Below are 57,671 nucleotides of genomic sequence, written 5' to 3'. Positions count from 1 at the left end.
GCGAACGGTGCGAACCGCCGCTTGCGGGCCGCTCCACGCTTGCCTGGCCGTGCAGGCTTCGATTGCTGCAACGCGAATTCCATGTGTGGCCTCGCTTCCACGCTGTCTTCCGATCGCAATCCAGTCCGCCATTCGCCTGCATGCGGCAGGCGATGGACGCCTGCTTCATCGATTGAGGCGGGTAATCTTCGATCCTCTCAAGCCGATCCCGGCCATCAAGCCCTTCTGATCGAAGATGAACGCGTAGATATCGGACTGCAGCGTGGCCGTTGTCAGATTCCTGGCCGCGCCCGCATCGCCGATCACGACGGTCGGCGCCATGCCGACTTCGAAACCGGCACTCGTCTTGAGGTTGTCGAGCGCCTTGTCCGACATGAACATCATCACGTAGCCGTATGTCTGGACACCCGCCTGAAGACCGTAGGTCACCGATGTCGTCGCGTAGTACCCGGTGACCTTGCCGCCCTCGAGCAATTCGCCCGTGCCGTGCGACGCGCCGGCAATGAACCCGGCTCTCACCACGCTCGGAAACACGAGAATGCCCTTGGCCTTGGCCGCGACGTCCTTCGCCTGCGGCGTGGCGGCGTACAGATTCGCGAGCGCTGCCTGCGCATCCTGGTCGAGGACGGCGTCCTCGGACCCGGTACCGGATGCGGACGACGATTGACCGGTCGAGCAGGCTGCCGTCACGGCCAGCAGCGAGATCACAGCCAGGTTGCGAATGCATTCGATCATGATGCGTACTCCCGTTGAATTCCCCCGATCGTGCAAGCCCGCGCCATTCCCCATGGCATCGGCCGCACGTCGTCGGATTCAAGTTTGGTTGCCGCCTACATCAAGAACAATGGGACTTTGGTCCCATATGACACCGGCGGACAGCGGCGCGCGGATATGCCGTCACGGCGGCGACGCGATGCCGAGCGCGGTGCACACGGTCTTGATCAGCAGCGCATCGTTGAACGGCTTGCGCACATACGCGATCGCCCCGGCCGCGAGCGCCTGTTCGCGCACGGCGACGTCGTCGTAGGCGGTGATCACGATGACGGGCACGCCCGTGCCGTCGAGGCGCCGCTGCACCTCGAGTCCGTTGAGCCCGGGCATCTGTATGTCGAGAATCACGCAAGCCGGGCGGTATGAGGGCATCGACGCAAGCGTGTCCAGAAAATCGTCGCCGTTCGTAAACGTGTCCGCGCCGATGCCGACAGATCGCAACAGACGCTTGATCGCCCGGCCCACCGATTCATCGTCGTCGACGACCGCAACGAATGGCTTGACGTTACCCATTGTGAAAATTCCGGATTCGGCCGTTGACCGCGTCACAGCGATCCCGCAGATTGAGGCTATCAGGCGAAGCGCGAAACCGGTATAGGACTTTGGTCCACCGCCGTGACGGACGATGCGCCGAGCGCTCGCTCAGCGATCCGGGCGCACGGATATCGAAGCGCCGATGCCGAGTTTGTCGGCGAGACGCACGAGGTCCGCCAGCGACGCCGCCTCCATTTTCTCCATCACGCGCGCGCGGTGAATCTTGATGGTTTTTTCGGCGATGCCGAGATCGTCGGCGACCTGTTTGTTCAGGCGGCCCGTCACGACGAGCGCCATGACTTCCCGCTCTCGCGGCGTCAGGCGGTCGACGCGCGCCTGGAGGCTCGCGAGTTCCCGGCGGCGTTCGCCCATCTGCATCGAACGTTCGAGCGCGCGCCCGATCGCATCGAGCAGAACCGTGTCGGAGACCGGCTTCGGCAGGAAGTCGGCCGCGCCAGCCTTCATCGCGTCCACGGTCGTGCCGATGTCGCCGTGCCCGGTAATGAAAATGATCGGCAGCGCCGCATCGAGTTCGCGCTGCAATTCGAGTCCGTTCACGTCCGGCAGCTGGAGATCCAGCAGCAGGCACGCGGGGCAATTCGTCGGGTCGGCCGCGGCGAGAAACGCACGCCCCGAATCGAACGCCTCGGCCCGGTAGCCCGCCGAGCGAACGAGCCGCGACAGCGCCTGCCGGACCGAAGGGTCGTCGTCCACGATGAAGACGATCGAAGCGGGATCGTTCATGGCTGCCGGCACGCGCGATTCGGTTCGGCGGCGCCCGTCGCAGGCAACGCGACATGGAACGACGCACCGCGGTCCGCGTTGTTTTCCGCCCAGAGACGGCCACCGTGCGCGGTGATGATCGTCCGGCTGATCGACAGGCCCAATCCCAGCCCGTGCGGCTTCGACGTGAAGAACGGCTTGAAGATCCTGTCGAGCTGGTCGACCGTCAGTCCGTGCCCGCGATCGCATACGCAGATGCGCACCGCGCCTTCGGGCTCGGCCCACACCCGCACGGTGACGACGCGATCCACCGCAGGCCCGTCATGCACCGCGTCGAATCCGTTGAGCAGGAGATTGAGCACGACCTGCTGCAACTGCACACGGTCGCCCCGCACGGCTGGCAACGCATCTTCGATGTCGAGCGTCGTCCGGATGCGGCGCAGGATCGCGTCGCTATGCACGAGCAGCACGACGTCCCGAACGACGCCGCCGACGTCGAGCGGCTGCAGATCCACGTCGCCCTTGCGGACGAGCGCCCGCATTTTCCGGATGATTTCACCCGCGCGGCAATTGTCGTCCACGATGTCCTTCAGGGTCTCCCGCACCTCGGGCAGGTCGATCGGATCCGCTTCCAGGAAACGCTGCGCGGCCTGCGCGTTGCTCAGGATCGCAGTCAGCGGCTGGTTCAGCTCGTGCGCGAGCGACCCCGCCAGTTCGCCGAGCGCGGAGATGCGCGTCAGATGCGCGAGCTCCTGCCGGTTCCGCTGCAATTCGACCCGTTCGCTGCGATCGACGATGACCGCGAGCCGGGTCGGCGCGCCGTCGACGCAGCATTCGCTGATCGTCACTTCCACCGGGAAATCGGCTCCGTCGCTGCGTCTCGCCATCACTGACTGCATCGACTGCACCGGCGGCGGCACGCGTGGCGCAACCTGCGCGGCCGGCGCATTCCACTCGACGCTCGCCGGACAGTCGGGAAACAGCATCCGACCGGACGCGCCGGTCAATCCGTCGCCGTGGTAACCGAACAGTGCCCTCGCCTTTTCATTGGCAAAAACGATTTCATTACGCTCGTTGAAACCGACGATCGCCACCGGCACGCGTTCGAACGCATCGCGCATCGGCGTTGCCGTTTCGCGATGATCCGGATCGTGTTTCAAGCGCTTGCCGAACCAGGGGATGCGCGCTGCCGCGTCCGTCGCGCGGCGCAGTGCCGGCGGAATGTGCAGGCCCGCATGCGCGAGGATGCCTTCGCCGCGGGGTTCCCGCCGCGGTGCGGCGCATTGCAGCGCCATGGTGCCGGACGGCACACTGCGCCCACGCGCGTGACGAGATGATTGCCGGCCTGCCGGGCCGCTGCGCGCGCCGACCGGCGATTGCCGTTGCGTGCGCAAGTTATGTAAGCGCCACACGAACGACGTCATGGCCGCCGCCAGCACAACCTCGGTACCTAGCGTAGGGAGAGACATGACTGTTTTTCTCCGTGGCGACGCGCGGCGCCCCTGCGCTGTGACGCCTGCCGCGGCGCGCAGTCGCTCCGGCAGTCCGCCCGCTGAACGGACCGCGACAAGCGCGATGCTCCACCGTGTTCCGGCGCTTCATGCGTGGTGCTGCGTTGCGCTACCTGCCGTCAGAAAATCCGCGACGTGAGCCGCGATTACTCGCGTACACGCAAGAAATTCTAGGTATACCGAATGATTCGATTCCAGTTCCGACGGCATCTTTCGCCGTCGTAACGCGATTATTTTCAATTGGCTTGATCGAAGTCATTGATATGCCGGGACGCCGTTCATCGCATCAATCGCGATAGCACGATCACGTACAGCGCCGACGCGGCGAGCTGGCACAGCGTCACCGGCAGCCCGATCCGCAGGAATCGCACGAAAGTGACCGGCGCGCCCTGGCGCGCGCAGATGCCCGCCGAGACGATATTGGCCGACGCGCCGATCAGCGTCGCGTTGCCGCCGAGCGTCGCGCCGAACATCATCGCGACGAATACCGGAATCGCGACGGTCGGCCAATGCGTGAAATGCGCCGACAGCGCCGTTTCGGGCACGACCTCGGCCGCCACCAGATAGCCCTTGATCATCACGATCGACGCCGCGGCCACGGGGACGTTCGCCAGCAGGCTCGACAGGATGCCGATCGCCGCGATCACGGTCAGTGCGACGAGCGTGAGCTGGGCGCCGAACAGGTTATGGAGCCGCAGTGCCATGACCTGGAGCATGCCCGTCTTCACGATCGCCTGAACGAGACAGAAGATGCTGGCCAGAAACACGAGCGTCTTCCAGTCGACGTCGCGCAACACGCTGTCGGTCGGCTCGACGCGCGCCGCATAGCCGACGAGCAATGCGAGCGCGCTGGCGATCAGCGCGGCGGCCGGGGGTACGATCGGCGACGGAAGATGCTCGCCGAACACGAACAGGCCCACCATCGCCGCCAGCACCGCGAGCGTGAGGCTCGCATAGACCGGTCGCTCGATGCGCGCCGATGCGCGTGCCGGCGGCAACGACCGCCGCAGATTCCACACGCCCGGCATCAACCAGGGCAAGAGCGGCACGACGATCGCGATCGCCATGACGCCGCCGAGGCTCACATGGCGCAGATAGAACCCGAACGTCATGCCGACCGAGCTGCCGACGAGGTAGGTCGCAGGGTCGCCGACGATCGTCAGCAAGCCTGCGCAATTGCTGATGATCGCAGTCAGGATCATCGGTGGCGCGATGTCCACGTCGAGCGCCTGTGCGACCCGAATGATGACGGGCGCGAGCAGAACGACCGTCGTCGCATTCGGCAGCACCGCGCAGAGCGGCGCGACAATCAGGATCAGCAGAAGCAGGAACCGCCTGCCGCTGCCTCGCGTCGCACGCAAGTAGTAGTCGCCGACCACATCGAATATGCCGGTCGTGCCGAGAATGCGCGCCACGACCATTCCCCCGAACAACAGACTCAGCGGCCCGCTCGAACCACGGAACGCGTCGGCAATGTCCTGGGCGGTCAGGATGCCGAGCGCGACCAGCAAGCAACTGCCGACCAGCGCGGCAACCGCCATGTCGACAAGATCGAACGCAATGACGAGAATGACCGCCGAGAAGACGGCAAGCACGACGACGATCTGGAGTTCGCTCATGAGCCGGGTCTCCTGGGCTAGCGCAAGGGCGGCGCGTACATCAGCCCCCCCTGCGTCCAAAGCCGGTTCGGCCCGCGCTCGAGACCGAGCGGGCTGCGCGGCCCGAGATTGCGCTCGAACATTTCGCCGTAGTTGCCGGCCGCCTGCACGGCGCGCAGCATCCAGCCGGGCGCAACGCCCAGGTTGCGGTCGACTTCGTCGTCGGCGACGAGCGATGCCCGCACCGCCGCCTCTTGCGACCGGTGCGCGACATTCTCCCGGGTGAGACCGAGTTGTTCGGCACGCACCAGCGCGATCAGGACCCAGCGCACGAGAACGAGCCATTTCGCATCGTCGTCCCGGACGACCGGGCCCAGCGGCTCCTGCGAAATGCGCTCCTGCATGATGAACCAGGACGCCGCGCCGCCCGGCGCATTCACGCGCGCGGCGGCGAGTTGCGACGCATCGCTCGTCCACGCGCGACAGCGGCCGGAGAATAGCGCGGCAGTCGCGTCGGCCGTCGACGCGACCACGACCGGCAGCAGGTTCAAGCCGTTCGCGGCCGAATACGCGAGCAGATGGTCCTGGCTCGTCGTATCCTTCTTCACGCAAACGGTCGCGCCCTTGAGGCCCTCTGACGTCTGCGGCGCGCCCTGCGCCTTCGTCATGAACGTCTGGCCGTCGTAAAAGAGCACGCCCGCGAACTGCACGCCGAGCGTGCCTTCGCGGAGCAACGTCCAGCTCGTGTTGCGGGCGAGCAGATCGATCGCGCCTTCGCGCAGCGCCGGGAAGCGCTCCGATGCGCGAAGCGGAATGTAAGCGACCTTGTCCGGACTGCCCAGCGCGGCGGCCGCGACTGCCCGGCAGAAATCGACGTCGATCCCGGTCCAGGTGCCCGATGCGTCGCGAGCCGAAAACCCCGCGATCCCCTCGCTGATGCCGCAGCGCAGCACGCCGCGCGAGCGCACCTGGCCAAGCGTTGCGCCATCCGCCGCTCGTGCGTCGGGAGTCGCGCCGATCAGCACCGCGCCGATCAGGGCGATACATCGAAGCATTCGACCCACGCGCGTCATGGCTTTCCCCATTTGTTCGGCGTTCGTTTGCGGGCAACCAGCATCTATTATGTGCGCCCGCCGGGGCGAGGTTGGAACTTTCGCCCCCTTATTTTCGGACGGCGGGTCAACCCTAGGCCGATTCCGCGACCCGCACCTTGATGTCCGCATCCAGACGCGCAGCATTCGCCTCGGCCTCGGACGCCGACATCAGTTCGCCTTCCCACTTCGCGACCACCGCGCTGGCGATCGAGTTGCCCACCGCGTTCGTCGCCGAGCGACCCATGTCGAGGAACGTGTCGACGCCGAGAATGAGCAGCAGCCCCGCTTCCGGGATGTCGAACTGATGCAGCGTCGCCGCGATCACGACGAGCGACGCACGCGGCACGCCGGCCATCCCTTTCGACGTCAGCATCAGGATCAGCAGCATCGTGATCTGCGTGCCCAGCGACAGGTGAATGCCGTACGCCTGCGCGATGAACAGCGACGCGAACGTGCAGTACATCATCGAGCCGTCAAGGTTGAACGAATACCCCATCGGCATCACGAAGCTCGAAATCTTGCGGCGGACGCCAAAACGATCGAGCGCATCGAGGATCTTCGGGTACGCCGCTTCGGAGCTCGCCGTCGCGAACGACAGCATGAACGCTTCCTTGATCAGCACCAGCAGCTTGAACACGCGGCGGCCGAGGAACAGCAGTCCGGCGGCGACGAGCGTGGCCCACAGCAGGAACAGGCTCACATAGAAGTCGCCCATGAACACCGCGAACTTCAGCAGGATCGACAGACCGTTGACCGCAACGGTCGACGCCATCGCTGCCAGCACCGCGAACGGTGCGAACTTCATCACGTAGCCGGTGATCTTGAGCATCACTTGCGACAGCTGCTCGATCGCGGCGACGAGAATCTTCCCGCGCTCGCCGAGCGCCGCGAGCGCGATGCCGAAGAACATCGAGAACACGACGATCTGCAGGATCTCGTTATTGGCCATCGCCTCGGCGAACGACTTCGGCACCATGTGGCCGACGAAATCCTTCAGCGTGAACTTGGCCGTCGCGAGGTTCGCCGACGCGCCAATGTCCGGCAGCGGCAGGCCGAGGTGCTGGCCGGGCTGGAGCACGTTTGCCATCAGCAGCCCGAGCAGCAGCGAGATCAGCGACGCCGTGAAGAACCAGCCGAGCGCCTTCGCGAATACGCGCCCCACCGATGCCGCGTCGCCCATGTGCGCGATGCCGACGACGAGCGTCGAGAACACGAGCGGCCCGATCACCATCTTGATCAGGCGCAGGAACACATCGGATACGAGCGAGATGTAGCCGGCGATTTCCACGGCGGCTTTCTTGTCGGGAAACTGCGTGTAGATCATGTAGCCGATGATGATGCCGATCACCATCGCGATCAGGATCCAGATTGCCGCGGGTATTCTTTTGTTCATACGGAGATTCAGTGCACGGTGACCGCGCAAAAATGAATAAGACACGCGCTCCCGTGGCGTACCGCAGGAGCGCGTTGCGAACATGTCGTACTGCTGTTGATGGCCAGGTGCTGGCCGGACTGTCGCCAGGACCGGATTCGCAGGATCGCGAACGCGTCAACCTGGCGATGCAGCGTCGAACGGTCAGTAGCCGAGGGCCGATCCGGCCGGGCGGCGCGGGTCGTTGTAGCCGTAGATGAAGCCGACGCGTACGTTGCCGGACACCGACGAGTCGTTCCCCGAACTCTTCCGGCTCGCCGCCTCGGTACCCGGCAAGCCGACCAGGATCAGCTCTGCGGCGCCCCACGGCGTTTCTTCGACCATCTTGTAGCCCATGTTGCGCATGATCGCGAGCGTGTCGGGCGACAGGCCGTACGTTTCGTAATACACCTCGTCAGGCAGCCATTGCTGGTGGATGCGCGGCGCAGCGACCGCATCTTGCGGCGTCATCCCGTAGTCGATCACGTTCAGCACCGTCTGCAGCGTGATCGTGATGATGCGCGAGCCGCCCGGCGACCCGACCACCATGAACACCTTGCCGTCCTTCTTCACGATGGTCGGCGCCATCGACGACAGCGGACGCTTGCCCGGCGCGATCGCGTTGCGCGTTCCCTGCACGAGGCCGAACAGGTTCTGCGCACCGACCTTCACGGTGAAGTCGTCCATTTCGTCGTTCAGGAAGAAGCCCGTCCCCGGAGGAATGACCACCGCACCGAAACGACCGTTGACCGTATAAGTGGTCGAGACCGCGTTGCCCGCACGATCGATGATCGAATAGTGGGTCGTTTCCGGCTTCTCGTGCACACCGAGACCGGGCTGCACATCGACCGACGCCGTCGCCACGTCGCCGCTGATGCGCTTGCGGATTTCCGCCGCGTATTCCTTGCTCGTCAGCTTGTCGACCGGATTGCTGATGAAGTTCGGATCGCCGAGCAGCGTGTTGCGGTCCTCGTAAGCGTGCCGCATGGCTTCGCTCATGTAGTGAAGCGCAGACGCGGAATGGTAGCCAAGCTTGCGCAGGTCATACCCTTCCAGCACGTTCAGCGTCTCGCAAAGCGTCACGCCGCCGGAGCTCGGAGGCGGGGCCGAGATGAACTCGTAGCCGCGATACGTGCATTTCAGCGGATCCATGTCCTCTGCGCGATAGGACGCGAAATCGCCGGCCGTGATGACGCCGCCCGCCTGCTTCGAAGCGGCCTCGACGATCTTCGGAATGTCTCCGCGATAGAACGCCTCGGGCCCCTGCGCCGCGATTCGCTCCAGCGTGCGCGCCAGATCCTTCTGGACCAGACGGTCACCCGGCTGGAGCGGCGTGCCGTCGGGCCGCAGGAAGATGCGGGCCGCCTCCGGATCCGACTTGAAACGCTGAACCGTCGTGTCGAGGATGTCGGTATCGCCCCGCGTCAGGATGAAGCCGTCACGCGCGAGCCGAATCGCGGGCGCCATCACCTGCTTGCGCGTCAGGTTGCCGTATTTCCGCTGCGCGAGATCCAGGCCGGCGACGGTGCCCGGCACGCCGACCGCGCGATAGCCATAGAGGCTTTCGCCCGGACGGACATTGCCCGACGTGTCGAGATACATGTTGGCCGACGCGGCAGCCGGCGCGGTTTCCCGGAAATTGATGAACCGGTCGCGACCGTCAGCCAGGTGAATGGTCATGAAACCGCCGCCGCCGATATTGCCGCAGCACGGATTCGTGACGGCCTGAGCGTAGCCGACCGCAACAGCGGCATCCACTGCGTTGCCACCCTCCTTCATGATCTCGACGCCGATTTCCGACGCGAGGTGCTGCGACGAAACGACCATGCCATTCCTGGCTTCAACCGCAGGGTCCGAAGCGGCGACCGCACACAAATGCATTGCCGACAACAGGGTGAGTACAGCGAGCCGCCTCATGACGAAATCCTCCAAACAAGAACAGGGCGATGCCGGGATGCGAAGCCATTTCGTGGCTTACCTGCCCCGCCAACTTTTTTGTGTAATGCCTGATACAACCCAGCGAGGCCGCGATCATAGCACGCCGATTTTTGCGCCAAAAACCTAGGGTTAACACCTGATTTCGAACAGAAAGCTTGAAATGTGATTCAATCGTAATGTTTGTGTTATTACACAGTAGGCATGTGATTTGTTCTCGCTGGCGTTGTAGCCCTATTTCTCGGACGTCGCGAGGATCGTTGCGCGCCAATGGGCTAACATTCGTGCAATCACGAGCAGACGGATGTCTGCCATGAGTCATTCAAACAATGTGAGAGTCGGAGTGCCCGATGGGGACAAGCATCAGGGCGTTGCTGCTATCCCAGATGGATAGCTACACGCCGTCGGAACAGAAGGTCGCGCAGGCGTTACTGGATCGCTACCCCAGTCTCGGGCTCGGTCCGATTGCCAACTTTGCCAAGCACGCGGATGTCAGCGACCCGACAGTCTTTCGCTTCGTCGTCAGGATCGGCTTTCCCAATTACTCGTCGTTCCAGCAAGCGCTGCATAACGAAATCGATGCCGCGATGAATTCCCCGCTCGCCCGGATGGAAGCATTTCATGCCGAATCGAGCATGCGCGACGGTCATTCGGCGATTTTCCAGCGGCTCTCTCAATCGTTGGCAACGATGATCGAAGGGCTCGACGCGACAGCCTTCGACGAAGCCGTCACGCTGCTCGCCCGGCCGGACGTCCGCATCTTCTGCGGTGGCGGGCGCTACACGGCGCCGCTCGCCGCGTTGTTTTCCTTCACGCTGGCGTACGCGCGGCCGCAAGTTCAGTACGTGGAGCCGAACCTGAACCTGGCGTCGGTTGCACTGGCGGATATGGGACCGAATGACGTTCTCGTCATTTTCGATTTCCGTCGCTATCAGAAGGACAGCATTCGATTCGCACAATGCGCGCATCAGCTTGGCGCGAGGATCGTGCTGATCACGGACGAATGGATGTCGCCGATCAGCGAGTTTGCGGAGATCGCGCTCCGCATCCAGGGACGCCCGTTCGCGATGCTGCAGACCAATGTCCCGGCGCTTGCACTCGCTGAAGCGCTGGTGATCGGCGTCACGAACCGGCAACCCGAATTGGCGAAGCAGCGATTGGAAAAGATCGAATACCTGAACGCAGCGGGTATCGAGCAGGACGCCACCCAGCGGGAACTGCCGGGGTGATCGGCGCTTGAGCCTGCGGCAACGCGCATCGCTCGACGAACGAGCGGCGTTGCGCAATCTGCGTACTAGCCGGACCGCATGAATGGCGGCGCGGCGGCGCGTGCACACCGATCCGCAAGCGCTCAGTGCCCGCGATAGAGCTTCGCCGTATCGACGTCATTCGACGCGAGCCGCCGTACCCCGTCGGTGTGCCCGCTCGCGCGGCGTATCGCATGGTAGTGATGCGGCATTTCATGCCCGCCCTGCAATCCGGCGGTGCGTATTGCGCCGCCATGCGGGCGCGCACAGCCGGATTCTGCGCGATTCGCGCAGGGACGCGCGGCATGCAAGTCGGTCGGCTTGCTCGCAATGGTCGCACGCCGCGCATCGGCGGGCTCCGTGCCTTCGACCATTCGGCCCGCACCCTGCTCTGCATCCTGGCTCGCACTCGGCCCACCGTCTCCGGCATCCGCAAGACGAGCTTCATCGGACGAGCCCAATGAAAAGGCGGGCGGCGCCGGCGTCGACGGTTCGCGCGAAAGCACCGCAAAATCCGCTGCCGATGGCAAATCGACGATGACCGACTGCACGCCCGATCCGTCCTGCGCCCGACAGACCGGGTCGGCCTTGCAGAACTGGTCAAGTGCGACATAGCCGCCGAACAGCAATATGAGCGTCACGAGGCTCAATGCGGGCGCGGCACCCACGCGAGGCTGACGGACTGCTGCATCATGCAGCAGACGCGCGATGCGTGTGGACCAACTGGCGGACGCACGCGCCGGACTGGCGGCGCACGCACCGTCCGAACGCACGTTACGCCATTCGAACGGCCAGTTCCGCGTGCCGCAAACGGGACAATGTTCGAGCGCGCGAAAGGCAACGAAGCCGCACTGTCTGCAGCGGCAGCAGACAGCAGGCCGCGACCGGGCGCGCGCGTTCAGGACGCGTTCGACCGTGTCGCGTGCGCCGGCTTTTCGCTTGAGCAGGACTCGCATCGTTCGACGACGACGGACATGATCGGCTGCGCGCGTGAAATCCGCCCGGCTCCGCTCACGCCTGACGCTCCATCGCGGCATCGTATTGACCACGACATGCCGCACCGTTCAGTCGCGCGCGCTCGAGCAACGCATGCTGCGCGTCGCGCACATTGGCCGCCTGCCCCTTCCATGCGGCAAGCGGCGGCTCCTGCAGCGCGCGTCCATAGGAGAAGCTCAACAGCCACGGCCGCCCGGCGATGCGGTTCATCGCGTCGAGGTTGGCCGTGGCTTCCTCGGGCGTTTGCCCGCCGGACAGGAAGAAGATGCCGGGCACGTCGGCCGGCACGACACCGCGCAACAGGCGAACCGTCGCATCGGCGATCTCCGCGGCTGTCGCTTGCGTCTCGTGCGCGTTGCCCGGGACGACCATGCTGGGCTTGAGCAGCATGTGGGCAAGCGCGACGCGATGTCGATGCAGTGCGTCGAAAACCGCATGCAGCACGGCGTCGGACACCTCCGAGCAACGCTCGATCGAATGCTCGCCGTCCATCAGGACTTCCGGTTCGACGATCGGCACGATGCCCGATTCCTGGCAGATCGCCGCATAACGGGCGAGCGATTCGGCGTTCGCGTCGATCGCCAATCGGCTCGGTAACGTGCCCGACACGTTGTACACCGCGCGCCATTTCGCGAAACGCGCGCCCTGCTGCCGGTAGCCGTCGAGACGCTTCGCGAGCCCGTCGAGCCCTTGCGTGATTTCGTCGCCGGGCGCGTGCGCAAGCGGAATCTTGCCGGCGTCGACCTTGATGCCGGGCACGATACGCTGCCGCTCGGCGACCTCGGGCAACGGCGTCCCGTCGTCCGCACATTGCCCCAACGTCTCTTCATACAGAATGACGCCGCTGATGAATTCACCCAGACCCGGCGTCGACAGCAGCAGGCTGCGCCACGCGCGCCGGTTCTCTTCAGTCGATTCGACCGCAATCGTCTTGAAGCGCTTCGCGATGGTCGGTCCGCTTTCGTCGGCAGCCAGCAGACCTTTGCCATCCTGAACAAGTGCCTGAACCGTCGCCTGGAGTTCGTTTCCGTTTTTCATGTGATCCTCCCTTGCATGCGGCGTTGTCCGCCGCTCGACGCGCGTTGCGGCGCGCCCTTTGATCCTCATTCTTGGTCGCCGCACAGCCGGAATGCAAGGCACGCGCCGGTCGTGAACCTAGTGACTTTCCCGCGCTAGCTCGCATGCCGCTGCCGCGCCGCGAGCGTACCGATGGTCTGCATCGCGTTCTCCACGGCAGACGTCCACGGACGGCCGTAGTTGAGCCGCACGTAACGGCGGAATCCACCGGTCGCGGAAAAGATCGGCCCCGGCGCGATGCTGATGCCGTTCTCCATCGCGGCGCCGAACAGGCGCAGCGCGTCCACGCGCGGCGGCAATTCGATCCACAGGAAGTAGCCGCCGTGGGGCGCAATGACTTCCGTTCCCTGCGGAAAGTAGGCGCGCACGGCCGCCAGCATCTGCGCCTGGTGCGCGGCGAGACTGCGCCGCAGCTTTCGCAGGAAGCGATCGTATCCGCCTTCGCGCAGATAGTTCGAAATGGCCAGTTGCGCAGGCACATCGGCCGCCGGCGCGGCGACGCATTTCGCCTGCCTGATCTGATGCACGTAACGCCCCGCCGCCACCCAGCCGATCCTGAAGCCCGGCGCCAGGCATTTCGAAAACGATCCGCAATGCAGCACGAGCCCGCTATCGTCGTACAGTTTGGCGGGGCGAACCGGCGCGGCCCCGAAGTACAGCTCGCCATAGACATCGTCTTCGATCAGCGGCACCCGATGCGCGGCGAGCAGATCGATCAGCGCACGCTTGCGCTCGTCGGACAACGTCGCGCCGGTCGGGTTGTGGAACGACGTCATGAACCAGCATGCGCGGATCGGATAGCGGTCGAGCGCTGCGGCGAGCGCGTCGAGATCGAGCCCCGTGTACGGATCGACCGGAATTTCCACGGCCTTCAGATGAAGACGCTGCACCGCCTGCAGCGCCGCATGGAACGCCGGACGTTCGATCGCGACCATGTCGCCCGGACGCGCAAGCGCCTGCAGGCTGAGCGTCAGCGCCTCCAGCGCGCCTGTCGTGATGACGATCTCGTCCATCGGCAACGCGGCGCCCGCGATCAGGTAACGCAGCGCGATCTGCCGGCGCAGCCCTTCATCGCCGGGCGGAAATCCGGACAGCATCCGCGTGCGGTCCATGCTGCGTGTCACCGACGTCATGCATCGCCACAGACTGCTCATCGGGAACAGCGAATAGCTGGCGAACGTCGAGCCCAATGCGACGACGTCCTCGTGCTTGATCGCATTCGTCAGCGTGAGCAGCACGTCGTCCACGACACCCGGCACGCCGGGCGCACCGGACGCCTTGCGCGGCGACGCGTGGCTCGAGCGCGCGCGCTTGCCGCCCACATCGGAAACGAAATAGCCGGAACGCGGCCGCGCGACGATCAGGCCCTCGCTCTCGAGCAGGTAGTACGCGCGAAACACGGTTGCCGGGCTCACCTGGTAAGCTTTGCTGGCCGCGCGAACGGTCGGAATGCGCGCACCGGGCATCAGGTCGCCGCGCCGGATCGCATCGGCTATCGTCTTTGCCAGCGCCGCATAACGCTTCATGGCTTCATGCCCGTCTCCGGCTCCTCCGTGTGTCGCCGGAAAAAAGAGTAGCACGGCACCTCTCGCGCAGCCCCCGACTTCTCGTCTGATCTGCACGTTTTTAACGGGCTCTGATCCTTTTCATTCGCCCGGTTCGCGGGCATCCTCTCGCCTTCTGCTCACCCGACGTCCACTCGATACGGAATTCACGCTGCCCGACGGCTGATCCGTGGTCCTGCGCGTTCGCGCGGGGTCTTGTCTGCCGGCGTCCCCTCTCACCCAGGATCACTCAGCGTGAAAACGAAGACCCTCGTCGCGGGCCTCGCGGCTGCGATCGCCGTCAACCTGTTCGGCAGCGCCGCCGACGCAGCCTGCATCTCCAATCCTCCGGCCCAGTCCAACGCGTCGTTTCCGAGCGCCCTGACCGGCAAGCTCGTCTATCACAGCTACGTCAACTACGGCGACGGTACGAGCCAGCTGTTCCTCTACGACTTCTCCGCGCACACGCTGACCCAGTTGAGCAAGAGCGCGTGGGGCATCACCGATCCGATGAACGCGGTGTTCAGCCCCGACGGCAAGTGGATCGCGTTCATGGGCATCGCCAACAACGCGTGGAACGTGTTCATGTATCAGCTCGGCACGAACAACCCGCCGGTCAACATGACGAACAGCACGGGCGCCACCCGCAACGAAGACCCGAAATTCAGCGCGGACGGCAAGACGCTCGTGTTCAAGCAGAACGGAAGCGTCAAGCAGGCAACGCTGTCGTACACGAGCGCGGGCCCGGTCTTCACATCGGTCGTGAGCCTCGCGAACGCGCCGGCCGGCGGCGAGTACTCGATGCCGTTTCTCGCGCCGGACGCGAGCGCCGTCTACTACGCGAGCGGCACCGGCGCGAACATGGGCCTGATGAAGCGCACGATCGCGACCGGCGTCACGGCCGTGTTCGATCAACCGGCCGGTCTTCAAACCTACTATCCGATCGTGCGTGCGGACGGCATGGTGTTCTACGCGCGCTGGAAGGACGCGAGCCAGCTCGACCAGATCTACATGAAGACCGCGGACCCGGCATCGACGCCGAACCAGCTCGCGATCAACGACTGCATCAGCAATAACTCCGACCCGGCGCCGGTCAGCGGCACGAACTATCTGTTCTTTTCGTCGACCACCGCAGGCGGCTATCAGCTCTACGTCGGCGACGTGACGACCGGCCAGCGCTGGAGCCTGTCGCAGTTCGGCGTGAACGCCGACACGACGAAGGCCAAGCTCGGGTCGAGCTACTACGGCGGTCCGGTTGCGAACCAGATCACGCTGCTGTCGCAAGGGCACCCCGCCGCGGCATCGGCCAGCTACAACGCGTCGCTGACGCCCGACAAGGCGTTCGACGGCAATACCACCAGCACGCGCTGGGATTCGCCGGAAGGCGCCGGCGTCGATCCGCAATGGATTTCGGTCGATCTCGGCGCCGTGAAGAACATCGATCACGTCGATCTCTACTGGGACGCAGGCGCGCTCGTCTATCAGATCCAGACCTCGAACGACAACGTGAACTGGACGACGATCTACTCGACCAGCAACGGGGTCGCGTGGGGCCACGTCACGCTTCCGAACCTCAACGGGCATGGTCGTTACGTGCGGATGTACGGCACGAAGCGTGCGACTCAGTGGGGCTACTCGCTCGACGAAATGCAGGTGTGGGGCTCGTAAGCGGCTGCCGCACGCCCTGTGCAGACGCCGCCGGCGCGAAATGGCCCTCCGGCGGTGTCACGCCCGCCGGCAACCCGCCTGTTTCCTGTACGCCTGGGGAATCTGCCCGACGAGCGTGGCCGCCGGGTAGTCGTTCGGATCGGTCACAGCGCGTCCGGCATCGCGATCACCGGACGCCGAAAGCCGATTTCGCCTACGGTCGGGGCCAGGGGCCAAGCACCCGTTCGCCGTCGCGCACATTCCCCCGTTCAGCCTCGCGCGACGCAGCCCGAACGCGTCGATACGGGAACGTGCCCGACGCCTGTTCCGCCTATCAGGGTCGCAACGCCTCAAACACCCAATGTCGAGATGATCCTTTCGAGCATCATGTTGAGCTTATGCGGGCTTACCCGGCTCAATCCACGCACCTAAAGTGGAGTCACCCGATTCCCCGGGCATCGACTACCCACCAAGGAGCAAGACCATGAGCCGCATCGAAATCCCCGCCGTCGAATCCGCCACGGGCGCCACTGCCGACGTCTATGCGCAGGTCCGCAAGATCGCCGGCGGCGCCGTCCCCAATCTGTTCGCCGCTGTCGGCCATCTCGCGCCGCGCGCGCTGTCGGCCGTGCTAAATGCCGAAGGCGCGCTCGCCGGCGGCACACTGAGCAAGCAGGATCTCGAGACGATCAAGCTGCTGGTCAGCACCGATACGGGGTGTGACTATTGCGTCGCCGCGCACCACATGCTCGGCAAGATGGTCGGCCTGTCCGCCGAAGCGCTGCGCGCGATCCGTGTGGGCCAGCCGACCGGCGACGCGAAGCGCGATGCGCTGATCCGCTTCGTGCTGAACCTGCAGCGCACGAGCGGCACGATCACCGACACGGAGTTCGCCGCGATCCGCGCCGCCGGCTATACCGACGCACAGCTCGCGGAGATTTCGCTGGCGATCGCGCTGACGATCTTCACCAATACGTTCAACCGCATCAACGATACGACCGTGGATTTTCCGCCGGTCAAGTAAGCGACGTGCGCCGTCGGGGTCCGTATCGGGCGTCGACGGCGCGGCGCGCCGCATGGCGCAGTCGCGCCATGCCTGCCTGGAATGGAAGTTATTCGCCGCTGCCTGCTACCGGCACGGCGCGGGTTTCCGGAAGATGGGTTCCACGACGAGCCGATCGCTCGCCGGCCGGGAATCCCGGCTTCCATCTACCCATCGGAGATCCGTCATGTCACTCCAGGACAAACTCGACGCATTCAAGGCCGACTTCAAGGCAGGCAAGCCGCCGTACTACGCGCCGCCCGACATCCACCCGATCATGGAGCGCGCCACCGCCGAGCTCATCGCAAGCGGCCAGGCCGCACGCGCGATCAAGGCCGGCGACCGCGCGCCGACGTTCACGCTGAAGGACCAGGACGGCAACGTCGTGTCATCGACCGACCTGCTCGCGAAGGGGCCGCTCGTCGTCACGTTCTATCGCGGCGTCTGGTGCCCGTACTGCAACCTCGAGCTGCAGGCGCTGAACGAAGCGCTGCCGCAGCTCCAGGCGCTCGGCGCGAACGTCGTCGCGATTTCGCCGCAGACCGCCGTCAACAGCCGCAAGTCCGTGCGCACGAACAAGCTGGGCTTCCCGGTGCTGAGCGACGTGCAGGGCGAGACGGGCGCGGCATTCGGCCTGCGCTTCAACCTGCCCGACTATCTGGTCGACCTGTACAAGATGCTGAAGAACGACCTGCCCGCGTTCAATGACGACCCGAGCTGGACGCTGCCGATGCCCGCGCGCTACGTGATCGGCCAGGACGGCATCGTGCTGTACTCCGAAGTGAATCCCGACTACACGCATCGCCCGGATCCGTCGGAAATGTTCCCGGTCCTCGAAAAGGCCGTCAACGTCTGACCGGCGGCTACGGCCACGGCCGCGCCGCATCGGGCGGCGCGGACGATCGTTCCCGATCTCCCCGGAGTTTTCCATGACCGCACGCACCTTCCTGATCACCGGCGCGACCAAAGGCATCGGACGCGCCCTGTCCGAGCGCCTCGTGCGCACCGGCCATCGCGTCATCGGCGTCGCCCGCGACGACGCGGACTTTCCCGGCGAACTCGTTCGCGTCGATCTCGCCGACAGCCGGGCGACCGAGGCCGCGCTGAAAGACCTCGCCGGGCGCCATGCGATCGACGGCGTCGTGAACAACGTCGGCCTCGTTCGCCCCCGGTATCTCGGCGACGTGACGCTCGGCGATCTCGACGACGTGTTCGCGCTGAACCTGCACCCGGCCCTCCAGACCGTTCAGGCGCTGCTGCCCGGCATGCGCGAGCGCCGCTGGGGACGCGTCGTCAACATCTCGAGCCTCACCGTGCTCGGCATCGTGCAGCGCACCGCGTACGCGGCGGCGAAGGCCGCGCTCGTCAGTTTCTCGCGGTCGTGGGCACTCGAACTCGCGAGCACCGGCATCACGGTCAATGCGGTTGCGCCCGGTCCCACCGAAACCGAACTGTTCCGGGCCAACAACGCACCGGGCAGCGACGGCGAGCGGCGCTATCTGTCCGCGGTGCCGATGCAGCGCTTCGGCCAGCCCGACGAAATTGCAGCGGCGATCGCGTTCCTGCTGTCGGAGGACGCCGGCTTCATCACCGGACAGACGCTCTACGTCGACGGCGGTGCGTCGATCGGCAAGGCGCCGTTCTGATCTTGGTCCACCCACTCACCTGCAAGGTCATCATCATGAACAGATTGCTCGACAAGACCGTGGTCATCACCGGCGGAAACAGCGGCATCGGTCTCGCCACCGCGAAGCGCTTCGTCGACGAAGGCGCACATGTCTTCATCGTCGGCCGGCGTCAGGCCGAGCTCGACCAGGCGGCAGCAGCCATCGGCCGCAACGTGACGGCCGTCAGCGCAGACGTCACACGTCTCGACGATCTCGACCGCCTGTATTCGATGGTCCGCGACACGCGCGGGCAGATCGACGTGCTGTTCGCCAATGCAGGGGCGGTCGAACACAAGACGCTCGACCAGATCACGCCCGAGCACTACGACAGGACGTTCGACGTCAACGTGCGCGGCCTGATCTTCACCGTGCAAAAGGCGCTGCCGCTGCTGCGCGACGGCAGCAGCATCATCCTGACGAGCTCGGTCGCGGGCGTGATGGGCCTTGCCGCGCACGACACGTACAGCGCGGCCAAGGCCGCGGTCCGCTCGCTCGCCCGGACCTGGACCGTCGAACTCAAGGGACGCGGGATCCGCGTGAATGCGATCAGCCCAGGCGCAATCGATACGCCGATCATCGACAGCCAGGTGAAGACCGCTGCGGAAGCGGACGCGCTCCGCGCGAAATTCGCGGCCGCCACGCCGCTGGGCCGTGTCGGACGGCCGGAGGAACTGGCCGCCGCCGCGCTCTTTCTCGCGTCGGACGACAGCAGCTATGTGGCAGGCATCGAACTGTTCGTCGACGGCGGGCTCGCGCAGGTGTGAGCGCCGGAGGCCTGCCGCGCACGGACGGACGGCGGCGCCGCGTTCCGCTCAACCGTCCGGCTCGACCGCCTCCGCTCCGGCATCGAACGCCGGCGGCCTGCTGCGGCCGGCGTCACGTTCCGCTCACTCGTCCGGTTCGACCGCATCCGGCGCGGCATCGAGCGCCTGACGCCGCCAGTCGCCCGGCGTCACCCCCATCCAGCGCGTGAACACCCGCCGAAACGCGGAAACCGACTGATAACCGACCGTGCTCGCGACGGTCTCCGCCGTCGCCGCCGGCCGCCTGAGTTCGTTCGCCGCCACGCTCATCCGGATGTCCGTCAGCAGGTCGATGGCCGAGCGTCCCAGCTTCGTCTGGAAATGACGCATGAACGTCGCGCGCGACATGCTGCACAAGCCGGCGAGTTCGGGCAGCGTCCATGGCTTCGCGGGATCGTCGAGCATCGCGGCGATCGCGGGCGCGAGCCGCGGATGGCCGGCCAGCGCCAGCAGGCCGGTCGGCGCCTGGCCGGATTCGCTGGCCGCCCGCAAGGTCAGCGCGAACAGCGCCGACGACAACGCGTTCAGGATCGCCAGCCCGCCAAGATTCGACTCCACCGATTCCGCGCGCATGAGTTCCACCAGCGCGGTCAAGCGCGACGACGCGGCCAGTCCGTGCGCGGGGTCGCGCCCGTCCGCCGCCCGCACGATCAGCGTGGGCGGCAGGTGGCGTCGTAGCAGCCGGTCATGCGGCGGCGCAACGAAGAAACGTCCGCACAACATATCCAGCCGTTCGCCTGTCCCGGCGTTCTCGCCGACGAACACATGGCCGGCGGGACGCTTGACAGCCGGCACCGGCGGCAGGCCGCTGCCGTCGTGCAGCACGTGCGCCGAGCCGTGCGGCAGCAACACGATGTCTCCGCTGCCCAATTCGCGAACGGTCCCGTCGCCGGGGTCTTCAAGGATCGCTCGGCCACGCAGCACGACATGGTATGGAATCTCGCGCGCCGGCGACTGCTCATACGCGATCGCCCACGGCGCGCCGAACGCGCAGCGGATTTCGAGCATTCCCGTGACCGTCACGAGGGACATGAAGCGGCTGAGCCAGTCGGATTGGAGGGTCATGATCGATGGGCGAATCGGATCGGGCGTCCGGCTCGCGCTTGCCGCGAAACCGGTGCGATCCGGATTATCGCTCGCGAACGATGCGGGCAACGCCTGTACCCGATCCTGGTGCAACACGACAAAGGTCATGTGCATCGGGATCGGGCTCGTGCGCCCGCGCGCAAGCGCTGCCATTCCGCGCGGGAATGACTTTTATTGCGCCGGCACGTCTTCTTGAGACGGGGGTTTGCGGCAACCATGAAGCCACTCAATCACCCGCTCCGAGGAGGGCATCATGAGCAAGCTGTTCAAGCCGACGAACGTCGGTCCTTACGCCATCCAGCACCGTGTCGTGCTGGCCCCGCTGACCCGCATGCGCACCGAACCGGGCAACGTGCCGGGCGACCTGATGGTCGAGTACTACGCGCAACGCGCGACCGAAGGCGGTCTGCTGATCACGGACGCGACGGCCATCTCGCCGCTCGCGATCGCGTATGTCGACGCGCCGGGAATCTATACCGATGCGCACGTCAACGGCTGGAGGCGTGTCGTCGATGCGGTTCACGCGAAGGGCGCGCGCATCTTCCTGCAGCTCTGGCATGCGGGCCGCCAGGCGCATCCGGCGAACACGGGCGGCGTGACGCCCGTCGCCCCGTCGGCGCGGCGATCGCTCGAATATGCGGCCATTCGCGACGAGAACGGCGCGATCGCCGAGGTCGAGCTCGTCGAGCCGCGTCCGCTCGAACTCGACGAAATCCCGGGCATCGTCGAGCAGTTCCGCCACGGTGCGCGGCTCGCGAAGGAAGCCGGGTTCGACGGCGTCGAGCTGCACGCCGCGAACGGCTATCTGCTCGACCAGTTCCTGCTCGACGGGTCGAACGATCGAACCGACGCATACGGCGGATCGATCGAGAACCGCGCGCGCTTCCTGTTCGACGTGGTCGACGCGGTGGTGTCCGTCTGGGGGCCCGGCCGCGTGGCCGTGCGCCTGTCCCCGAGCGGTTCGTACGGCACGATGTCCGACAGCGATCCGCATGCGACCTTCGGGTATGTCGCGCAGCGCCTGAACGACTACGATCTCGCGTACCTGCACGTGATCGAGCCGCGGATTCGCGGCAACGAGGACAACGCGGATGCGAGCGAACACGATGTGTCGGCGAAGGACCTGCGCAAGCGCTTCAGCGGCACCATCGTCGCCGCCGGCGGTTTCAACCGCGACAACGTCGAGCAGATCCTCGCGGACGGTCACGCCGATCTCATCGCGTTCGGCCGCCTGTTCATCTCGAACCCCGATCTGCCGGAACGGCTGCGGAGCGGCGCGCCGCTGACACGCTACGACCGCACGACGTTCTACGGCGGTGACGGACGCGGCTACGTCGACTATCCGTTCCATCGGGAAACGTCCGCCGCGTGACGCCGTTCCTGCGTGTGGCGACCGAGGGCAGCGCGGCCGGTCCGGCGGTGCTGCCCTCGCCCGCGACTGGCTCGATACGCGACGAAGGCGCTATCATCGATCCCGTTGCCTTCCTTCGCGAATGCGCCCTCCGTCTGCCTTACATTCCCCAAACACGACATGACCCACACTCCCGAACGCGTGGATGCCGCCGCGCGCCATCTGATCGCCGCCCGTCGCGCCGGCGTTGCCGGCCCACTGCTGCCCGATGACTGCCGCCCCGACGATATCGACGCGGCGCTCGCGATCCAGCGCCGCGTCGTCGACTTGCTGGGCGAGCCGGTCGGCGGCTGGAAATGCGCGCTGCCGCCGGCTGGACGCGTCGTCGTCGCACCGATCTTCGCGTCGACGATCCATCCGGCGGGCGGCCCGATGCGCGTCGTCGCCGATGCGCCGACGCTGCGGATCGAACCGGAAATCGCGTTCGTGCTCGACCGCGACCTGCCGCCGCGCGAGCGTCCGTATGACGAGGACGACGTGCGCGGCGCGATCCGCGAAGTGCGCATCGTGCTCGAGGTGCTCGGCTGCCGCTACGCGGATCCGTCGCGCGCGAGCGTGCCGGAATTGCTCGCGGACGGCCAGTTCAACCAGGGGCTGTGCGTCGGGCCGGCGGTGGCCTACGGCCTGGATGCGCCGCTCGACACGATCGCGCTCGAGTTCCAGGGGGGCCTCGCGCGGTCGATCGACGGCCGCCATCCAGATGGCCATCCGTTCAAGCCGCTGGTGTGGCTCGTCAATTTCCTCGCCGCGCGCGGCGAAGCCGTGCGGGCCGGCCAGATCGTCACGACCGGATCGTATGCGGGCGCGATCGACGTGCCGCTCGATCAGGCGCTGACCGTGCGATTCGGTGCGCTCGGCAGCCTCTCGGTCACGTTCGTCGCCTGATTCGGATTTCTGACGATTGCGCGCGCCACGACCTTCGAAACACCGGCGTGCGCTCGTTGCAGCGGCATCGGCCAGCCTGCCGCCACAACGTCCGCGCGCACGCATGCCGGCCCCGCGTTGTCTCGCGCGATCGCCTGGCGCGGCGCGACATCGGCGTGTAACAACCGGAAACTAAATTCTCCGCGGCGGTTCGATACCGCCCGCGCGGACCCCTGTCCGCGTCGCCCCTTTCCACGGAGAAACGCTATGCGAACGCCGGCCCTGCGGCCCATCGCACTCGCCGGATTGCTCGCGCTGACCGCGCTGCTCGGCGCTTGCGGCGACGACCTGACGTCGGACACCCCGCCGCAACCGAAGGCCATGTGCGGCGGCGGCGCCGTCGCCAACGCGCAGATGCGCTGCCCGCCGGGATTCACGCCGCCCGCGTCCTGATCCCGGCCGCCCCAACCAGAACCTACATTCAGCGCTAACCACATGGTCACCCACTCGCGACGCGATTTTCTGAAATTCTCCGCCGGCCTGGCCGGCGCGACAGCGGCCACGGCCCTCTTCCCCGAATCGATCCGCAGGGCGCTCGCGATCGAGCCGAATGCGGTCACCGGCACGATCCAGGACGTGCAGCACATCGTCGTGTTCATGCAGGAAAACCGGTCGTTCGATCACTACCTCGGGCATCTGAGCGGCGTGCGCGGCTATAACGACCGTTTCCCCGTCACGCTGCCGAACGGCAAGCCGGTCTGGTTCCAGTCGCGCCAGGAAGACGCGACGAAGGTGATCGCGCCGTTCCGCTACGACACGACGAATCCGTCGGTCAACGCGCAGTGCATCGGCGGCCTGCCGCACACGTGGGCGACGACGCACGGCGCGATCGACAACGGCCGCGCGGACCAATGGGCGGCGCAGAAGACCAACATGACGATGGGCTACCACGTCCGCGACGACATCCCGTTCCACTACGCGCTCGCGGATGCGTTCACGGTGTGCGACAACTACTTCTGCTCGATTCCGGGCAACACGCACCCGAACCGGATGTACCTGATGACGGGCATGGTCGATCCGCTCGGCACGGGCGGCGGCCCGCTGCTCGACAACACCGACTACATCGACAACCAGTTCGACAAGATCAAGCTGCCGCCCTTCAGCTGGACCACGTATCCGGAGCGGCTCGAAAAGGCCGGCATCTCGTGGCAGATCTACCAGCAAGGCACCGGCTTCGACAACTTCACCGGCAACTACGGCACGAACATGCTGGCCTGCTTCCAGAATTTCGTGAACGCGCCGGCCGGTTCGTCGCTGCAGACGCGCGGAATGAGCACGCGCTCGCTCACGCAGCTGAAGGCCGACGTGCAGGCGAACGCGCTGCCGCAGGTGTCGTGGCTGCTGCCGCCCGCCGCGTATTCCGAGCACCCGAAGTTCACGCCGCTCTACGGCGCGTACTATCTGTCGACGATTCTCGACGCGCTGACGTCGAATCCCGACGTGTGGAGCAAGACCGCGCTCTTCATCATGTACGACGAGAACGACGGCTTCTTCGACCACGTGGTGCCGCCGCAGGCGCCGACGCTGCCGGGTTCGGGCATGAGCACGGTCGACGTGTCGCTCGAGCGTCACAACGTCGTGACCGCGACGCAGGCCGGCACCTATACCGCCGACAACCTGCCGTACGGCCTCGGGCCGCGCGTGCCGATGTTCGTCGTATCGCCGTGGTCGAAAGGCGGCTTCGTGTGCTCGCAGGTCTTCGATCACACGTCGGTGCTGCAATTCATCGAGAAGCGTTTCGGCGTGATCGAGACCAACCTGTCGCCGTGGCGCCGCGCGATCTGCGGCGACCTGACGTCGGCGTTCGACTTCTCGAAGTCGGACCCGGCCGTGCCGACGCTGCCCAGCACGCAGACGTACGTGGCGCAGGCCGACATGCAATGCTCGCGCGCAACGTCGCTGACCGCGCCCGCGAGCACCGCGCAGCAGGTCGTGGCGGCGCAGGAGCCCGGCACCCGGCCCGCGCGTCCGCTGCCGTACGAACTGCACGTCACGGGCCAGCTTCAGGCGCAGGGCTATGCGCTGACGTTCGCGAACACCGGCACGCAGGGCGCGCATTTCTGGGCGTACACGGGCGACCCGACCGCGATGCCGCGCCGCTACACCGTCGAAGCCGGCAAGCAGCTGACCGATACGTGGGCGCTCGACGCGAACGGCCAGTACCTGGTGAGCGTCTGGGGCCCGAACGGCTATTTCCGGCGCTTTGCGGGTTCGGCGGCCGCGGACGCGGGCGCCAAGCCTGACATCACCGCGTGCTACGACGTCGCGAACGGCAACGTCTACGTGACGATCGCGAACGCGAGCGCGAGCCCGCTGACGGTGACGGCGACCGACGTCGCGTACGGCCAGCCGGTGCGCACGCTGACGGTTCCGCCCGGACAGAGCATCGAGGCACACTGGGACCTGTCGTGCAGCAGCCAGTGGTACGACCTGCAGTTCGCGGTCGCCGGAAACGCGCAGTGGGTACGCCGCATTGCGGGGCACGTCGAGACCGGCAAGCCGGGCATCACGGACCCGGCCGCGATTGCGCCGGTGACCGAGGCGATCTAGCGCCACGCGAATCGCCGCCGCTGCCGGAAGCCGCACGATGCGTTGAGCCCGTGCGGCTTTCGGCGTTGTTGCGGCCACGGCACGTCGTTGTCCGCGCCGGCATGGACGCAGCGCCGCAACGGGCCTGCGTCACGCCGCCGTCCATGGCACGCAGGTCACTGCTTTCCAGCAGTTCGAGCAACGTGCCGGCCGGCTGGCCGAACCGCTTCGCCACGCGCGCAACAGCGGCGTGCCGCGCCGTTCGCCGAGGCGCCGCTTGTCGATTCATGCCTCGAGGCCTCTTCCCGACAGGCGCTGGAATCGTTACCATCGGGCACTGCAGATTCATTCGGGCCGGCCGATGCCGTCGGTGCCGCCGATGCGTTAGCCGCGGCCCGCGCGCGCCGGCCGCGACGCCGCGTCTGGCGCGCCGCATTCGGCCGGCCCGCCGCGCTTCCCCGTACCTCGTCATGCCCCGGAATTCCTCACACACCGCGCTGCTGTGGATCGTCGCTTCGGCGTTCTTCATGCAGGCGCTCGATACGACGATCGTCAATACCGCGCTGCCTTCGATCGCGCAGAGCCTGCACACGTCGCCGCTCGCGATGCAGCCCGTGGTCGTCGCCTACACGCTGACGATGGCGATGCTCACCCCCGCGTCCGGCTGGCTCGCCGACCGCTTCGGCACGCGCCGCGTGTTCTCCGCCGCGATCGTGCTGTTCGTGCTCGGGTCGATCTGCTGCGCGGCTGCGCATTCGCTCGACCAGCTCGTCGCCGCCCGTGCGCTGCAGGGCGTCGGCGGCTCGATGCTGCTGCCGATCGGCCGGCTCGCGGTGCTGCGCAACGTGCCGGGTGAACAGTACGTGTCGGCGCTCGCGTTCGTGTCGATCGCCGCGCAGGTCGGCCCGATCGTCGGGCCGACGATGGGCGGCTGGCTCACGCAGGCCGTGTCGTGGCACTGGGTGTTTCTCGTCAACGTGCCCGTCGGCGCGATCGGCTTCGTCGCCGTACAGCGCTATCTCGAGCACGATCAGGCGACGCAGCCGCCGCCGTTCGACTTCGTCGGCTGCGCGCTGCTGTCGGTCGCGATGATCGCGCTGTCGCTCGCGATCGATCCGCCAATGAGCGCGCATCGCGGCGGCTGGTCCGCCGGCCTCGCAGTGCTCGGCGTCGCCAGTGCGGCCGCTTACCTGCCGTATGCCCGCGCGCGCACCCGGCCGCTGTTCCGGCTCGGGCTGTTCCGCGAGCCGAACTTCGGCGTCGGGCTGCTCGGCAACCTGCTGTGCCGGATCGGCACCAGCGCGGTGCCGTTCATGCTGCCGCTGCTGATGCAGGTGCAGCTCGGCTATACGCCGCTGCGCTCGGGGCTGATGCTGCTGCCGGCCGCGATCGCGGGCGTGTGCTCGAAGCGCCAGATCGCGCCGCTCGTGAAGCGCTTCGGCTATCCGTCGTTTCTCGTCGTCAACACGGTGATCATCGGCGCGACCATTGCAGGGTTCGCGCTCGTGTCCGCGCAGCCGTCGCCGCTGCTCGAAGGCGCACTGCTCGTCGTGTTCGGCGCGGCCAACTCGATGCAGTTCGCGGCGATGAACAGCGTGACGCTGAAGGACCTGTCGCACGCCGACGCCGCCAGCGGCAACAGCCTGTTCACGATGATGCAGATGCTCGCGATGGGTCTCGGCGTGTCGATCGGCGGCGGCCTCGTGAACCTGTTCTCGGCGCACACGGGCTCGGCGTCGCACGGCTTCATGTTCGCGTTCGTGTGCGTCGGCGTCGTCACGTTGTTGTCCGCGTTCGTGTTCCGGCGGCTCGACGTGCGCGAACCGCAGCAAGCGATCGCGTCGCGGCCGGCGCGGTAATCCTGTTCGCATGACCTCGCCCGTGCCGACCGACTCCGCGCTGCGCCCGCTTCCGATCGACGCGCTGATCGTGCCCGCCGCGCTCGATGGCCGCGCCGGCACCAATCGTTCGCGCGGTGGCCACCCGCAGATCGCCGCGGCAAACGACCTCGACGCCGTGCGCGCTTGGCTCGCGCGCTTCGTCGATACGCCGACCACGTTCCAGAACTACCGGAAGGAAGCCGAACGCCTGCTGCTGTGGGCCGTGATCGCGCGCAGCAAGCCGCTGTCGTCGCTGACGCACGAGGACCTGATCGTCTACCGGCATTTCCTGCTCGCGCCTGCGCCGCCCGACGTGTGGTGCGCGAACGGCGGACGCAAGCATCCGCGCGGCGACCCGCGCTGGCGGCCGTTCTACGGGCCGCTGTCGGCGGCCAGCCAGCGGCAGGCGATGGTGATCCTGAACGTGATGTTCTCGTGGCTCGTGCAGGCCGGGTATCTCGCCGGCAATCCGTTGTCGCTGTCGCGCCAGCGGATGCGCAAGCCCGCGCCGCGCGTCACGCGCCATCTCGGGCCCGCGCTGTGGCAGTCGGTCAAGGACGCGATCGACGCGATGCCGCGCGACGACGCGCGTGCGCGCTTTCACTACGACCGCGCACGCTGGCTCTTCACGCTGCTGTATCTCGGCGGGCTGCGGATCACCGAGGCGGCCGACAACACGATGGGACAGTTCTTCTGCCGGCGCGACGCCGAAGGGCGCGACCGCTGGTGGCTCGACGTGACCGGCAAGGGCGGCCGCCAGCGGCTCGTGCCGGCCACCGACGAGATGATGGCCGAGCTGTCGCGCTACCGGCGCGCGCATCAGTTGCCCGCGCTGCCAGGCGCTGGCGAAGATACGCCGCTCGTGCTGCCGGTCGGCCAGGCGCGCAAGCCGCTCACGCGCGCGGCGCTGCACACGATCGTGAAGAACGTGTTCCGGCAGGCGGCCGACCGTCTGCGCGCGCACGGAGACATGGGCGAGCAGCAGGCGCGCGTGCTCGAACAGGCTTCGGCGCACTGGCTGCGGCACAGCGCGGGTTCGCACATGGCCGACGGACAGGTCGACCTGCGCATCGTGCGCGACAATCTCGGCCACGTGTCGCTGACCACGACGAGCCAGTACCTGCACACCGACGACGATCTGCGGCATCGCGAGACCGAGGAGAAGCACCGGATCGGGTGGTGAGCAGCGCACGCCTGCGCCTGACCATCCGCGCCTGCGGGGCGGACCGCACCGTACCGACCAGACGCGTGGCGTCAACGCGTCACACCCGCATACCAGCTCGCCGCCGCCGCGATTTCATCGGGCGTCATGTTGCGCGCGATGTTGCGCATCTGTTCGGACGTGTCGTTGCGTCGCGCGCCGCTCGCGAAGTCCTGCAATTGCGCTTTCGTATACGCGGCCGGCAGGCCGCCGAGCCACGGACTGCCCGTCTGGTGGTCGATCCCGCCATGACAGGCGGCGCAAGCGGGAATGTTGCGCATCGGCGCGCCGTGCACGACGATGTCCGGCGCTGCGGCATCGCCCGCGCGCTGCGGCGCCGGGCGCGCCAACGACGCGTAATACGCGGCCAGGTCGCGCATGTCCTGATCGCCGAGCCCGCGCACCATCGGCGACATCACCGCGTTCTGCCGCGCGCCGCTCGCGAAATCCTGCAACTGCTTGTACGTGACGATCACATACTGGCCGGCCAGGTTCGGCGAGTTCGCGTTGCTCATGCCCTTCTCGCCGTGACACATCGTGCAGCGAAGCGACAGCGTCGCGCCGCGGCCGATCGACAGCCGCGTCGCGTCGGCCAGCAGTTGGGGCGTCACTTCCACACGGCTGACCGGATAGGCCGGCGTCACCGTGTCGTCGCCGCCAGCAAGCCATTTGCGCGGCACGCCAGCGGCGCTGCAGATCGCGTTCCACACGCCCCGGAACTGCGCATCGGGCTGCACCGACGGCAGCCACACGAACCCGATGACGGCAGAAACCAGCGCGACGCCGACTGCCGCGCCGGCACTGACCCGGAACCACGGGTTGCGCAACGAGAACAGGCGTTCGTCGCTCATCGCCGCGCTCCGATCATGATCGCCGGAACCGACGTATCGTCACGCGCGATCAATTGCACGATCGGATAGCCGTAGTTGACGATCGTGAGGCCGATCATCAGCGAGAGCCACAGCGCGAAGCCGTTCAGCGCGACGGGCACCGTCGGCGTTTCATGAACCGGTGCGCTGAAGCGGTACGCTTCCGGCTCGCTGCGCGGCGCGCGATGCCCCTGGATCAGCACGACGAAGAACAGGACCGCCGACGCCACGAGAATGAGCCCGCCGATCGCCGACATCGCGACCCACACGGCCTGCGCCGCAATCGCCGGATCCGCATAGTCGTAATAGGCCATCCGGCGCGGCATGCCGAGAATGCCGACCCAGTGCCACGGGAACGTCGTGACGATCATGCCGATGAACCACAGCCACAGCTGCCAGCGCATCAGGCGCCAGCTGGTCAGCGCGCGCCCGGTCAGGTGCGGCCACAGGTCGTAGGCGATCGCGAAATACATCGTGACGATCGCCCCCGCGAAGATCAGGTGGAAATGCCCGGTGATCCACTGCGTGTTGTGGATCGTCGCGTCGAGCTGGTAGCTCATGTTGATGAGGCCGCCCGCGCCGCCGAAGCCGAGCATCACGAACGAGAACGCGAGCGCGAGCATCTGCGGGTTGTCCCACGGCAGCGCCTTCAGCCAGCCGAAAGCGCCCTTGCCGCCGCGCAGCCGCGCGGCGATCTCGACCGACGCGCTGATCGTGAACACCGTGAGCAGCGTCGGCACCGCGACCAGCGACGTGAACACCGACTGCAGGAACTTGAAGCCGGCGCCGACCTGCGGATCGACGAACAGGTGATGCAGGCCGATCGGCATCGACACGACGAGGAACAGGATGAACGAGATGCGCGCCATCGCATCGCTGTACAGCCGCCCGCCGATCGCGCGCGGAATGATCGTGTAGTACGCGATATACGCGGGCATCAGCCAGAAGTAGACGATCGCGTGCAGCGTCCACGAGAAGAACACGCGCGCGAGCCCCGCGTCGATGGTCGTGCGCCAGCCGAGCGCCACCGGCAGGATCTGGAAGATCACCTCGAGCGCCGCGCCGACGGCGGTCCAGCCCCACAGATACGCACCGGCCACGCTCGCGAACATCGCGAGCGGCACCGTCTCGCCGGGATGAGCGCGCTTCCATGCGGCGAGATTGATCGACATCAGCGCGACCCAGATCCACGATCCGACGACGACCAGCACGACGCCGATGTAGTAGAACGCATTGCCGATCATCGGCGGATAGAACGTATACAGCACCGATGCGCGCCCCATCGCCACCGGCACGCTCGCCGCCACGGCGCCGAGCGCGACCAGCGCGAGCCCGCCCCAGGCCCAGCGCACGCCGACGAGCGGACGCTTCAGCGCGAGCTCCGCGACCGCGTAGCCGAACCCCATCGCGATGAGCGTCGGAAACACGTAGCCCATCACCGTGCCGTGCTCGGTCACCGATCGATAGTAGAGCTCGGGATCGCGCAGCCACGCATGCAGCGGACTGCGCACGATCATCTGCCACGCGCCGAGCGGCAGCGCGACGCCGAACGTGATGAACGCGAGCCAGAAATGCGCGAGCACGAGGCGTTTGCTATTTAACACAGCTCAGTCTCCGCGAATGGGCGGCCATCTGCTGGAACGCGGCCTTGTCGACGACCTTCACGTGCGCCCACATGCCCTGATGCCCGGTGCCGCAATACTCGTGGCACGGCATCGTGTGATCGGCGGCTTCGGGAAAGCGTGTGCGAAACGTCGCGATGTAGCCGGGCTCGACCATCGAGTTGATGTTCGTGTCCGTCACGAGGAAGCCGTGCACGACATCCGCGCTCGTCGCGCGGAACGTGATCGGCGTATCGGCCGGCACCAGCACGCACTGCGGCGTGAACGAATACTGCTGCGCGACGATGCGCACGGTCACCGAGCCGTCCGGCTCGAGCGCGCTGCCGAGGTTGCTTTCGACGAATTCGCCCGACACGTGCAGCGACTCTGGCCGGATCGTCTCGACGCGTGACGGCGGCATCATCGCCCAATGCAGGCCGGTGAAGATGACCACGCAGACGAATACCGCGACGATGCCCAGCATCACGGCCGCCCAGCGCCGCTCGACGCGGGCGGCGACTTCGGCGGAGTCGGAACGGTGCTGAGCGGATGAGTTCGTCATGATGACCCACGTTACTGGATGACGCCGCGCGGCAGGAACACCAGGAAATAGAACGCGAACCAGATCGCGACGACGATCGCGGTCGCGGTGCCCGCCAGCGCGATCGCGCCGCGCGGGCCATGCCGCACGATCTCGTCGACGCGTTCGGATTCCTGTTCGGAGGCGCCGTCGGGCGACGCGGGCGTATGCATCATCGTGTCCTCAGAAGATCGGCGCCGAACGCAGCGCGTTGACTTCCTTCGCGCTCACCGGCTTGCCGTGATTGCCCCACGCGGTGCGGATGAACGTGACGACCGCCGCGACCTCCTCATCCGACAGCGCCTGCGCGAACGGCGGCATCCCGTACGGCATCGGATTCTTGCGCGTGCCGGGCGCATAGCCGCCGTTCAGCACCATGCGGATCGGATTGACCGCCGACGTCATCTGGATCGACTGGTTGTTCGCGAGCGGCGGGAAATGCGGCGGCATGCCCTGCCCTTCCTTCGCATGGCACAGCGCACATTGCGCTTCGTAGATCTTGCGCCCGAGCGGTGCCAGCCGGTTGGTCTCCTCGGTCACCGTCGGCGGCGGCGGCGCGGTGTCGATTTCGCCGGAGCGCCCGGGCAGCGATTTCAGGTAAACCGCGACGGCGCGAACGTCGTCCTCGTTCAGATACTGGAAGCTGTCGTAGACGACCTCGGCCATCGGCCCGTAGACCGCGCCGCGGTTCGACACCCCCGCGTTAAGCAGGTCGACGATGTCGCCGATGCTCCATTCGCCGAGCCCGGCCTCGCGGTTCGACGTCAGCGACGGCGCGTACCACTCCTGCAGCGGGATCAGGCCGCCCTGAAACTCCTTCGACCGCGTGTTGCCGCCGAGCGCGTTGATCTCGGTATGGCACATCGTGCAATGGCCGAGCCCTTCGACGAGATAGGCGCCGCGGTTCCATTCCGCGGATTGCGCGGGGTCGGGCTTGAACTCGCCCTGGCGGAAGAACAGCGTGCGCCAGCCGAGCAGCAAGTGACGCTGGTTGAACGGGAAGCCCAGCTCGTGCGGCCGGTTCGGCTGGTGGATCGGCGGCACCGACAGCAGGTACGCGAAGATCGCGTCGGAGTCCGCGCGCGTGACCTTTGTGTACGACGCGAACGGCATCGCCGGATACAGGTACGACCCGTCGCGCGACTTGCCTTCGTGCATCACCCGGTAGAAGTCGTCGGCGCTCCATGCGCCGATGCCCGTCGCCTTGTCCGACGAGATGTTCGACGAATAGAGCGTGCCGAACGGTGTCTCCATCGGCCGGCCGCCGCCGAACAGCTTGCCGGACGGCACCGTGTGGCACGCGATGCAGTCGCCCGCCCGGGCCAGGTACTCGCCGCGTGCGAGCAGTTGCGCGCGGTCGGTCGGCAAGGCCGGATCGGCAACCTGCGCGACCTCGGCGGCGGCCGGCGCGCCGACCTGTGCGCCGGCCGGCGCAATCGTCATCCCGGCCAGCAGGATCGCGAACGTGTCGAGGAATCGCAGGCGGGTCACGGCGCGTCTCCGGCTAGTTGGACACGCTGCCGCACGCGAGCGGCAATCTCGACCGGTCTTCCGCCACCGGCGTCGCGTCCGCCGGCGCCGGCTGCGCGGCGAGCCATGCGGCGACCGCGGTGATGTCGCTTTCGGACAGCCGCGTCGCGATGTCGTGCATGCAGTCCGGCGCCGCCGCACGGCGCGTGCCGTAGCGCCATGCGCCGAGCTGCGCGCTGATGTACGTCGCGTGCAGCCCGAGCAGGCCGGGGATCGCGGGCGCCATGCCGGTCAGCTCGCGGCCGTGGCACGTCGCGCACGCGGGCACGCCGCGCGCATGATCGCCGTCGGTGACGAGCGCCTTGCCGTGCGCGAGCACCTGCGCATCGGCGACGGGCGCCGCAGGCGGCGGAAACGGCGGATGCTGCGCAGCGAAATGGTCGGCGATCTGGCGCAGGTACGCGTCGGGAAGGTACGCGAGCAGGTAGTTCATCGGCGGATACTTGCGCCCGCCGTCGCGGAACGCGCGCAGTTGCCGGTACAGATAGCCGGCGGGCTTGCCGGCGAGCCGCGGGAAATAGTCGTTGTCGGTGCCCTCGCCGTGCGCGCCGTGGCAGGCGGCGCAGCCCATCACGCGCGCCTCCATCGTGTCCGGCGCCGGGGCGGTGGCCGGCCCGGCGGCCCATGCAGGCGCGCTCCAGCGCAGGCACGGCGCAACCAACACGGCGATGAGCAAGGCGATGCGATACGTCACCGGCGTCCTCGTTCGACTTGTCGTGGGGAGCGACCCTGTCGCGCTCGACGATCATGCGCACGGCACGCGGGCATGATCGCGGCACCCGACTCCGTGATCCTGCGTCCGGCGCCACGCGCGGGCGACGCAGTGTGTATAACACTAGAGCTTAATCGCGCCCTTTTCAAGGAAACGGCCTGCTTGCCCGCGCGCGGACCGCGCCGGCCGTCGCGCGTCGAACGGCAACACGCCGGTCATTCGGATCGCGGCGGGCCGTCGCGAGCGGGCGTCTGCCGACGTGCGCACCAGGCCGGCCATCCGCCGCGGCGCATCCGCATCGCCGGCTACTCCCCTTCGCGTCGAGAACGTCGAATCAAATGCCATTCCAGAAATGCGTTGTATGCGAAAAGAATCGCCGACGTAAATGCCAGACGCCCCGTAGTGAGTACGCCAGGCGCCACGACACAGGTCAACGCTGCCAACCCAACCGACATCGGGAGTGTTCTTCCAAAGGCACCCACCAAGATGGCAAACCATCCATCACCATATTCTTTGCTGAATCGCTCGGGGTAAATACCGTACATCAAAAACTTCATAACGGGTCTTCGCGAATCACGAAAGCGCATGACGACTCCCGACACTTCAATGCATTTAAAATTCCAGTGCGCGAGCATTCAAACATGCCCGCGCACTCCAGAGAGGAAAAATAGCCAATCAATCTTCACAACTTACAGATCCATGCCTGCCCGAGGAAAGCGCCTGCGGCACTCAAAAGCGCTGATTGCGGGCCACGAGTGGCGCCCACCAGGGCGGCACCACCAACCGCCGCCCAATTGATGGGCGCCGGATTCAGTTCACACGAAAAGGCACCGCTGACTATTTTCAAATCATTCTGTTTAAGCTCACGTATTTATTCAATCTCCTGAAAAAATTGACTCCGGTCGGCCGCATCTGTCCTCACATTCAGCGCCGACAACGCACTCTATCTGCAGGAGAACTTACAGTAAATATGGAATTTCTCATGGTTTTGATGAAATTCTCATGGAAATCACGGGCCCGCCTTTCGACATGTCACGCGCAAAATCGAGATAACCGTCGTGTTCAGGCGTTCGTTGACGGCACTCGGTTGGGCCGGCCGAGTATCGGTTTCCATCTCGTGGGGTGACGCGGATCGGTGGATTCCCACTGATCGATGACATCGTTTCGAGCGCCTTGAGCTGATTCGCGAGCCCCGCGTTCTGCATAGCGTGCACCAGCGAAACGCGTGGCTAGCTCCACCGCGTCCGGTTCACCGGCCCATGCGTCCGGCGGCGCTTCGTAGCGGGAAAACTGCGCGAGCAGCGACGCTTTCGGGTCGGCGGGCGGCGAATCGTCGGCGCGTGCGCCGAGACCGAAGCAGTTCAGCGCAATGGCGGCCGGAGTGGCGTCGTTCGGTTGATCCATGACAGGCTCTCTCGCGTTGCGCATTTACGTTTAACGCGGGTCGCCGGGAAATCCGTCGCGGGGCCGACAAATTTCTTTGATTCATCGCACGACACGCCTCGATGTTCGACGCGCTTGCCGTCATCGAATCGTAAGGCGTCCATTTTATCGACGACATCGGTGATGCATTCTGCGCCCAACCGAACGTCGGAAATATTGTCCAGACCTCTCGGCCGAATCGGCACGTATTCCCGATTTTGCACAAGAACGCCCGATACAGATCCGATCAAATTGCTTCGCTCTCCTTCATGCGTCATACGGTATGAACGCGATTCTTCTTATTCATTCAATCGCCTCGACAGTGACATGCACGCGTCCCTCGTTCGTCACACACGGTCGCTATGTTCACGTAACGCTCGGTAATAGGCAATCCATCACCGAGCCTGCAGCGCAGTCGCTGCACGTCGAGGTCTCCGCACCTGCAGTAGAAGGTGCGGCCTTTCCAAGGAGATTGTCATGAAGCGAACGAAAGAAGAATCGAGGAGAAGGACAATGCACCGTGTCGCGTTGGCCGGTACCGGAGTCGCGCTGGTGCTCGCGAGCACAGTGTTCGCGTCCCTTGCCGAAAGCGAGTCACGCCATGATGAAGACGGGACCGGACGCACGGTCTCGCCGATCAAGCACGTGATCGTGATCGTCGGGGAAAACCGCACCTTCGATCAGGTGTTTGGCGCATACAAGCCCGGTAACGGGCAAACCGTATCGAACCTGCTGTCCAAGGGCATCATCAAGGACGACGGCAGCGCCGGGCCCCACTTCTCCGATGCCGCGCAATACACTGCGACTGCGACCGATCCGCTGCATTTCGAGCTCAGCCCCGGCGGAAAGTTGCCTTATAGCGTTCTTCCCGCACCCAATACCGGCACTGCGCCTTCTGCGACAAGCGATACGAGCCCGCCGTTCAAGACGCTCGCGGAGGCGATCGCCGCCGAAGGCAATGCGCTGGAATCGCAAGACCTTGTGCAACTGACCACGGGCGCGACGAACCTGCAACAGAAAGTGGTCGATACCCGCTTCAATCCGTACACGTATGTACTGCCGAACGGACCCTATCAGATATCACGTGTCGGCCCCGACTATGACCAGTACATGGCGAGCCCCGTACACCGGTTTTATCAGGCCTGGCAGCAGGCGGACTGCAGCATCGCCCATTACAGCACCGACAATCCGAGCGGCTGTCTCGGCGATCTGTTCGTCTGGGTCGAGACGACGATCGGCGCGGGCTCCAACGGCAACGCACGGCCATCGCCGTTCACTGACCAGACGACCAATGAAGGCTCGACCGCGCTCGGTTTCTACAACGTGAACAACGGCAAGGACATGCCGTATTTCAAGGCACTCGCGCAGAAATACACGATCAGCGACAACTATCACCAGCCGGTGATGGGCGGCACGGGTGCGAACAGCATCATGCTGGGCACGGCCGACGCGCTCTACTTCACGGACACCCAAGGGCAGCCCGCGGTACCGCCGACCAACGAAATCGAAGATCCGCGTCCGAAATCCTCCGGTACGAACAACTGGTATGCACAAGACGGCTACTCGGGCGGTTCGTACAGCAAGTGCTCGGACGCCACGCAACCGGGCGTCGACGCGATCGTCGGCTATCTCGGCAATCTGCCGTATCACCCGAGCCCGAACTGCGCGGCGAACACGTACTACCTGCTGAACAATTACAACCCGGGCTATAACGGTGACGGCTCGCTCAACACGAGCACGTTCACGATTCCGCCGTCGCCGGTGCGCACCATTGCCGACTCGCTGCTGGAGAATCACATCTCCTGGAAGTACTACGGCGAAGGCTGGAACACGTTCAAGAGTTCGGACCCGACAATCAGCGGCGCAAGCGTCTACTGCAACATCTGCAACCCGTTCCTTTACGAAACGGCGATCATGACGAACAAGAAGACCGTCGATAGGCACTTCAAGGACACGACGGACCTCTATGCAGATATTGCCAATGGCAAGTTGCCGGCGGTGTCGTTCGTCAAGCCGGGCGGCAACCTCGACGGACACCCGGCGTCGTCGAAGTACGGCCTGTTCGAAGGGTTCGTGCGCAAGATCGTCGACTCGGTCCAGAGCCACCCGGAGCTGTGGGAATCGACGGCGATCTTCATCACGAACGACGAAGGCGGCGGCTACTATGACTCGGGCTACATCCAGCCGGTGGACTTTTTCGGCGACGGTTCGCGCATTCCTCTGATCGTCGTGTCGCCTTATTCGCAAGGCGGACGCGTCGTGCACGAGTACGACGATCACGTGTCGATCCTCAAGTTCATCGAACGCAACTGGTCGCTCGACCCGATCACATCGCGCAGCCGCGACAATCTTCCGAATCCGGTGCAGATGTCCTCGCAACCGTATGTGCCCGTCAACGCACCCGCAATCGGCGATCTGTTCAAGGCGTTCCGCTTCCATCATCGCGACCACGACCATCATGGGGACGACGACAACAGCGACAACTAGCACGCTGCGCGCAGCGGATCCGGCGGGTTCCCTGCGTTGACGACGGCTCGTGCGCTGCATGCAGCAGCGCGCGAATTGCCGTCGCCGGGCCGCTCGGCCTCGAAAGCTGCCGTTCGCCGAAGCCCGCGGCGAACGGCAGAAATCATTCGACGGTATTCATTAGAATAAGTACACGCGATGGCATCGCGGCGTTCCAGACGAAGCGATGCGCCGCGCAACGCTATGTCTGCGACCCTGCAGACCTGACCGGAAATGAGTGCGGGCAAGATCCTGTCCGGCATCGCGATGGCCGCGCTGTCCGCGGCATGTACCGCTGCGGAAGTGGCGAATGCCTGTGCGCCGTCGTTCTCCGAGGTCGAGGTCCAGCACGGGCTTGAAATGCGGACCCGCTGCGCGGTCTCCGCGCCGGCGCTCGCGCGCGTCACCGAACGCCTGAACCGCGAGGTAAAGCGCGATGGACTCTCCGCCGCGCAACGGGTTGCGCTGGCGACAGCGGCCAACGTGATGCTGCACGCGGTCTTCTCGCAGTCAGGTCACGGCGAGCACGCAAACGACGCCGCGCTCGTCAACCTCGAAACCCTCTTCGAAAGCCTCGCCTCGCAGATCCGGACGCGCCCCGAAATCGACGCGACTGCCGAAGCCTCGAAATGGCGTGCACGCTACGAAGATCTGCTGCGCAGGTTGTCGATCACGCACAGCGCGGATCCCGCTGAACAGCAGCTCGACGAAACCGCAAGGCGCCTCGATCTGGATGTCGCATCTGCCCTGCTCACGCGGCTCGCTGCCGGCGTACCCGGCTCCGCCCAGCCAGCCGCCACGCGCAATTACGAAGCGGCGAGCATCGAACTGCTTCGCTTCATGCCATGGAACGCGCTGCCGTACCTGGAGAAAGCCCATGCACTGCAACCCGACGATGCGGACATCGCCACCGCATACGCCGACACGCTGCTGGAGCAGCGGGAGGCCGAGCGTGCGGAGCCGGTGTATCGCGCGCTGCTGACCCGGTATCGGACGCTTGCGCAGCAGAAGCCCGCCGAGTGGCAGCCCGCGATCGCGCGTACGCTCGGCCAGCTTGGCAGTCTGTACGTGATGCGGCAGCAGCAGAAGGCGGCCGAAGCCGCATGGCTGCATGCGCTCGAAATCTACTGGGCGCTCGCGCGCGTGAACGCTTCGGCCTACGATCCCGCGTTGGCACACACCTTCGACGACCTCGCCACGTTGTACCGCGACACGCAACGTCTGCAGGAGGCGGCGGACGCGTGGCGCGAAGCCCTCGCACTCGACCGCGCGCTGGCCCGACAGGACCCGGTGATGTACCGGCCCGCGGTCGCGATGACGCTCAACGATCTCGGCATCGTCTACAGCGCGACACAGCGCACGCATGACGCGGAACTCGCCTATCGCGAAGCGCTCGACATCCAGCGCGCCCTCGCCCATGACAATCCCGCCGCCTGGCGTCCGGCACTTGCACGCACGCTGAACAACCTCGGGAACTTCTACAGCGCAAGCGCGCGGCTGCCGGACGCGGAGCATGCGTACCGGGAAGCGCTGACGATCCGCGAACAACTCGCCCGCGAAAACCCCGCGCTCTACCAACCCGACCTCGCGCGCACGCTCGGCAATCTGGGCGTGCTGTACCGCATCGAACGGCAGCCGGCCAACGCACTGCACGCGTATCGGCAAGCGCTGCAGATCGTTCACGCGCTGTCGCGCAATGCGCCCGCCGAGTATCAGCCTGACGAGGCGCGAATACTGAACAATCTGGGCGTGCTCTACAGCCGCACGGGCAGGCCGCGCGAAGCGGAAGACGCGTGGCGCCGTGCGCTGGACCTGTACCGCCAGCTCGCGCACGACGATCCGTTGACCTGGCGGCAGGATGAAGCACGCACGTTGCGAAACCTGGCCACGCTGCTCAGCCATACGCAACGTTCGGCCGAAGGCGACGAAATGAAACGCGAGGCCGACGAGCTGATGGATTCGACGCGGGCGCAATAGGTCGCGAGACAAGCCGCCGATCTCCCCTTCAAAATCGAAAGGCGACGGTCGGCTGCGGATCCGGCCGGTGGATGCAACACACTCGAAACTGCTCGAGCAGCCGGTGGACGTGCTTGCCGGCTCGCGGCCTATAGTGAGGGATGAGCATCCCGACCCGCGCGTTGCGCAACCGGCAATGGAATCCTCGGCTTCGGATATCGTCCGACTTTTCCCGACATTCGTATGGCGGCGTCGCCTCGAGCAGCATTGCTACGAGCCGCTCGATCGGGCATTGATCGCGTACGTCGACACCTTGATCCGCAGCGGCGGCGGCACGCGTACCGGCGCCGCATGGCAATCCGGTCACCAGCAACATCATCGGCCGGAGCTTGCCGCGCTCGTCGAGCATATCGACCAGGCTGCACGCGACGTGCTCGGGTTCCTCAAGGTCGCCGATGCCCCGTTTCACATTACCGGATGCTGGGTCAACGTACTGGATCCGGGCGGGACACACGCGACGCACTGCCATCCGAACAATTTTCTGAGCGGCGTGTATTACCTGCGCACGCAAGCGGGTGCCGACACGATCAATTTTCATGACCCGCGCCCGCAGACAACCGTCATTCGTCCGCCCGTCACGGAATTGACGGCTTACAACACCGACCAGGTAGTGTTGCCGGTCAGCGAAGGCACGATGCTGGTGTTTCCAGCCTGGCTGGCGCATTCGGTGTCGGCGAACACGAGCGCGCAAGCACGCGTGAGCGTCAGCTTCAACATCATGTTCGACGACTACGACACCACCATGAGCTCGCCCCTCTGGGGAAGCTGAACCGCCGCGCCGCCAACTGCACGCCTTCACCTGGAAAGTCGGCGCCGTGCGTCGGCGACTCGCCGGCGCATCCTGCTTCTTCCAGGTTTTCCGGCGCCGCATTCCCCTCGCGACGCTGTCACAACCCGGCAAAACTGCCCGTCAACAATGCGTGTCGCCGGGATCCCGCTCGCTTCCGGCCCACGCTGCCGCCGGCCCGCGTTGCGCCGGACCGTGCGGCCTTACGTCCTCGCGCCCCAACAACGAGAATCCCGACCATGTCGAACCAGGACAACTCCCCCGATCAGCAGCACGAACCGGCCGCCGCGGTATCGCGCCGCGGCTTCCTGAAGCTTGCCGGCGTGTCCGGCCTCGCGACCGCCGCTGGCAGCCTCGCGGCAGCCGGCAAGGCCGCCGCGTCGACCCCGGACGGCACGCCCGAACAGATCCACCTGACGTGGGGCAACGACCCGGCGTCGGAAGTCGTGATCTCGTGGGCGTCGCTCGCGCCGGCCGTCAATCCGCGCGCGCGCATCAGCGCGGACGGCGAAGCGCCGCGCCTCGTGCACGGCGTGCAGCGTCTTTACACGGACGGCCTCAACGGGGAAACGGTGTTCACCTATCACGCGCGCGTGCATGGTCTGAAGCCCGGCACCCGCTACCAGTACATGCTGACGGCCGACAACGACAGCAACGCCGCGAATCCGTTCACCGCGACCTTCTCGACCGCGCCGCGCGGCCGCGCGCCGTTCCGCTTCACGAGCTACGGCGATCTCGCGACGCCGAATGGCGCCTGGGTGCTGTCGTCGCCACAAAGCCGCTTCGCGGTGCAGGCGGTCGAGCAGTTCCAGCCGCTGTTCCACCTGCTGAACGGCGACCTGTGCTACGCGAACCTGAACCCCGCGCACCAGCCGGAGGTGTGGCGCGACTTCGGCAACAACAACCAGACGTCGGCCGCGAACCGGCCGTGGATGCCGTGCCCCGGCAACCATGAAGTCGAGTTCAACAACGGCCCGCAGGGCTTCGACTCGTATCTCGCGCGCTATCAGCTGCCCGAAAACGGCACGCACTTTCCGGGCCGCTGGTACAGCTTCCGCGTGAGCGCGGTGCTGTTCATCTCGCTCGATGCGGACGACATCGTCTACCAGGATGCGGCCGCGTTCGTCGCCGGCCCGAACCCGCTCGTGCCGGCGGCCAGCACCGGCCACCCGCCGATCGAGCCGGGCACGTCGTTCTACATCCGCGGCTACAGCAACGGCGAGCAGACGCGCTGGCTCGAACGCACGCTGCATCACGCGTCGAAGGACCACGACATCGACTGGATCGTCGTGCAGATGCACCAGGACGCGCTCAGCTCGTCGAAGACCGGCAACGGCTCGGACAAGGGGATCCGCGAAGCATGGCTGCCGCTGTTCGACCGCTACGGCGTCGATCTCGTGCTGTGCGGCCACGATCACGACTACGAGCGCAGCTACCCGGTACGCGGCTGCAACCATCGGACGGGCGTCGACGCGGCGACGGGCGAGGTCGTCGATACGCTGCAGCCGCGTCCGGCCGTGGCAGCCGATCCGTCGCGCGCGACGTTCGACACGAGCCACGGGACGATCCACCTGATCCTCGGCGGCGGCGGCACGAGCGCACCGCTCGATGTGTACGGCGAGAACCCCGCGACGGGCACCGCCCAGGCCAAGGTGTTCACGAAGCCGAACCGGCCGGTTCCGGGCACGGCGCCGAACACGTTCGTGCGCAAGCCGGCCGATGCGCTCGAGGATGCGATCTGGTCCGCGCGCCGCGACACGGGCACGGGCTATGGCATCGCGGTGTTCGACCACGATCCGGGCACGCCGGGCGGCGACACGACGATCACGATGCGCTACTACCACGCGCCGGGCGCGGACCAGCAGCCGACCGCGCAGTACGAACTGTTCGAGACGATCACGCTGAGCAAGCAGCGTCGCGAGCACTGAGCGTTGCGCCGCCGCGCGGTGGGGACATCCCCCCGCGCGGCGGCGTGCGGCACGCGCCTGTTCGCGCCCCGACGGCCTGCCGCCCCGCCCTTCCCGATGAACTCGCCTTTGGCCAAGACACGTTAGACTGTCAGGCATGGACACATGCCGTTATTGCCAGAAAATCCGCGACGAATGGGATTGCCATGGCGACGAATGCCGACGCGCGATCGCCCTGGCGCTGCGCCGGCAGCGCGCGGGCCTGCCGATGGTCGCCAACCGCATCCGCAACGAAGTCCCGACCGGCGCCTCCACGCAGCAGGTGATCACCGTGCTGTCGCGCCAGCGCCTGCGGGCGCGCCGCGGCAACGAGGAGCGCCGCGAGCGCAAGGAAATCGAGGACGCGGACAGCGTCTGAGCCGCCTGCGGCTTCATCCCGCACCGCCCGTCCCTCCACGCAACGGCCCTACGCATGCGGCGCCGATCGCCGCCCGATCGATGCAAAACCCGACACGATCATTAGGGACGGGCGGGATTTCTCCCAAAATTGTTACTCCTGGCGCAACTATCTTTCGCCGAAATCCACGTTTACCCTAGGTCACTCGAAGCCTACGATGTATTCAACCGCTTACGACATGGTGTCGAACGCGGAAAGCCAAATACATCGGAGGTCATCATGAAGTCGATCGTCTACGCAGTCGTCGCCGCTACCGCCCTGTCCGCTTCGGTTGGCGCATTCGCCCAAAGCACCGTGACCCGCGCCCAGGTGCGCAACGAGCTGGTCCAGCTCGAGAACGCCGGCTACAAGCCGGGCCTGTCGAGCCCGTACTACCCGGCCGACATCCAGGCCGCGCAAGCGCGCGTGCATGGTGACGACAACAGCGGCTACGGCGCGCAAGCCGCGCCGGTCGTCCAGGGTGGCGCACCGGCCGCGAAGGTGCAGAACCCGCGCGACTCGATCTACTTCGGCCACTAAGCGGCCATCGAGCGGCCGCTCAAGCCGGCCGCGCCGCGCCGCGCGCACGATCACGAGCCCGTCCGACGACGGGCTCGTCGCATTTGGGCCCGCCGTTTCGGCGGGACACGCCGTCGCCGTTCCCCATGTACCGTTTCCCAGGCATGCCGCCGGCTACGACGCGCGGATCACGCCGTCCGCGCAGTTCCGCGTGCCGAGCAGCTCCTGATACCGGACGTACGCACGCTGCGCCGACGCCTTCGCCGCGTACATCGCGGCATCCGCCTTGACCAGCAATTCTTCGGCCGATCCGCCGTCGGCCGGAAACTCGCTGACGCCGATGCTCGCGCCGACCGCCATGCGCCGCTCGCCGAACTCCAGCTCCTCGGCCATCACGATCTGGATCCGCGATGCGACGTCGCCGATCACTTCAGGCGAATTCACGCCCGCGAGCAACACGATGAATTCGTCGCCGCCGAGCCGCGCGGCCATGTCGCCGCCGCGCAGCACGAGGTTCAGCCGCTTCGCGACCGCGACGAGCGTGCGGTCGCCGGCCGAATGGCCGAGCTGGTCGTTGATCTGCTTGAAGCGGTCCAGGTCGACGAACATCACCGCGAGCCCTTCGTTCGCCGAGGCCGCATGGCGAATCGCGCCGTCCAGCCGCTCCATGAACAGCAGCCGGTTCGGCAGCCCCGTCAGCACGTCGTGGCCGGCCAGATGCGTGAGCTCCTGCTGCTTGGCCCGCAGCATCGTCATCTGCGTGCGGATCTCGACGCGCATGCAGTCGAAGCAGCGCGCAAGCACGCCGATCTCGTCCGAGCGGCCGACCGGCAGCAATTCCGCGGCAGGATCGTCGAACACGTGCGTCGCCGCGCGCGCGAGCACCTGCAGCGGCCGCGTGATCGCGCGCGCGAACAGGATCGCGAGGATCACCGCGAACACGCTCGAGATCAGCACCATCCGCACGATCCGGCTGCCGAGCATGTCGGCCGGCGCGACCACGTCCGCGAGCGGCCGCGCGATCCCGAGCACGACGAAGCGGTTGCCCTCGCCGCGGCTGAACGGCGTGCGCGCGAACGCGAGCATCTGGTCGGGCGCGCGTGCCGACCCGGCGCACGTCACGCTCGTGCTCGCTTCCTCGAAGAGCGGCTTCGTCGCCGGATACGAGTCCTGCATCAGCACGCGCCGCCCACGGTCGAAGCCGAACGTCTGCGACGGATCCGGATGAACGAGGAAATCGCCCCATTCGTTCGCCAGAAACACCTGGTAGTCGCCCGGCAGATCGCGCTCGAGCCGCAAGAACACGCGCGTCAGCTCGACGTCGATCACGAGCGCGCCGACCGTCTCGCCAAGCTCATCGACCACCGGCGTGCCGACGCGCAGGATCGGCTGCCCCTCCGCCGCGTGCGCCCCCGTCTCGTGATTGATCGCGATTGGCGACAGATAGATATGGCCCTGTGTGGTCGACAACGTGTCGAACACGTAGGAGAACTGCCCCTTCTCCTGGAAGTCGGCCTCCGGCAGCACGGTGATGCCGCGCACGTCGCGGTCGACACGAATCCGCTCGAGCCCGTAATGCGCGCGCGCGATCAGCCGGATCTGCACGTACTCGGGGTGATGCTGCATGAAGCTGGAGTACACCTGTTCGAGCCGACCGCGCCGCGCATGCGCGGGGTCGTCGCCGCTCGCGACAGCGGCCGACGACGGCATCGTCGCGAGCACCAGCGCGTCGTCGGCGACGTCGCCGAGCGCCGCGGTAAAGCGCTGCCCCAGCAACTGCGTCGACATCAGCAGGCTGTGCTGGGCCTCCTGGACGAGCATCGTGCGGTTCGCGCGATACGTGTAATAGCCGGTCAAGCCCGATGCGACGACGCCGATGCACGCGAGCAGCACCGACAGCTTCGAAGTCAGGCCGAGCTTGATCATTTTGCGAAGCGCTCCGGCCGGTCGCCCGATACGATGCGGCTCCACAGGCCCTCGCGACGCGCAATGCTCTCGACCGGCTGGAGCCACACGAGATGCTGGTGCCCCGCGTCGAGGCCCGGCGGCGGCGCAAGCGTATTCGCGAGTCCCTGGCGTTGCGTGAGCAGCGCGCCGATCTCGGGCTCGAGCATGTAGTTGATCCATGCGAGCGCCAGCTCGGGACGCTGCGCGCCGCGCGTCATCGCCCAGCAATCGAGCCACGCGAGCGCGCCTTCGTCCGGAATCACGTAGCCGACGTCCGCGCCCGCGCGGCGCAGCAGCTCGACCTGCTGCGTGCCGTAGTTGCCGAACATCAGCGCCGCGTGATGCTGGACGAACAGCGCGGTCGCTTCCTCGGGCAGCGTGTAGTACGTCAGCAGGTTGCGGCGCAGCTCGACGAGCTTGCGCGCGACCGCATTCGTCTGTGCAGGCGACAGGCTGAACGGATCCCCATAGCCGAGCGCCAGCGCGGTGAACGAGAAATTGTGCTGCGCGCTGTTGAAATCGAGCACCTTGCCCCGATAGCGCGGATTCCACAGCTCGAGCATCGAATGCGGCGCAACCTGCACCTGCTTGCGGTCGTAGATGAGCCCCATCGACGAATACGTGAACGGCACCGCATAGGTCGCGCCATCGAGCACGAGGCCGCCGATTTTCGATACCTGCTGGAAATTCGGCAATTGCAGCCGACGGTTCGGAATGCGCGACAGATCGAGCGGCGCGAGCACCTTGTCGCGCGCATAACGCTGGATTTCGGCGGTGTTCGCGGCAAGCACGTCATAAGCCGGCGGTGAAGCGCTATGCATGCGAGACCATAACGCTTCGTCGGAATCGACGAACGTCACTTCGACTCGCACATGAAATTGCGATTCGAAAGCGCTGACGACATCGCTGTCTGCATAACCGGGCCACGCGAGAACACGCAAAACGTTGTCGTTTGCGGATTCCTGCGCGGCGACACCAGACATGCACAACAGGCCTGACGCCAAAACGACGAGAATCTTGCGCAATGTTACGTTGACCCCGCGCCAACCTGCGCCGATTCCCCTGATCAATCGGACTGTGTCCGCATCGCACGGCTGCATTCGACTGTCCTTTTTTCTAGTCGATGCGATAGCTTGAGCTTGCTACGAGACCATAAAAATAAATCGTATGCAATAAGAACTCGCCGCATGCGTATTCACACTTACTTTTTTACCGGCGAGACGGAATGATTCGCGGTACGGATTTAAAACTTCAGCACCTCGATTCCATTTATCCAGTCACATAACGTTGCGTGTGCAATCAATTCTCCAATTAATCAGGAGAATGCCCTGCGATAATGAATTCGATGAATATCCGAGCGAATTTCATGTACACGGCAATAACGACAGCGCGTCGTATAACTTGAGTCATCCCGGTGTCATTCGATCGCGACTTCTTCATACGATTTCCATTCGTCCCGCCAGGGCGGCAATCAACCTGAACTGCGCGCATTGCCGCGCTCCGATCGGCAATCGTCCGGACCGGCGTCTTTCGTGTTGTCCGTTGATGTCGCGAGGTCGCGGCCGTTCATGGAACTTCGCGCGATGCAGCACACCGGACAGCATCGAACGTGACTCGAATGGATCGTGTGCCGGCACGCACTACGCGCACCGCACGACGACACGCGTACGCGTGGCGGAAGTACGCCGGCCTCGGCGCTTCGTCACGGGGACAGATACGCTTTCCTTTTCGCAACGTCCATCGGACAATGTGCGCGCGTGCCGCGCGCGACGCCCGTCGGGCCTGCATCCGGCGGCGCGCTCCCGTCCATACCGATGAAACGCTACGAAACCCTCGCCAACACGATCGCCGACGAAATCCGCACCGGCAACCTCGCGGTCGGCACGCGCCTGCCGTCGCTGCGCCAGATCATCGCGCAGCACGGCGTCAGCCAGTCGACGGTGTTTCGCGCGTACTACCTGCTCGAACAGTGGGGCCTGATTCGCGCGCGCGAACGTTCCGGCTATTACGTCGCGCCCGGTGCGCGGCCGCCCGCGAAGCGGCGCGCGAGCCGGGCCGCGTCCGCCACGCGCAAGGTCGACATCAGCGACCTCGTGTTCTCGGTCCTCGACGCCGCGACGCAGCCGGGCATCGTGCCGCTCGGCTCCGCGTTCCCGTCGCCGCAGCTGTTTCCGCTGCCGCGCCTCGCGAAATCGCTCGCGCAGGCGACGCGGCTCGTCAGCCCGTGGAGCACGGTCGTCGACCTGCCGCCCGGCAACGAGCAGTTGCGCCGGCAGATCGCGCTGCGCTACCTGGCGATGGGCGTATCGCAGCCGGTCGACGAGATCGTCGTCACGAACGGCGCGCTCGAAGCGCTGAACCTGTGCCTGATGGCCGTCACGCGCCCCGGCGACGTGGTGGCCGTCGAGGCGCCCGGCTTCTATGCGGCGCTGCAGGCGATCGAGCGGCTCGACCTGCGCGCGGTCGAGATTCCGGTCGATCCGCACTCGGGGCTCGATCTCGTCGCGCTCGAACGCGCGCTCGATCGCCATGCCGTGCGCGCGTGCTGGTTCATGACGAACTTCCAGAACCCGACCGGCGTCACGCTGTCATCCGAGAAAAAGCGCGCGCTCGTCGACCTGCTCGCCGCGCGCGACGTGCCGCTGATCGAGGACGACGTCTACGGCGAACTGCATTTCGGGCCTGACTATCCGCTGCCCGCGCGCGCGTTCGACAAGCACGGCCTCGTGATGCACTGCAGTTCGTTCTCGAAGACGCTCGCGCCCGGCTACCGGATCGGCTGGGCGGCCGCCGGCCGCTTCGCGGAGAAGGTGCAGCGGCTCAAGCTGATGACGACGCTGTCGGCGAGCATTCCCGTGCAGGCCGGCATCGCGAACTATCTCGAGCACGGCGGCTACGACCGTCATCTGCGCAAGCTGCGCGGCGCGCTTCACGGGCAGCTCGACCGGATGGACGACGCGTTGCGGCGCTGGCTGCCCGCAGGCGTCGAATGTGTGAAGCCGGACGGCGGCTACTTCCTGTGGCTCGAATTCCCTGACGCGATCGACGCGATGGAGCTGCATCGGCAGGCGATCGAACGCGGGATCAGTTTCGCGCCGGGGCCGCTGTTTTCCGCCGCCCACGGCTTCGAGCGCTGCGTACGCGTGAACTTCGGCCATCCGTGGAGCCGCGAGATCGAGCGGGCGATCCGCGTGCTCGGCGAGCTCGTCGCCGGACCGGCGGTGCGCAAAGCGGGCTGAGCCCGCTTCCGGTCCGGCAGTCATCCGCGGCACCTGGTCGCGGCGCCACGCGTGGCTCGATGCGCTCCGGACACCGCCAGCGGTCAGGCTCCCGCGCGCACAGTCGCTGCTGCACGCATCTGCCGCACTCAGCACTCAGCACTCAGCACTCAGCACTCAGCTCTCAGCTCTCAGCTCTCAGCTCCCGGCTCCCGGCTCCCAGCTTTCAGCTCTCAGCGCATCTGCTGCGCTTGTTCCGCTCGCAACTGCTCCTTGTTGCGGCCCCTTGCGTTCTCTACGCTGTCCTCTCGTCGCGTCCGTCCGGACGCGCCTGTCCGACGAGCGGCGTACCCCGCGCCGCTCACGTTGCTTCCGACTCCATGTATCGATATACGGATTTCGACCGGGCGCTCGTGCAGAGCCGCGCCGCCCAGTTTCGCGACCAGCTCGAACGCTGGCAGCGCGGCGCGTTGACCGAAGACGCGTTCCGGCCGCTGCGGCTGCAGAACGGCTGGTATGTGCAGCGCCATGCGCCGATGCTGCGCGTCGCTGTGCCGTACGGCGAGCTGTCGAGCGCGCAGCTGCGCGTGCTCGCCAGGATCGCGCGCGACTACGACGTGCCCGACGACGCGACCTACCGCGCTGCGTGCGACGCGCAGGCGCAGCTCGGCACAACGCGCCTGCCGACCCGCAATGCGCACTTCACGACGCGCACCAACGTGCAGTTCAACTGGATTCCGCTCGCGAAGTCGGCCGACGTGATGGACCTGCTCGCGACCGTCGACATGCACGGCATCCAGACGAGCGGCAACTGCATCCGCAACATCTCGTGCGACGAGCGCGCGGGCGTGGCGCCGGACGAGATCGCCGATCCGCGTCCGTTCGCGGAGGCGATGCGCCAATGGACGACGCTGCATCCCGAGTTCGCGTTCCTGCCGCGCAAGTTCAAGATCGCGATCACCGGCGCGGCCGAGGATCGCGCGGCGACCGACTGGCACGACGTCGGGCTGAAACTCGTGCGCGACGACGCGGGCGAACTCGGCTTCCGCGTGAGCGTCGGCGGCGGGATGGGCCGCACGCCGATGACCGCGACGCTGCTGCGCGCGTTCCTGCCGTGGCAACACGTGATGAACTACATCGAGGCGATCGTGCGCGTGTACAACCGCTACGGCCGCCGCGACAACAAGTACAAGGCGCGCATCAAGATCCTCGTGAAGACCGAGGGGCAGCGCTATATCGACGACGTCGAGGAGGAGTTCCGGCAGATCGTCGAGCACGACGGCGGCCCGCATACGATCCCGCAGGCCGAGTTCGACCGCATCGCCGCGTGCTTCGTGCCGCCGTCGCGCAAGCCGCGCGCCGTCGACCTGCACGACGCGAATGCGCGCGTCGCCGCGCAGGCGAACCGGCATCCGGCGTTCGCGCGCTGGCTCGCGCGCAACGTGGCCGCGCACCGCGACCCGTCGCTGCGGATCGTCACGCTGTCGTTCAAGCGGCGCCTGCAGGCGCCCGGCGACGCGTCGCCGGACCAGCTCGACGCGCTCGCGACGCTCGCCGACCGCTACTCGGCCGGCGAGGCACGCGTCACGCATACGCAGAACGTCGTGCTGCCGTGGGTGCACGTCGACGACCTGTTCCTGCTGTGGGAAAACGCGCGCGCGGTCGGCCTCGCGAGCGCGAACGTCGGCCTGCTGACCGACATGATCGCGTGCCCGGGCGGCGACTTCTGCGCGCTCGCGAATGCACGCTCGATCCCGATCGCCGATGCGATCGCCGAGCGTTTCCAGGATCTCGACATGCTGTACGACGTCGGCGACATCGACCTGCACATCAGCGGCTGCATCAACTCGTGCGGCCATCATCACAGCGGCCACATCGGGATCCTCGGCGTCGACAAGGACGGCGCCGAGTGGTACCAGGTGACGCTCGGCGGCTCCGACGGCTCGGCCGCGAGCGGCCCCGCGCAGCCGGGCAAGGTGATCGGCCCGTCGTTCTCGGCGGACGAGATCGTCGATGTCGTCGACGCGCTCGTGGCCGCGTACCTCGACGCGCGACGCGACGTCGACGGCCGCAGCGAGCGGTTCATCGACACGGTGCGCCGCGTCGGCCCCGAGCCCTTCAAGACCGCCGCGAACCACGCGCGGCATCTCGCGGTATCCGCATGATGAAACCGACCGAACGCATCCGGCTGCTGACGCCGGCACACCATGACGACGACACGCGCGACGCGCAGCAGTGTGGCGCCCCGACGCTGACGATCGCCAACGACGACGATCTTGCGCCGCTCGCCGCGCAGATCGCCGCGGCGTCGCGGATCGACCTTCAGTTCCCGACGTTCACCGACGGCCGCGCATACAGCCAGGCCTACCTGCTGCGCAGGCGCTTCGGCTTTGCGGGTGACCTGCGCGCAACCGGCGACGTGATGGCCGATCAGTTGCTGCTGATGGAGCGCACCGGTTTTACGAGCGCGGTGCTGCACGCGGACGCCGACATGACCGACGCGCAGCGCCAGCTCGAGCGCTTTCCGGGGTTCTATCAACGGGATGCGAGATCGGAGCCGCTGAAATCATCGGATAACTGAACGTTCGGCAATCATCCGACGCCCGCGCCGGCGGCGTGTTTTCAGCGCTCTGCGAAAACACGCCGCGCGGCCGGCACCGGTATTCTCACGATCATTCGATGCATTTCGCGTGCCAAAGCACACGTCGCGTGGCCACATCGGCGCAATCCTGCCTTCGATCCTCGCATCGCTTGACATTTTCAATGCATGACCTAGGTTGACTCTACAGATCAAACGAGCAGCAAACCTCGTACGATTCGCGCGACAGGACGCCCCCGCGTGCCGCCCGGAAGCAGGCATTGCGTCACGCAGATCACTCAAACCAGGGGATTCGCCATGAACAACCCCTTGCCTCCCGGCGTATCGAACTCCACGTCACGCACGTCGCTCACGGCGGGCTCGCGCGTGCCGGTATGCGTACCGGGCCCCGCGCGTCCTGTCGTATCGACATGTCCGCTCGCGCCACCACGCTGACCGCGATTTCGATCACCTGACAGTTGCAACGCTGCGGCGGGCGCGCCCCGCCGCTCGTCGACATTGCGTGACAAGCAGCCCGACTTCCGCGTGCCGGCCCGTCGCGAAATCGGGCGCGATCACCTGCGAGCCTGGACATGGCGACATCCAATCCGTTCGAAGCCCGCCGAACTGCAAGCAATCCGGTGAGAATGAGTCACTGGACGGCGCGCGCGCGGGCCGTTTCATTGAGCCTTTACCTGCTGCTGGTCAACGTGGCGGGCGTCCTGATCGCCACGGCCGCGATCAATCCGCCGCTCAAGCAGCGCAACCTGTGGGAATGGCTGTCGGCGATCCATTGGCCCGTCACGATGATCCTGGTCGGCGCACTCGCTACGTTGCTGCTGGGTACGCCGCTCATCGCGTTCCTGTGTCTCGGCTGGTATGCGCGCTATGACGAATTCCGGAACAGCCTCAAGAGCAACGCGCTCGACGCCTACCTGAAGCGCTTCTGGTCGAAGTGGTTGCTGAAGACGATCCAGTATGCAGAGCAACAGGACAACTCGTTGCCGGCCGCACAAGACGACAAGCAACGGTTGAACGACTTCCAGAACCGCTGGCCCACGCTCGGCGACCGCCTGTTCGCGAACATCTACCACGAGCAGTACGGCCTGTGGGCGTTCGTGCCGCCCTTCATCATCCTGCTCGCAACGGCATACGCGGTCGTAACGGTGGCGACGTGGCTCTGCACGCAGGGGGATTGCGCGTCGTCGGACAAGGCGACCTGCATCTTCGGGCTCAGCGCGCCGCTGATCGTGGCGGCAATCGCCGGGGCATTCATGTTTGTCGTCAGCGATTCCGTGCTGAGCATCCGGCGCCGTGCGCTGAACGCATCCGACGTGTACTGGTATGCGCTGCGCCTGTTCCTGGCGATGCCGCTCGCGCTCGTCGCGGCCAATGCGCCGTCGCTCGGCGCGGAGCCGCATGTCGTGCTGGCCTTTGCGCTGACCATCCTGCCGGTCGACGAAATCATGAAGCTCGTTCGCAGGATGGCCGCGCACAATTTCACCGATTTCGAAAAACAGGAAGACACGCCCGACGAACTGCTCAACCTGAACGGCGTCACGAAATTCGTGACGGCCCTGCTGCACGCGGAAGGCATCACGTCGATCGAGCAGATGGCGGCGGCCGACCCCGTCACGCTGTCGATCCGGACGGGATTTCCGTTTCGCTTCACGCTGAGGCTCGGCTCGCAATCGATCGTGCGCCGGCATTTCGGCCCGGACGCGTCGACGCTGCTGCCGATCGGCCTGGCTGACGTCGTCCCGATCTACCTGCTCATGCAGGCCCTCGACGCCGGGTCGCCGCCTGGAACGCCGCCTGAAACGCCGCCCGGAACACCACCCGGATCGCCATCCGGATCGCCACCCGAAACGTCGCCCGGAACACCACCCGGAACACCGGCCGCCACGCTGGCCAATGTGCCGCCACTCGAACACGCGGAAGACATCATTGCCGAAGCCGCGGCGCGACTGTTTCCCGGTACGCAGACGGACGAGGCGATGGCGCGCGCGAAAGCGGTCGTGAAGATGAAGTTCCGGCAGATTGCCGCGGAAGAATATACGTTGATGCTTGCGCAGATCACGCCGCTCGATCCGGCGCTGTAGTGTTGCTGCCAAACCGTCGCGGGAGCAATGTCATTCGCGTGTGCGCCGGGCGAACGTGCGTCGCCCGGCGCGATGCGCGCGCCGCACACGAGCCGGCGAACGCGCTGCCGTCCCCGCGCGGAACGGCAGCGGAAGACGGCGACGCCAAGCGGGCGTCACCGTCCATGCACGACGCATGCGCGCTCAGCGTGCCGCCATCTGTTTCCTGAACGCCGCGAGAATCCGCTTCTCGAGCGCGATGTAGTCGCGGCCGAAGTGGTGCTCGCCCTGCGTCTTGATCAGCTCGACGCCGGTGCTCGCGAGCGCCGGACACATCGTTTCCTTCTCCGCCTCGCCATAGAAGCACTGGACGATGCCCGGCGGCACCTTCGCGATCTCCGGCGCCACCTTCAGCGCGTTGTCGCTCGCCGGCATCCCGAGCCAGCCCGTCACGCGGATCTGGAAATCCGCGGCCGGCGCGAAGCCGAGCAGCGACATCACGGACACCTTGTCGCGCAGGTCGGCCGGCAGCCGGTTGTACGCGAACGGCATCACGTCCGCGCCGAACGAATAGCCGACGAGCGCGACGTTCGTCGCCTGCCAGCGCTTCATGTACGTGCGCATCACGCGCGCGAGATCACGGCTCGTCTGCGCGGGCGGCTTCTCGCTCCAGAAATAGCGCAGCGCGTCGATGCCGACGACCGACACGCCGTCGCGCTGCAGCGCCTCGCCGATCGTCTTGTCGAGATCGCGCCAGCCGCCGTCGCCCGAGATTACGATCGCGAGCATGCCCGACGGCTTCGCGGCCGGCAGCTCGACCAGCGGCAGGTCCGACACGTCGAACTCGTCGTCGGACGTGCCGTCGCGCAGGTGCGGCGCGATCAGCGACACGAGCTTCGCGCTGTCGCCCGTCGCCGCCGCGTCGACGAAGCCCGGCATCGCGCGGCGCACGATCGTCGGATCCGGCGGGCACGGCTTGAAGCGCGGATCGAGCTTCGCGGACGGCTCGACCGACACCGCGCCGGCGATCGTATTCTCCGGCGCCATCGACAGGATCTGCTTCGCGATCGCGCCGCCCTGCCCGACACCCGCGACGATCGGCGCGTAGTAGCGCGACGAGCGCGCGAGCCGTTCGAGCTGGTGGCTGACGGCCTCGGCGTCGCCGTCGAGGTGGTGGCAGGTTTCCGGTTTCGCGGCGAGGTTCGCCGCATAGCGCTCCGAATCGACGCCGACCGTCATCGCGCCGGCCTTTGCGAGCGCGTCGGCGGCCTGCTGGTCGGCGGCGTTCCAGCCGCTGTCGCGCGGGAACAGCACGACAAAGCCACGCAGCGGACCGTTCGGCTTCGTGACCGTGACCGGGCCGTACCGGCCGCCCGCCACCGTCTGCACATTCGTTGCCGCCGGCTGCGTCGCGAACGCGGCGCCGGCCAGCATCATTCCCACGCAAGCGCCCAGCGCCCGCGCAATTCCCTTCTTCAACATCATGAACGCCGACCTCCAGCCAGCAAGGACAGATCGGCCAGCGTGACGAACACGCCGACCGAGCCCGAAGCCGCGAGATAACGCGGCTCCCAATGCGGCTCGAACTTGCTCTTGAACGCGCGCAAGCCGCGGAAATTGTAGAAACGGCCGCCGAAGCGCCAGACCATCAGCCCGAACCGGTGCCACGGCGACGGCATCCGCGCGGCGCCCATTCCCGAGAACGGTGCGATGCCGAGGCTCAGCTTGCGGAAGCCCGCTTCCTTCAGGTGCAGCGCGAGTTGCGTGAACAGGTACTCCATCGCGTACGGCGACGCGTCCGGCAGATGGCGCATCACGCCGACCGTCGCCTCGGTGTTGAGGTCGGTCGTCATGAACGTGACGAACGCGATCGGCTTGTCCGCCTGCCGCACGAGCATCACCGACTGCGTCGCGAGATAGCCGTCGTGGAACGCCGCGACCGAGAAGCTCTTCTCGCGCGCGTCGCGGCTGTCGAGCCAGCCGTCGGAGATGTCGCGCAACGCGGGCAGCGCGTCGGGCACATGCTGCGGCGCGATCACTTCGACGGTCAGCGCGTCCTTGTCGCCGCGGCGCAATGCATAGCGCAGGTGCGAGCGGTGCGAGCCCTTCAAGTCGAACTCGTCGAGCGCGACGTGCGCTTCCTCGCCGAGCTTCATCAGCGTGAGGCCCGCGTCGAGATACAGCGGCAGCGCGTTCGCGCGCACCTGGTAGAACGCCGCGCGGCCGCTGTGCGCATGCGCGAGCGCGATGAACTTGCCGATCAGCGCCGGCCATTCGCTGCGCGGGCCGACCGGGTCGTGCAGCGCGGCCCACGTGCGGCCGTGCTTCGCGTACATCAGGAACGCTTCGCGCGATTCCGAGAACAGGAAGCTCTTGTCGCCCATCAGCGCGAGACCCGCATCGCTGCATTCCTGCGCGCGGATGATCCGCTCGGCATCCTGCAGGTCCTGCGGCGCCGGCTGCACGAAGCGGCCGGGCGCCGGGCGCAGCAGCTGCCACAGCGCGAACATCGCCGCGCACAGGCCGGCCGCGAGCGTCGCACGCAGCGCGCGCGGCGCGCGTGCGTCGAACGAGAAATGCGACCACAGGTCGCCCGTGAACGACACGTCGCGGAACGCAAAGCCCAGCACCCACACGGCGAGCATCAGCACCATCGCGACCGACACGAACCAGCCGATCGTGAAGCGCTCCGCGAACAGCGACGAATGACGGTTGAAGCGCCGGCGGCTGACGAGCAGCAGCACGAGCAGCGCGCCGAGCACACCCGCTTCGACGAACGCGAGGCCCTTCACGAGCGACAGCGCCATGCTCGTCAGCGTGAGCGCGAAGGTCATCCACCACGCGGCGTCGAGCCGGCGCAGCAGCCCGCGCGCGACGAACAGCAGCGCGACGCCCAGCACGCTGCCGATCACCTGCGAACCTTCGAGCGCCCACAGCGGCACGACGCTGCGCAGGATCACGATCCGGTGCCAGAACGCCGGCGTCGCGCTGGAAATCACGAGCATCGTGCCGACCGCGAAGGTGACGAGGCTCAGGAACAGCGGCGCGAGCTGCGACACGCGCGCGGCCTGCCGCGTGACGAGGCGGCGCCGCAGCGCGCGGCCTTCGAAGGCCGCGAGCAGGCCGGCCGACAGCACGAACGGCACGCCGAAGTAGATCGCGCGATACGCGATCAGCGCGGCAACCATCGCATGCGCGGGCACGTCGTGGCCGAGCGTGAACACCATCGCGGCCTCGAACACGCCGATCCCGCCGGGCGTGTGGCCGATCATCCCGAGCAGCAGCGCGGCCGCGTAGATGGTGATGAAGCTCGCGAAGCCGACCGGCGCGGCGGGCAGCAGCACCCACAGCGTCAGGCCCGCGGCGACCACGTCGAGCACCGCGTAGACGATCTGCGCGACGAGATCGCGCCGCGCCGGTACGTCGAACGACAGCCATTTGAAGCGCGTGACGACCGGCCGGGCCGTGTTGCCGCATGCGACGACGATCGCGGCCATTGCCACGAGCAGCGCGGCGCCGCCCCACGTCAGCACGGCCGGCGCGACGTGCAGCATCGTGGCAAGCGCCTGCGGTATGCAGACCATCCCGAGCGCGGTCATCAGCACCAGCGCGAGCGCGAGCGTGCCGCTCGTGAAGACCGTCATGCGGCCGACCTGCGCGGGCGTGACGCCGGCCACGCCGTACACGCGCGCGCGCACGGCGCCGCCCGTCAGCGCGCCGAAGCCGGTCGCGTTGCCGAGCGCCGAGCCGGCGATCGCGCCGATCCATAGCGCCGCGCGCGGCACCTTGGCCGCGACGTAGCGCAGGCCGACCGCGTCGCGCGCGACCAGCGCGAGATAGCTGAGCGCCGTCGCGGCGAGCGACGCGCCCCACTCGGCGGCCGACATGTGGCGGAGCTGGCGGATCACCGACCGGTAGTCGACGGACGCCGACAGGTGCTGGAAGACCACGATCAACAGCAGCCCGATGCCGAGTGCGAGCAGCGGCGACAGGACACGCTCGTTGCGGAGCAGTGCCGAGACACGGCCGAACATCGCCGCGGCACGGCTGGGCGAACCAGGGTGGCGGGAAGACATAAGTTATCGGTGGCGGTACATAGCGTGTCGCGGCGCCGGGTGGCCGGGCGGCGACGGATCTGGTTGTTCTGCGTCGGCGGCCGGCCAGCGCGGGAGCTGGCGGCGCCTGATTCAGAAATTACAAGTATACGGAATTTTTATTACAAATTCTTCACAAGCAGAACCGCTATGCCGGATAGGCCGGCCACCTATATGCGAGATCAAAACTAAGCGTTCCATACATGCGCGAGACGCGAATCATACCGGGAACCGGGGC

45 protein-coding genes and 1 pseudogene (1 of these 46 running past the window's edge) are annotated in these 57,671 nt (G+C 66.4%); 22 read left to right on the top strand and 24 right to left on the bottom strand.

Going from position 1 to position 57,671, the window contains the following annotated elements:
• From ACV229_RS00230 to ggt, 9 genes are all read right to left on the bottom strand, one after another.
• Nucleotides 1-83, bottom strand: partial view of a glycine zipper family protein gene (locus ACV229_RS00230; RefSeq protein ID WP_448081102.1) — the beginning only. It extends 454 nt beyond the left edge of the window; 83 of the gene's 537 nt are visible here — the first part of the coding sequence; its start codon is at nucleotides 81-83; its stop codon lies beyond the left edge, outside the window.
• Nucleotides 84-165: 82 nt separating this feature from the next.
• Nucleotides 166-735: a lipid-binding SYLF domain-containing protein gene (locus tag ACV229_RS00225; protein ID WP_448081101.1), complete on the bottom strand. Its 570-nt coding sequence runs from the start codon at nucleotides 733-735 to the stop codon at nucleotides 166-168.
• A gap of 162 nt (nucleotides 736-897) precedes the next feature.
• On the bottom strand, nucleotides 898-1,284 hold the full coding sequence (locus tag ACV229_RS00220) for a response regulator transcription factor (RefSeq protein ID WP_448081100.1): 387 nt from the start codon (nucleotides 1,282-1,284) through the stop codon (nucleotides 898-900).
• A 129-nt stretch (nucleotides 1,285-1,413) separates the two neighbouring features.
• The gene (locus ACV229_RS00215) at nucleotides 1,414-2,049 is read right to left on the bottom strand and encodes a response regulator transcription factor (RefSeq protein ID WP_448081099.1); all 636 of its coding nucleotides are present in this window, start codon (nucleotides 2,047-2,049) and stop codon (nucleotides 1,414-1,416) included.
• On the bottom strand, nucleotides 2,046-3,323 hold the full coding sequence (locus ACV229_RS00210) for a PAS domain-containing sensor histidine kinase (protein ID WP_448081098.1): 1,278 nt from the start codon (nucleotides 3,321-3,323) through the stop codon (nucleotides 2,046-2,048). Before ACV229_RS00210 ends, ACV229_RS00215 begins: the two co-directional genes overlap by 4 nt.
• 494 nt (nucleotides 3,324-3,817) lie before the next feature.
• The gene (locus ACV229_RS00205; protein WP_448081097.1) at nucleotides 3,818-5,158 is read right to left on the bottom strand and encodes an SLC13 family permease; all 1,341 of its coding nucleotides are present in this window, start codon (nucleotides 5,156-5,158) and stop codon (nucleotides 3,818-3,820) included.
• 17 nt (nucleotides 5,159-5,175) lie between these two features.
• Nucleotides 5,176-6,192, bottom strand: coding sequence for an amino acid ABC transporter substrate-binding protein (locus tag ACV229_RS00200; RefSeq protein ID WP_448081096.1), 1,017 nt, complete (start codon nucleotides 6,190-6,192; stop codon nucleotides 5,176-5,178).
• 130 nt (nucleotides 6,193-6,322) lie between these two features.
• Nucleotides 6,323-7,624: a dicarboxylate/amino acid:cation symporter gene (locus tag ACV229_RS00195; RefSeq protein ID WP_448081095.1), complete on the bottom strand. Its 1,302-nt coding sequence runs from the start codon at nucleotides 7,622-7,624 to the stop codon at nucleotides 6,323-6,325.
• Between the two features lie 183 nt (nucleotides 7,625-7,807).
• On the bottom strand, nucleotides 7,808-9,559 hold the full coding sequence (gene ggt, locus ACV229_RS00190) for a gamma-glutamyltransferase (RefSeq protein WP_448081094.1): 1,752 nt from the start codon (nucleotides 9,557-9,559) through the stop codon (nucleotides 7,808-7,810).
• A gap of 368 nt (nucleotides 9,560-9,927) precedes the next feature.
• Between ggt and ACV229_RS00185 the strand changes: the two genes are divergently transcribed.
• The gene (locus ACV229_RS00185; protein WP_448081093.1) at nucleotides 9,928-10,806 is read left to right on the top strand and encodes a MurR/RpiR family transcriptional regulator; all 879 of its coding nucleotides are present in this window, start codon (nucleotides 9,928-9,930) and stop codon (nucleotides 10,804-10,806) included.
• 122 nt (nucleotides 10,807-10,928) lie between these two features.
• Here ACV229_RS00185 and ACV229_RS00180 read toward each other — a convergent pair whose 3' ends face one another.
• From ACV229_RS00180 to ACV229_RS00170, 3 genes are all read right to left on the bottom strand, one after another.
• Nucleotides 10,929-11,474 carry a hypothetical protein gene (locus tag ACV229_RS00180; protein ID WP_448081092.1) on the bottom strand — a complete coding sequence of 182 codons (546 nt, stop codon included), beginning with the start codon at nucleotides 11,472-11,474 and terminating at the stop codon, nucleotides 10,929-10,931.
• Nucleotides 11,475-11,835: 361 nt separating this feature from the next.
• Nucleotides 11,836-12,858 carry a class I fructose-bisphosphate aldolase gene (locus ACV229_RS00175; protein WP_448081091.1) on the bottom strand — a complete coding sequence of 341 codons (1,023 nt, stop codon included), beginning with the start codon at nucleotides 12,856-12,858 and terminating at the stop codon, nucleotides 11,836-11,838.
• A gap of 134 nt (nucleotides 12,859-12,992) precedes the next feature.
• Entirely contained in the window at nucleotides 12,993-14,423 is a 1,431-nt protein-coding gene (locus tag ACV229_RS00170) for an aminotransferase-like domain-containing protein (RefSeq protein WP_448081090.1), read from the bottom strand.
• A 273-nt stretch (nucleotides 14,424-14,696) separates the two neighbouring features.
• Between ACV229_RS00170 and ACV229_RS00165 the strand changes: the two genes are divergently transcribed.
• From ACV229_RS00165 to ACV229_RS00145, 5 genes are all read left to right on the top strand, one after another.
• Nucleotides 14,697-16,109, top strand: a complete 1,413-nt coding sequence (locus tag ACV229_RS00165) for a discoidin domain-containing protein (protein ID WP_448081089.1) — start codon at nucleotides 14,697-14,699, stop codon at nucleotides 16,107-16,109.
• A gap of 463 nt (nucleotides 16,110-16,572) precedes the next feature.
• Nucleotides 16,573-17,112, top strand: a complete 540-nt coding sequence (locus tag ACV229_RS00160) for a carboxymuconolactone decarboxylase family protein (RefSeq protein WP_448081088.1) — start codon at nucleotides 16,573-16,575, stop codon at nucleotides 17,110-17,112.
• Nucleotides 17,113-17,317: 205 nt separating this feature from the next.
• On the top strand, nucleotides 17,318-17,986 hold the full coding sequence (locus tag ACV229_RS00155; protein WP_448081087.1) for a peroxiredoxin-like family protein: 669 nt from the start codon (nucleotides 17,318-17,320) through the stop codon (nucleotides 17,984-17,986).
• Between the two features lie 73 nt (nucleotides 17,987-18,059).
• The gene (locus ACV229_RS00150; RefSeq protein WP_448081086.1) at nucleotides 18,060-18,776 is read left to right on the top strand and encodes an SDR family oxidoreductase; all 717 of its coding nucleotides are present in this window, start codon (nucleotides 18,060-18,062) and stop codon (nucleotides 18,774-18,776) included.
• 35 nt (nucleotides 18,777-18,811) lie between these two features.
• The gene (locus ACV229_RS00145) at nucleotides 18,812-19,561 is read left to right on the top strand and encodes an SDR family NAD(P)-dependent oxidoreductase (protein ID WP_448081085.1); all 750 of its coding nucleotides are present in this window, start codon (nucleotides 18,812-18,814) and stop codon (nucleotides 19,559-19,561) included.
• 123 nt (nucleotides 19,562-19,684) lie between these two features.
• Here the strand turns inward: ACV229_RS00145 and ACV229_RS00140 are convergent, their stop codons facing one another.
• Nucleotides 19,685-20,665 carry a cupin domain-containing protein gene (locus ACV229_RS00140; protein ID WP_448081084.1) on the bottom strand — a complete coding sequence of 327 codons (981 nt, stop codon included), beginning with the start codon at nucleotides 20,663-20,665 and terminating at the stop codon, nucleotides 19,685-19,687.
• Nucleotides 20,666-20,939: 274 nt separating this feature from the next.
• Between ACV229_RS00140 and ACV229_RS00135 the strand changes: the two genes are divergently transcribed.
• The 6 genes from ACV229_RS00135 (at nucleotide 20,940) to ACV229_RS00110 (ending at nucleotide 28,613) form a co-directional block, all read left to right on the top strand.
• Nucleotides 20,940-22,058 carry an alkene reductase gene (locus ACV229_RS00135; protein WP_448081083.1) on the top strand — a complete coding sequence of 373 codons (1,119 nt, stop codon included), beginning with the start codon at nucleotides 20,940-20,942 and terminating at the stop codon, nucleotides 22,056-22,058.
• 159 nt (nucleotides 22,059-22,217) lie between these two features.
• Complete coding sequence (locus tag ACV229_RS00130) at nucleotides 22,218-22,982, top strand: 2-keto-4-pentenoate hydratase (protein WP_448081082.1); 765 nt, start codon at nucleotides 22,218-22,220, stop codon at nucleotides 22,980-22,982.
• 246 nt (nucleotides 22,983-23,228) lie between these two features.
• Nucleotides 23,229-23,414 carry a hypothetical protein gene (locus tag ACV229_RS00125; protein WP_448081081.1) on the top strand — a complete coding sequence of 62 codons (186 nt, stop codon included), beginning with the start codon at nucleotides 23,229-23,231 and terminating at the stop codon, nucleotides 23,412-23,414.
• A gap of 42 nt (nucleotides 23,415-23,456) precedes the next feature.
• Nucleotides 23,457-25,571, top strand: coding sequence for a phosphocholine-specific phospholipase C (locus ACV229_RS00120; RefSeq protein ID WP_448081080.1), 2,115 nt, complete (start codon nucleotides 23,457-23,459; stop codon nucleotides 25,569-25,571).
• Nucleotides 25,572-26,020: 449 nt separating this feature from the next.
• Entirely contained in the window at nucleotides 26,021-27,409 is a 1,389-nt protein-coding gene (gene mdtD, locus ACV229_RS00115) for a multidrug transporter subunit MdtD (protein WP_448081079.1), read from the top strand.
• Between the two features lie 10 nt (nucleotides 27,410-27,419).
• Nucleotides 27,420-28,613, top strand: coding sequence for a tyrosine-type recombinase/integrase (locus tag ACV229_RS00110; RefSeq protein ID WP_448081078.1), 1,194 nt, complete (start codon nucleotides 27,420-27,422; stop codon nucleotides 28,611-28,613).
• A gap of 71 nt (nucleotides 28,614-28,684) precedes the next feature.
• Here ACV229_RS00110 and ACV229_RS00105 read toward each other — a convergent pair whose 3' ends face one another.
• The 7 genes and pseudogenes from ACV229_RS00105 to ACV229_RS00075 form a co-directional block, all read right to left on the bottom strand.
• Nucleotides 28,685-29,482, bottom strand: a complete 798-nt coding sequence (locus ACV229_RS00105) for a c-type cytochrome (RefSeq protein ID WP_448081077.1) — start codon at nucleotides 29,480-29,482, stop codon at nucleotides 28,685-28,687.
• Complete coding sequence (locus tag ACV229_RS00100) at nucleotides 29,479-31,104, bottom strand: b(o/a)3-type cytochrome-c oxidase subunit 1 (RefSeq protein ID WP_448081076.1); 1,626 nt, start codon at nucleotides 31,102-31,104, stop codon at nucleotides 29,479-29,481. Before ACV229_RS00100 ends, ACV229_RS00105 begins: the two co-directional genes overlap by 4 nt.
• Entirely contained in the window at nucleotides 31,094-31,663 is a 570-nt protein-coding gene (locus tag ACV229_RS00095) for a cytochrome C oxidase subunit II (protein WP_448081075.1), read from the bottom strand. The genes ACV229_RS00100 and ACV229_RS00095 overlap by 11 nt, the downstream gene beginning before the upstream one ends.
• An 11-nt stretch (nucleotides 31,664-31,674) precedes the next feature.
• Nucleotides 31,675-31,854 (bottom strand): hypothetical protein, encoded by a 180-nt coding sequence (locus tag ACV229_RS00090; RefSeq protein WP_448081547.1) that lies wholly within the window; start codon nucleotides 31,852-31,854, stop codon nucleotides 31,675-31,677.
• Nucleotides 31,855-31,864: 10 nt separating this feature from the next.
• A complete protein-coding gene (locus ACV229_RS00085; RefSeq protein WP_448081546.1) occupies nucleotides 31,865-33,124 on the bottom strand; it encodes a c-type cytochrome in 1,260 nt (419 codons plus the stop codon).
• Nucleotides 33,125-33,185: 61 nt separating this feature from the next.
• On the bottom strand, nucleotides 33,186-33,797 hold the full coding sequence (locus ACV229_RS00080) for a c-type cytochrome (RefSeq protein WP_448081545.1): 612 nt from the start codon (nucleotides 33,795-33,797) through the stop codon (nucleotides 33,186-33,188).
• 1,269 nt (nucleotides 33,798-35,066) lie between these two features.
• Nucleotides 35,067-35,327, bottom strand: a pseudogene (locus ACV229_RS00075) (DUF1800 domain-containing protein); the annotation flags it as partial.
• A gap of 531 nt (nucleotides 35,328-35,858) precedes the next feature.
• Here ACV229_RS00075 and ACV229_RS00070 point away from each other — a divergent pair.
• The 6 genes from ACV229_RS00070 to ACV229_RS00045 all read left to right on the top strand — a co-directional run bounded on the left by ACV229_RS00070 (nucleotide 35,859) and on the right by ACV229_RS00045 (nucleotide 43,536).
• Nucleotides 35,859-37,832, top strand: coding sequence for an alkaline phosphatase family protein (locus ACV229_RS00070; protein ID WP_448081544.1), 1,974 nt, complete (start codon nucleotides 35,859-35,861; stop codon nucleotides 37,830-37,832).
• A gap of 252 nt (nucleotides 37,833-38,084) precedes the next feature.
• Complete coding sequence (locus tag ACV229_RS00065; RefSeq protein WP_448081074.1) at nucleotides 38,085-39,827, top strand: tetratricopeptide repeat protein; 1,743 nt, start codon at nucleotides 38,085-38,087, stop codon at nucleotides 39,825-39,827.
• A gap of 67 nt (nucleotides 39,828-39,894) precedes the next feature.
• Entirely contained in the window at nucleotides 39,895-40,635 is a 741-nt protein-coding gene (locus ACV229_RS00060) for a 2OG-Fe(II) oxygenase family protein (RefSeq protein ID WP_448081073.1), read from the top strand.
• Between the two features lie 257 nt (nucleotides 40,636-40,892).
• The gene (locus ACV229_RS00055; RefSeq protein ID WP_448081072.1) at nucleotides 40,893-42,581 is read left to right on the top strand and encodes a purple acid phosphatase family protein; all 1,689 of its coding nucleotides are present in this window, start codon (nucleotides 40,893-40,895) and stop codon (nucleotides 42,579-42,581) included.
• A gap of 136 nt (nucleotides 42,582-42,717) precedes the next feature.
• On the top strand, nucleotides 42,718-42,978 hold the full coding sequence (locus ACV229_RS00050; protein WP_448081071.1) for a hypothetical protein: 261 nt from the start codon (nucleotides 42,718-42,720) through the stop codon (nucleotides 42,976-42,978).
• Between the two features lie 258 nt (nucleotides 42,979-43,236).
• Nucleotides 43,237-43,536 carry a DUF4148 domain-containing protein gene (locus ACV229_RS00045; protein WP_448081070.1) on the top strand — a complete coding sequence of 100 codons (300 nt, stop codon included), beginning with the start codon at nucleotides 43,237-43,239 and terminating at the stop codon, nucleotides 43,534-43,536.
• A 153-nt stretch (nucleotides 43,537-43,689) separates the two neighbouring features.
• Here ACV229_RS00045 and ACV229_RS00040 read toward each other — a convergent pair whose 3' ends face one another.
• Complete coding sequence (locus ACV229_RS00040; protein ID WP_448081069.1) at nucleotides 43,690-45,441, bottom strand: diguanylate cyclase domain-containing protein; 1,752 nt, start codon at nucleotides 45,439-45,441, stop codon at nucleotides 43,690-43,692.
• Nucleotides 45,438-46,562, bottom strand: coding sequence for an extracellular solute-binding protein (locus tag ACV229_RS00035; protein WP_448081068.1), 1,125 nt, complete (start codon nucleotides 46,560-46,562; stop codon nucleotides 45,438-45,440). The genes ACV229_RS00040 and ACV229_RS00035 overlap by 4 nt, the downstream gene beginning before the upstream one ends.
• 714 nt (nucleotides 46,563-47,276) lie before the next feature.
• Here ACV229_RS00035 and ACV229_RS00030 point away from each other — a divergent pair.
• The 4 genes from ACV229_RS00030 (at nucleotide 47,277) to ACV229_RS00015 (ending at nucleotide 53,360) form a co-directional block, all read left to right on the top strand.
• Entirely contained in the window at nucleotides 47,277-48,701 is a 1,425-nt protein-coding gene (locus tag ACV229_RS00030; RefSeq protein WP_448081067.1) for an aminotransferase-like domain-containing protein, read from the top strand.
• A 359-nt stretch (nucleotides 48,702-49,060) separates the two neighbouring features.
• The gene (locus tag ACV229_RS00025; RefSeq protein ID WP_448081066.1) at nucleotides 49,061-50,845 is read left to right on the top strand and encodes a nitrite/sulfite reductase; all 1,785 of its coding nucleotides are present in this window, start codon (nucleotides 49,061-49,063) and stop codon (nucleotides 50,843-50,845) included.
• Nucleotides 50,845-51,261 carry a DUF934 domain-containing protein gene (locus ACV229_RS00020; protein WP_448081543.1) on the top strand — a complete coding sequence of 139 codons (417 nt, stop codon included), beginning with the start codon at nucleotides 50,845-50,847 and terminating at the stop codon, nucleotides 51,259-51,261. The genes ACV229_RS00025 and ACV229_RS00020 overlap by 1 nt, the downstream gene beginning before the upstream one ends.
• Before the next feature lie 644 nt (nucleotides 51,262-51,905).
• A complete protein-coding gene (locus tag ACV229_RS00015) occupies nucleotides 51,906-53,360 on the top strand; it encodes a hypothetical protein (RefSeq protein ID WP_448081065.1) in 1,455 nt (484 codons plus the stop codon).
• A 183-nt stretch (nucleotides 53,361-53,543) separates the two neighbouring features.
• On the opposite strand, the gene ACV229_RS00010 is transcribed toward ACV229_RS00015, so the two are convergent.
• Nucleotides 53,544-54,824 carry a virulence factor family protein gene (locus tag ACV229_RS00010; RefSeq protein WP_448081064.1) on the bottom strand — a complete coding sequence of 427 codons (1,281 nt, stop codon included), beginning with the start codon at nucleotides 54,822-54,824 and terminating at the stop codon, nucleotides 53,544-53,546.
• Complete coding sequence (gene mprF / locus ACV229_RS00005) at nucleotides 54,821-57,415, bottom strand: bifunctional lysylphosphatidylglycerol flippase/synthetase MprF (RefSeq protein ID WP_448081063.1); 2,595 nt, start codon at nucleotides 57,413-57,415, stop codon at nucleotides 54,821-54,823. Before mprF ends, ACV229_RS00010 begins: the two co-directional genes overlap by 4 nt.
• Between the last annotated feature and the right edge of the window lie 256 nt (nucleotides 57,416-57,671).

The sequence above is a fragment of the Burkholderia sp. MR1-5-21 genome (genome assembly GCF_053427715.1).
Note: the sequence above shows the minus strand (reverse complement) of the source record. Positions and strands in the feature narration are given on the sequence as shown.

Bases quoted from the DNA above. Each gene is read 5' to 3' on its own strand.
- ACV229_RS00225 (WP_448081101.1), bottom strand. From the start codon at position 735: ATGATCGAATGCATTCGCAACCTGGCTGTGATCTCGCTGCTGGCCGTG.
- ACV229_RS00220 (WP_448081100.1), bottom strand. From the start codon at position 1,284: ATGGGTAACGTCAAGCCATTCGTTGCGGTCGTCGACGACGATGAATCG.
- ACV229_RS00215 (WP_448081099.1), bottom strand. From the start codon at position 2,049: ATGAACGATCCCGCTTCGATCGTCTTCATCGTGGACGACGACCCTTCG.
- ACV229_RS00210 (WP_448081098.1), bottom strand. From the start codon at position 3,323: ATGGCGCTGCAATGCGCCGCACCGCGGCGGGAACCCCGCGGCGAAGGC.
- ACV229_RS00205 (WP_448081097.1), bottom strand. From the start codon at position 5,158: ATGAGCGAACTCCAGATCGTCGTCGTGCTTGCCGTCTTCTCGGCGGTC.
- ACV229_RS00200 (WP_448081096.1), bottom strand. From the start codon at position 6,192: ATGCTTCGATGTATCGCCCTGATCGGCGCGGTGCTGATCGGCGCGACT.
- ACV229_RS00195 (WP_448081095.1), bottom strand. From the start codon at position 7,624: ATGAACAAAAGAATACCCGCGGCAATCTGGATCCTGATCGCGATGGTG.
- ggt (WP_448081094.1), bottom strand. From the start codon at position 9,559: ATGAGGCGGCTCGCTGTACTCACCCTGTTGTCGGCAATGCATTTGTGT.
- ACV229_RS00185 (WP_448081093.1), top strand. From the start codon at position 9,928: ATGGGGACAAGCATCAGGGCGTTGCTGCTATCCCAGATGGATAGCTAC.
- ACV229_RS00175 (WP_448081091.1), bottom strand. From the start codon at position 12,858: ATGAAAAACGGAAACGAACTCCAGGCGACGGTTCAGGCACTTGTTCAG.
- ACV229_RS00170 (WP_448081090.1), bottom strand. From the start codon at position 14,423: ATGAAGCGTTATGCGGCGCTGGCAAAGACGATAGCCGATGCGATCCGG.
- ACV229_RS00160 (WP_448081088.1), top strand. From the start codon at position 16,573: ATGAGCCGCATCGAAATCCCCGCCGTCGAATCCGCCACGGGCGCCACT.
- ACV229_RS00155 (WP_448081087.1), top strand. From the start codon at position 17,318: ATGTCACTCCAGGACAAACTCGACGCATTCAAGGCCGACTTCAAGGCA.
- ACV229_RS00150 (WP_448081086.1), top strand. From the start codon at position 18,060: ATGACCGCACGCACCTTCCTGATCACCGGCGCGACCAAAGGCATCGGA.
- ACV229_RS00145 (WP_448081085.1), top strand. From the start codon at position 18,812: ATGAACAGATTGCTCGACAAGACCGTGGTCATCACCGGCGGAAACAGC.
- ACV229_RS00140 (WP_448081084.1), bottom strand. From the start codon at position 20,665: ATGACCCTCCAATCCGACTGGCTCAGCCGCTTCATGTCCCTCGTGACG.
- ACV229_RS00135 (WP_448081083.1), top strand. From the start codon at position 20,940: ATGAGCAAGCTGTTCAAGCCGACGAACGTCGGTCCTTACGCCATCCAG.
- ACV229_RS00130 (WP_448081082.1), top strand. From the start codon at position 22,218: ATGACCCACACTCCCGAACGCGTGGATGCCGCCGCGCGCCATCTGATC.
- ACV229_RS00125 (WP_448081081.1), top strand. From the start codon at position 23,229: ATGCGAACGCCGGCCCTGCGGCCCATCGCACTCGCCGGATTGCTCGCG.
- ACV229_RS00120 (WP_448081080.1), top strand. From the start codon at position 23,457: ATGGTCACCCACTCGCGACGCGATTTTCTGAAATTCTCCGCCGGCCTG.
- mdtD (WP_448081079.1), top strand. From the start codon at position 26,021: ATGCCCCGGAATTCCTCACACACCGCGCTGCTGTGGATCGTCGCTTCG.
- ACV229_RS00110 (WP_448081078.1), top strand. From the start codon at position 27,420: ATGACCTCGCCCGTGCCGACCGACTCCGCGCTGCGCCCGCTTCCGATC.
- ACV229_RS00105 (WP_448081077.1), bottom strand. From the start codon at position 29,482: ATGAGCGACGAACGCCTGTTCTCGTTGCGCAACCCGTGGTTCCGGGTC.
- ACV229_RS00095 (WP_448081075.1), bottom strand. From the start codon at position 31,663: ATGACGAACTCATCCGCTCAGCACCGTTCCGACTCCGCCGAAGTCGCC.
- ACV229_RS00090 (WP_448081547.1), bottom strand. From the start codon at position 31,854: ATGCATACGCCCGCGTCGCCCGACGGCGCCTCCGAACAGGAATCCGAA.
- ACV229_RS00085 (WP_448081546.1), bottom strand. From the start codon at position 33,124: ATGACGATTGCGCCGGCCGGCGCACAGGTCGGCGCGCCGGCCGCCGCC.
- ACV229_RS00080 (WP_448081545.1), bottom strand. From the start codon at position 33,797: ATGGAGGCGCGCGTGATGGGCTGCGCCGCCTGCCACGGCGCGCACGGC.
- ACV229_RS00070 (WP_448081544.1), top strand. From the start codon at position 35,859: ATGCACCGTGTCGCGTTGGCCGGTACCGGAGTCGCGCTGGTGCTCGCG.
- ACV229_RS00065 (WP_448081074.1), top strand. From the start codon at position 38,085: ATGAGTGCGGGCAAGATCCTGTCCGGCATCGCGATGGCCGCGCTGTCC.
- ACV229_RS00055 (WP_448081072.1), top strand. From the start codon at position 40,893: ATGTCGAACCAGGACAACTCCCCCGATCAGCAGCACGAACCGGCCGCC.
- ACV229_RS00050 (WP_448081071.1), top strand. From the start codon at position 42,718: ATGGACACATGCCGTTATTGCCAGAAAATCCGCGACGAATGGGATTGC.
- ACV229_RS00045 (WP_448081070.1), top strand. From the start codon at position 43,237: ATGAAGTCGATCGTCTACGCAGTCGTCGCCGCTACCGCCCTGTCCGCT.
- ACV229_RS00040 (WP_448081069.1), bottom strand. From the start codon at position 45,441: ATGATCAAGCTCGGCCTGACTTCGAAGCTGTCGGTGCTGCTCGCGTGC.
- ACV229_RS00035 (WP_448081068.1), bottom strand. From the start codon at position 46,562: ATGCAGCCGTGCGATGCGGACACAGTCCGATTGATCAGGGGAATCGGC.
- ACV229_RS00030 (WP_448081067.1), top strand. From the start codon at position 47,277: ATGAAACGCTACGAAACCCTCGCCAACACGATCGCCGACGAAATCCGC.
- ACV229_RS00025 (WP_448081066.1), top strand. From the start codon at position 49,061: ATGTATCGATATACGGATTTCGACCGGGCGCTCGTGCAGAGCCGCGCC.
- ACV229_RS00020 (WP_448081543.1), top strand. From the start codon at position 50,845: ATGAAACCGACCGAACGCATCCGGCTGCTGACGCCGGCACACCATGAC.
- ACV229_RS00015 (WP_448081065.1), top strand. From the start codon at position 51,906: ATGAGTCACTGGACGGCGCGCGCGCGGGCCGTTTCATTGAGCCTTTAC.
- ACV229_RS00010 (WP_448081064.1), bottom strand. From the start codon at position 54,824: ATGATGTTGAAGAAGGGAATTGCGCGGGCGCTGGGCGCTTGCGTGGGA.
- mprF (WP_448081063.1), bottom strand. From the start codon at position 57,415: ATGTCTTCCCGCCACCCTGGTTCGCCCAGCCGTGCCGCGGCGATGTTC.